Here is a 55,387-nt window from a genome sequence, read left to right on the forward strand (position 1 = left end):
CCCGTGGCGTGAGCCTGCCTGGGGGCCGTTCTGCACTGTGAGCCATCGGCTTCTCCGGCTTCGGTTGAGTAGCGACGCCGCAAGCGGCTCCACGGGTGCGGGCCACATCAGGCGGCGGAGATCCGTACCGATCCCCTCGGACGCGGTTACGGCAGCGGAGTGGCCGTAACCCCGAACGCATCCGTATGGCTGGCTGGTTGCGGGAACGTCAGTGAGTGGTGTAGCTCAGGCCGATCTGGTCGCGCACGGTGTCGAGCGTGCGCATCACCGCCACGGTCTCGTCCAGAGGCATGATCTCGCTCTCCAACTCCCCTGCGCGTAGCCGCTCCTGGACGTGCCGGATCTGGCGGTGCAGGCCGCCGCCCGCCGTGTCGTCGCCGTCGCCCTCGCGGGCGGCGGGCAGACTCAGGCGTTCGGTGGTGCCCCGCGTCTGCACGGTCAGTTCGTCCGGGCAGTGCATCAGGAACGGCAGTTCGATGTGACCTTCGGTGCCGGTGATACGGGCTGTGCAACCGAGGTTCGCCCGCATGGAACTCTGGGCCAGCGCGACCGCCCCACTGTCGTACCCGGAGAGGACAGCGACATGCTCGTCGACGCCGGTCGAGCCGAGTGTGCCGTACGCCGTGACCCGGTCGGGCGTACCCAGCACCATGCTGGCCAGCGATAGGGGATACACACCCAGGTCGAGCAGGGAACCGCCACCCAGCGCGCGATCGAACAGACGGTGTTCGGGGTCCGCCGGGAATTGGAAGCCGAAGTCGGCCTCCAGGGACTGGACTTCACCGATGACGTCCTCGGCGAGCAGTTCTCTGACTTTGACATAGGCCGGCAGGAACCGGCTCCACATCGCCTCCATCAGGAACAGGCCCCGTTCCCTGGACACAGCCACCATTTCAGCGGCCTGCTCCGCGTCCAGCGAGAACGCCTTCTCGCACAACACTGGACGCCCCGCGTTCAGGAACAGCAACGTGTGCTCGTGATGGTGGGAGTGGGGCGATGCGACGTAGACAATGTCGACAGTGTCATCGGCGGCCAGATCTTCGTACGAAGCGTGCCGGTGTCGCGCGGCGATGCCGTGCTTCTCGCCGAACGCGTCGGCCCCTTTCCGACTGCGGGAGCCGACGGCGACCAAGTGGGCGTCAGGCAACCGGCCCAACGCGTCCGCAAAACTGTTTGCTATGACACCAGTGCCGGCGATGCCCCAGCGGAACGACATGAGAACTCCTTGTTGCTGTGATGGTGATCATGGGATGGCGCTGTGGGCACCGGAACCACGAGGTGGGTGCGGCCTACGGCGGCGACGAACCGCCACCTGGCGTCGTTGGCTCTGATCCAAGGCCGACCGGGCGGTTGTCCTGCGGTACGGGGATGGTGGAGCCAGGCCAGGTGCGTTCGCCACAGTCCATGACGTTCATCGAGACGCCTGCTCCGCAGCCGCATGCAAATTAGGTCGCCCGCCTGACGCGCGCAGTGACCTGGACCGTGCGTGGCGCGATCTGGTCGTTCAGCGCCGCCGATATTCGTATGCGACGCTCGCCCTGGGCCAGTTGCGTGCATGTGGTATCGAAGACCTCAAGGCCTGTCGGCGCCGCTTCGAGGGCGGACTCGGCCACGCCACCCAGCGGGCGAACGGCTCATGCCGAGGTAGCCGTACCGTGTCCCAGGCGGCGGCTCATGTTGGCATCCGGTTGATCCGGGCCACGTCGCCATACCAATGTGCCGATGGTTTGACGACCCGCTCCTGAGTGCTGCGGTCGACCGCCACGAGCCCGTACTTGGGGCCGTAGCCGTCCCACCACTCGAAGTTGTCCAGCAGTGACCAGTGGACGTAGCCGGTGATGGGCAGTCCGTCGCCGATCAGCCGGTGCACGACGCGCAGACCTGCTCGAATGTAGTCGATACGCTCGCTGTCGACGTCGGTCGCGACACCGTGCTCGGTGAGGACGATCTCCTTGCCGGGGAAGAGGCCCGCCACTCGCCGGGTCGTGGCCTCGACCGCCTCAGGAGCCCACAGATATCCCATCTGGGTGCGGCGGCCCTCGCCGACGGGTGCTCCTTCCGCAGACACGGCTGCCGCTTGGCGGCGCAGGTACGGCAGGGCGAGCGACTGCGTAAGGCGACGGCTGCGCAGAAGCGCCGCGCTGAGGGGTTTGGTGATGCGGGGGGCGTTGACGTCGAGGCGGGTGTAGGTCTGGACGCCGATGAAGTCGTCGTCGGCGGTCTCGGCGAAGAACCTGTCTTCGTGGAGTTCCCGAGCCCATTCCATCGCTGGGACTCCGCCGGGATTGGCGTGCCAGTCCTGCAGCGCATGGGCCATGCCGACCTTGACGCCGGGTGCGAGTTCACGGATGACCTCTCGGGCATTGCGGTGTGCGGCGATCACTCCTGAGGCTGCGGCGTCGAACGCGTCGAGGTTCCGGACGAAGGGCGGAGTCGGGAAGGTGCCCAGATACCCCCGCGTGATCATGTTGCCGGGCTCGTTGATCGTGCAGATGTAGGGAGCACGGTTCTGTAGATGTTCCATCACGTGCCTGGTGTAGCGCGTGAACCAGGCCGGGAGTTCGGCATTGGTCCAGGCTCCGGCGTGGGTGACCCAGGCCGGCAACGTGAAGTGCTGCAGCGTGATCATCGGTGTGACGCCGTGGGTCAGGCAGGTCTCGACCATGTCGGCGTAGTGTTGGAGCGCCTCGCGGTCGAATTCTCCCTGGCGGGGCTCGACTCGTGCCCACTCCACGGAGAAGCGGTAGGTGTTCAGTCCGAGTTCCGCGAGCAGCGCGATGTCGTCCTTGTAACGGTTGAAGTGGTCGCACGCCATGCCGGAGGGCCCTGCCATGGGCGCCTTGGGCGCTGGGTCGGTCTCCCATTCCCACCAGTCGCTGTTCGCGTTGTTGCCTTCGACCTGATGTGCGGCTGTCGCGGCCCCCCAAAGGAAGCGCTCGGGGAAGATCAACGGTTCGGGCACGATCAGCAGCTCCTGAGGTTCTGAGTTCGTAGGGATCAGGCGCGCGGTCGTCGAGCAGAACGAATCTGCATGTCTGCGGACGACCTCGAACCCCGCACGGGCTGCGTGGGTTCTGCTCCGCCGGAACACGGAGCAGAACCGATCGTGCCCCTTCAGGGGTAAGCCGTGGATTGGCACCGGCCCCTCTCAGGGCCCTTAGGGGGTGGTTGTCGGAGCGGCATGACGAGTCCCCGTGGCCACGGGGACGCCCTACCGACTATTCATTCACTAACGCGCGTTAGTGAGTGCGGGTACAGTACATCAGGCGTGGTACACCCACAAGAGCGGAAGGGGCGATGGATGGCGGGCGAGGCCGCTGCTCGGCCGGAGGGCCGGGTCACCAGTTCCGACGTCGCCCGGGAGGCCGGAGTCTCCAGGGCCACTGTCAGCTTCGTGCTCAACGGCACCAAGGGGCAGACGATCTCCGAGTCGACGCGGCAGCGCGTCCTCGAAGCGGCGGCCCGGCTGCGCTATGCCCCCTCGGCGGAGGCCCGGACGCTCAGCCGCGGCCGGAGTGACGTCGTGCTCCTCTATCAGCCCCCTCAGTTGCCGCTGACCGACCTGGGCACACTGGTCGAGTTTCTCTCGGCGGAGTTCGCGGCCGTCGGGCTCACTGCGGTGATCCATCCGTGGTCCCGCAGGCCCGATGGTGATGTGTGGACCGTCATCACGCCCGTGGCCGTCCTCGCATGGGACCTGCCCGATAATGACGTCGCCGCGATGCGGCGCAATGGCGTACGCGCCGTGGTCTCTCTCACCGCCGAGTCCGACCCCGTCGCGCAGTGGATCTGGGGAGCCCGGGAAAACAGCATCGCCCGGCTGCAGGTCGAGCGACTGCTCAGGGCGGGGCACCGTCGGCTCGGCTACGCCCGCCCGCACGACGAACGCCTGGCCGAGGCGAGCGAGATGCGCCTGAAAGCACTGCAGGGAGCCTGCGCCGAGCACGGTGTGCCGGGCCCGGTGGCTCTGGCTGTTCCCTGCGACGAGGTGGGAGCCGGAGCCGCTGTCGAGGCATGGCGTGGGATGACCCCCGCCGTCACCGGCGTGTGCGCCCACGACGATGTGGCAGCCTTGGCCGTCCTCGCGGGTCTACGCGAGCAAGGACTAGCCGCGCCGTCGGACCTGGCCGTGATCGGCGCGGTCGATTCGCCGGCCGCACGCCTCGCAGCCCCGCCGTTGACGATGGTGGCAGTAGATATGCGGGACACCGCACGACATCTCGTCGAGGCGATCATCAGTCTCCTCGACGGACGGCCCGTCCCTATCGGTCCTGAGGTCACCCGGGTGATCGAGCGTCGCTCAGTCTGATCTCGGATCACGCCCCGCCGCGCCGCAGCAGGCTGGATGCTGTCTCCTCCGACCGCGGTGAGGGCGTAGGATGGCGCTTGCGCGCGCTACTAACGCGCTTTAGTTATTGTGGATGATGAGATCGAGACGGCAATGCCTCGTCGGCGCGAGGACCCGGGCGCGACTGGTTACTGCGGATCCGGCGACACGATGCGACGGTCAGGCGAGGCGCAGTCGTTGAGCCGGTCACCTCGCTGATCGCCACAAACGCCCTCACGGAAATCGTCTCCCTAAAGGCGGCCTAGAGGCGTCCCGGCCCAGGGTGTGTAGCACTGCCCGGCACAGCCTGTCCTCGGCGAACCGAAAGTGGTAGTCGGGGTTGACGGAATAGTCGACGGCGATGGCCCGTACCATCGCCGAGCACAGCAGGGGCCGGTCCAGCAAGGACCGGGTCAGGGCCACCAGCCGATCGCCGACGGTGGCGCCCGGATCGTTCCCAGGGGATTGCCAGCAGTCCTCAACAAAGCCGTCGATATGCGTCTTCCACAGCGCTGCGAACAAGTGCACCTTGGAGGGGAAGTAACGATAGAGCGTGCCGAGTGCCAGGTCGGCGGCCTTGGCGACCTCCTGCATCTGCACTCGTTCGTAGGCCACATCGGCGCCCAGCTCGGCAGCGACTTCCAGAATGCGTTCGCGCCGTGCCACCTCCGTCGATGACGGTCAGCTCGTACGGGCGGGCGTTGGCCTGATCGGCACTGAGGGCGGTGGTGGTGGAGCGACGGGGATTTTCCTTTGCCCGGGTGAGGTTACTCCTTCGGTAAGATACCCAAGGGGGTATCTTACCGAAGGAGTGTGGGTTGTGGAACTGGCGATGGCGGCTGAGGAACTGAAGACGGTGGTCAACCGGCTGCGCCGGGCGCAGGGTCAGATCGCCGGTGTGATCAAGATGATCGAGGAGGGGCGGGACTGCGAGGACGTCGTCACCCAGCTCGCCGCGGCGTCCAGGGCTTTGGACAAGGCCGGTTTCGCGATCATCGCCACGGGGCTGCAGCACTGCCTGACCGATGCGGACATGGCTGCTTCCGGTGACCGGGAGCAGATGCGTACTCGGCTGGAGAAGCTGTTCCTTTCTCTGGCCTGAGCTGTGGTGCCGCGACGCCGGATCACCCGCCCGGTTCGGAGCTGTTGGCCACATGGCCTGGATACGAAAGGGGAGGGATCCGGAGCCAGGTCCCTCCCCTTTGTGGTGTGGTTCAGCGGTTGCGTAGTGCGGCCAGTGTGTTGTCGAGGTCGGCGGCGCGGGGGCGGTTGTGGGGGAGCTTGGCGAGCATGGCGGCCATGCCGCAGGTGTTGGTCAGGGCGGAGTAGACCAGACCGCCCGCGATGCCGGCGGAGATGAGCTGGAAGGCGGGGTGGACGACGAGCCCGAGCAGCAGGCCGAGCAGCACGGTCACTCCTGCGGTGAGCCTCACCTGTCGCTCCATTCCCCAGGTGGCGCGGGAGGCGCCCTGGGGGCGGTGGAGCTCGTGGCCGTCGGCCGCCCAGGCACCGGTGCCTCCTGACAGGGTGGCGGTGGTGACGCCGTTCTCTGCGAGGATCTTGCAGGCGTTCTCGGAGCGGGCGCCCGAGGCGCAGACGACCAGGACGTCGCCGCGGTCGGTGGCGTGACGGATGTCGGGCAGCGCGCGCCGGATCTGGTCGAGGGGGATGTTGAGCGCGCCGGGGAGATGACCGCCGGCGTATTCGCCCGGGGTGCGCACGTCGATGATGGTCAGTTCGTGCAGGCGGGTGCGCGCCTCGTCGGTGGCGAGGGCCGTGGGTGTGGTCATGGCAGATGTCATCCTTGTGTGTCGGAGTGTGCTGAGCTTGATCTGGCGGGAGCCGGACTGAGGGCGGTCCTGAGATGCGCGGTGGGGCTGGAGAAGCTCTCCTGGTCCTGGTCTGAGCCGGTCGCGGCCCTCGTGTTCAGACGATCACGTCAACGAGCATGAAGGCCGCCACTGCCAGCAGTACGCCGGCGAAAACTCTCTGAAGAGTGGTGCCGGAGATCTTCGTCGCGAGGCGTTTGCCGTCCCAGGCTCCGAGGATCGCGGCTCCGGTGAAGGGGCCGATGACCTCCCAGTGGAGCCCGCCACCGGTGCCGGTGCGAGCGGCGAGCGCGGCGAGGGAGTTCACCGTGATGACGAGCAGGCTGGTGCCCACCGCCCGCCGCATGGCCAGTCCCAGGACGCCCACCAGGGCGGGCACGGCGAGGAATCCCCCGCCGACCCCCAGAAAGCCCGTCACGGCGCCGAGTCCGGCACCGGCGCCAGCCGCCCTGCCGGGACGGATCCGGTCCGGCGGCCCGGACGCGGACGGACGCAACATACGCAGAGCCGCCAGCGCGGCGATGACCGCGAACGCCGCCGTCAGCACCGCTTCGGGCAGGCGCCCTGCAACAGCTCCGGCGAGAAAGGCGGGGACGATGCCCGCCGCAGCGAACAACGCCCCTGTCTTCCATGCCACGTTCCCGCCGCGGGCGTGGGCGTACAGGGCGGTGGCGGAGGTGGCGGTGACGATGATCAGGCTGGCGGTGGTGGCGGCGGCCGGGGTGAAGCCGAGCAGATAGATCAGTGCCGGTACGGCAAGGACGCTGCCACCGCCGCCGAGGGCCCCGAGCGCGAGACCGATGACGGCCCCGGCGATGAGGGCGAGAACGAGTACGGTCACGCTATCCGGCCGCTGTTCCCGCGTTCGTCGACGACCGGGTGCCCGGCGGCGGCCCACGCGTTCATACCGCCCTCGACGTCCACCACCTGCGCTCCGCGGTCGGTGAGGAGCTTCGCGGCCTGCTGGGAGCGGTGTCCACTGCGGCAGATCACCACCAGCGGACGGCCCTGCGCCTCGGCGGGCAGGATGGCGCCGGCGACCAGGTTCGTCAGCGGTACGTGGATGGCGCCCGGGGCGTGGCCCGAGTTCCATTCGGGCTTCTCGCGGACGTCCAGCAGGACGGCGTCAGGCCGGTCGCCGCTGGTACGGCTGTGTGCCTCGTCGACCGTGACACGGGGCCCGTTTCGGCGAAAGAGGAACATCACACGCTTCCTTCCTTGCGGGAGATCGGCCGAACTCAGGCGGAGGCCAGGGGCAGCCCGGCATCCGCCGCGGCGTCGAAGGCGTCGTCGACGGCGACCACCTTGCGGCCGGCGGCATCGAGGAGGGAGGCGGCGATCGCCGCGCGCATCCCGCCGGCGCAGTGCACCCACACCGTCCCGTCCGGCACCTCGCCGATACGGCCGTGCAGCTCGTGGATCGGGATGTGGACCGAGCCGTCGATGTAGCCGCCTACGCGCTCCGAGTCCCGGCGCACATCCAGGACGACCACCTCGTCGCCGCGCTCGCGCACCTGGGCAAGGTCGGCGAAGCGGGCACGCGGGAAAGAAGCGAGCCTCTCGCCCTCATGGACCCAGCCGGCCGGGTCGCCGGTGGCGGCGGCGGCCGGGCGGTCGATGCCTACCCGCGCGAGTTCCCGCTGCGCGGCGCTGATCTGCTCCGGGGTGTCGGCGAGCAGGGTGACGGGCTTGCCCCAGGGGATCAGCCAGGCCAGGTAGGTGGCGAGCTTGCCCTCGCCCTCGAAGTTGAACGAGCCGGCCACGTGCCCCTCGGCGAAGGCCATGCGGCTGCGCAGGTCCACCACCCACTCACCGGCGGCCAGCCGGGAGGAGATTTCGCCTGCATCCGCACGCCTCGGCGGGGTGAGGTCGACGGGGGCGGGGCCGGCGGCGTTGGCCGGGCCCATGTGCGCGTAGTAGGCGGGCACGTCCTCCAGCCCGGCGAGCATCCGCTGAACGAAGGTGTCCACGTCCAGGGTGAGCGCGTCGTTGCTGGTGCGTTCCTTGCCGATCGTGGTCGCGTCCCCCTCGGCCTGGGCGGAGGAGCAGAAGCTGCCGAACCCGTGGGTGGGCAGCACCGGCACCTCGTCGTCCAGCTCGGCGGTCAGGCGGTGGGCGGAGGCGTGCTGGGCCCGGGCCAGCTGCTCCGTCAGCCGAGGCTCCACCAGGTCAGGGCGGCCCACCGTACCGATCAGCAGCGATCCGCCGGTGAACGCCGCCACGCCGCGCCCGTCCTGCTCCAGGACGTAGGAGGTGTGGTGCGGGGTGTGCCCGGGCGTGGCGATCGCACGCAGGACCAGACCCGCGTCCACGTCCACGGTGTCGCCATCGGCGACCGGGGTGCGGGCGAAGGACACGTGCGCCGCGGCCGGCACCAGATAGGAGGCGCCGGTGACGCGGGCCAACTCCAGGCCACCGGTGACGTAGTCGTTGTGCACGTGGGTCTCCGCCACGTACGCGATGCGCACCCCGCGCCTGGCGGCGGCGGCGATCACCTGGTCGATGTCGCGCGGCGGATCGATAACCACCGCGGCAGCGGCCCCGCCGGCCAGGTAGCTGCGGTTGCCCAGACCCTCGAACTCAAGAGTGTCGACGAAGAACACGACTGCGGCTCCTCCACAAGAACGGTGTACCCCGGGGGGTATTCGGCACCTACCCTAACAGGGGTACCCCGGGGGGTATTCCTGTGGTCCTGGACGTCCCCCATATCTCCGGGTGCGGCATTGCGTCCGCTGCGCCGGGTACCCGGCGGGGTATCAAGGAACCGGGTTTTCCGCCTCACCGAAGGAGCAGCGCACCGTGTCCTACGACCGCACCGTCCGACTGGCCGTCACCGACTTCGACGCCGCCACCGCCGCCGTCCGCCAGGCCTTGGCCGACCAGGGGTTCGGCATCCTCACCGAGATCGACGTCCAGGCCACGCTGAAGGCCAAGCTCGGCCACGACATGGAGAACTACCTAATCCTGGGCGCCTGCAACCCGCCGCTCGCCCACCACGCCCTGGAGGCCTACCGCTCCATCGGCCTGCTCCTGCCCTGCAACGTCGTCGTCCGCCGCGACGGCGACCACACGCTCGTCCAGGCCCTCGACCCGGACACCATGGTCACCTCACCGGCCTGGACGCCCTCAAGCCCGTCGCCGACGAAGCCACCGCCCGACTCGACGCCGCGCTCAGCGCCCTGGCCGCCACCTGCCCTCTCCCCGGTTCGGCATCTGGCCGACCCCGGCACGCGGTGCGCGGATCGTGCCCACGCCTGGCAGCAGGAGAGTGGTGAGCCGGGCCCGTTTCAGTACGGAGGCCGCGGTCTCGATCCACTCCCAGTCGGTGTGCGAGCCGGGCCCGTAGTTGACCGAACTGCCCGCCAGACCGTCGCCGTGTGCGATCTCGATCGCGTCCACGCCGGCCTCGTCGAGCGCTGTCACGATGCGGGCGACATCGACAGGGCTGATGCGGTGGCGAACGGCGTGCATGCCGTCCCGGAGGGTGACGTCCTGGACGTAGATCTGCGTGGTCATCGGCTGTCCGCCTTCGCTGCGGCGATCCGCTCGGCGACTTGGAGTCCCGCCGCGGTCATGATGTCGAGGTTGCCTGCGTAGGCGGGCAGATAGTGTGCGGCGCCCTCGACCTCCAGGAACACCGACACCTGATGGGTGGGGCGCCGGGTGCCGGCTTCGAGCAGGGTGTCCAGTGGCTGGTCGCCGGGGATCTCGGTGATCTGCGTCTGCTGTTTGAGCCGATACCCCGGGACGTAGGCCGCCACGTCGGCCACCATCTTCTCGATGCTCTGCCGGATATCGGACCAGGCGGCCGGGTCGGGGGCGTCGACCAGGACGAAGACCGTGTCACGCATGATCAGCGGCGGCTCGGCGGGGTTCAGGACGATGATCGCCTTGCCGCGCTGTGCGCCGCCGACCTTCTCGATCGCTCCGGCGGTCGTCGTGGTCTCGGATCGCACGAAGGCGCGGCCTGCTCGCGACTTTGGGTGAGCGAGCCGTGGCGGAGGCACGGCTGATGTTCCCGCATCAGCCTCCAAGCGCACGAGTCCGGCTGGACGCCCTCGGACCGAGCCTGGCGGACGAACTGGCACGGATGCACAGAAGGGCTCCGTTCCGCGGCAGCACGGCTCTCAGATCGTCGTTCTCCACGGACCTCAGACGATCCTGCTTTCCTACCGCAGGAGGTGAGCAGAGCCCGATGCGAGCATTTCCTACTCGCCATTCCTGTTCACCGGGATCACTTCCAGGGTGCGCGAACCGTGCACCCCCTCGACCCGGTCCAGCCCGACGTCGCTGGTCGCTGAAGAACCGGAGATCCACGTCAACGGACTTACCGGTTCGAGGCGTTCGAGGCCCTGCGGCACCGCGGAGACGACCTGGTCCGGGACCCGTACGACGCAGATGCGCTGGTCGGGCATGAGCGTGATGCGGCGGCGGCCCTGGCCGGGGGAGCCGTCGAGGACGACGGTGCCGGACTCGGCGACGGCCACCGCGCACGCCGTCACCACACTGTCGATCCGGTCCAGCTCGTGCGGGGTGCTCGGCCCGGTCCGGGACCTGCTCGGCGTCGGCGTCCGCGAGCCAGGACTGCTCCAGCCCCGACGGCACCAGGACCGTCTGGAACCCCGCGCCGCCGGCATCCCGGCGAGCGTCGCGGGCAGGTCCGCTGCGGTGCAGTGGTGCACGATCGCCCGGTAGTCGGCGAGGTTCTCGGCCAGGAGGTCCGCCGTCTCCTCGACGCCGCGGTCCCCGTGCTCCCGCAGATACGTCCGCTCGATCGGAGCGTCCTCGCCCGAGACATCGGACAGCGCGCGCCGCACCCGGCCCAGGATCCGCTCCCTGCTGCTCACTTCGAGCCCCCCTTCTCCGAGCGGCCGCCGTCGGTCCGCGGCCACCAGTCGCGGAACGGCTCCACGGGTAGGGCCGGAAGATCCCGGGTACCGCTCCAGGCCTGCCCGGCCCCGGAAGCGAACGCGGATGCAGCCGCCGGGTGCGCGAGGTCGGCCGCTGTCCGGTGCGCAGGACACCGGGGCGGGCGAACGCCCAGCGGGCCGCCCGCATCGCCGCCCGCTCGGCCGCGTGCCCCTTGGCGGGCTTGAGCACCACCTTGTTGCCCTCGCGGACCACCAGCCCGCCCTGAACGACCCGTTCCCGCAGATGCACCAGCACCTCGGGGATGTCGATGGCGACCGGGCAGACCTTGTAGCAGGCCCCGCACAGCGAGGAGGCGTACGGCAGCGGGGCGTCGATCTCGCTTTCCGTGCCGCGCAGTTGGGGGCTGAGGATCGCACCGATCGGGCCCGGTTAGACCGAGCCGCAGGCGTGGCCGGAAGCGTGGCCGCAGGCCCACTCGTAGACCGGGCAGACGTTGAGACAGGCCGAGCAGCAGATGCAGTGCAGGGCCTGGCGGCCGACCTCGTCGGCGACGGAATCGGAGCGAAGCGGCCGACTTCGAAGAATCGGCACGCTCAACAGGAACCGGGTCCAACGCCCGCGCGGATCACCCCCTGCAGGAGACAGGCATACTCGAATCCCGAACGTTGATAGTTTTCTGATGTGGACCACTTCCAGATCGGCGTGCGGTCAACTCCTGGCGCCGCCCACACGCCGATGGGCTCCTCAGTACCGTCGTGCACCCGCGCCGCTCACCGGGGCTGCCGCCCGGTCGGCGTCGCGCGGCTGCCGTGCCGCCCGATCCCATCCCGCCGGCCCGGACGCCTGCGTCAGCCTGCTCGTCAGTCGCTCCCCCTCGATGTCCATGTCCGGCAGCGCTCGGTGCAGGAACCGGGGCAGCCACCATGCCTTACGGCCCAGGACCGCCATCACGGCGGGGACAAGCGTCATCCGGACAACGAACGCGTCCAGGAGCACGCCGACGCCGAGCGCAAAGCCCATGCCTTTGATGACCTGCATGTCGGCGAAGACGAACGACCCGAACACCGCGATCATGATCAGCGCGGCAGCGATCACGACCTTCGCGCCGTGCCCGAATCCGCGGACCATCGCCTCGACCGGCGGCAGCCCATGGGCGTACTCCTCCCGCATCCGGGAGACGAGAAAGACCTCGTAGTCCATAGCGAGGCCGAAGAGGATGCCCACCAGCAGCATCGGCAGGAAACTCAGGACCGGGCCGGTGGTCTTGATGCCGAGCAGGTCGGAGAGCCAGCCCCACTGGAACACCGCCACCAGCGCGCCCAGCGAAGCACCGAGGGACAGCAGGAACCCCAGGGCCGCCTTGAGCGGGACGGCGAGGGCGCGGAACACCACGACGAGGAGGAGGAGCGCCAGGCCCATCACCAGCAGGCAGTACACGGGCAGGGCGGAGGAGAGCTTGTTCGCCACGTCGATGTTGACGGCGGTGGTGCCGGTGACATTGATCTCGGTGCCGCTGTTCTTCTCCACGGCGCCTCGGGCGTTCCGTATCTCTGCCAGGACCCGCTTGGTCGTCTCGGTCTCCGGGCCACCGGTGGATGTGACGCTGAGCAGTGCCGCATGACCGGACTCGGCACGGACCGCGGGGGTCACGGAGGCCACCCCAGGCAGGTCCCGCACCACACCGGCCATGCGCTCGGCGGCCGGGACGACCTCCGTCCTTTCACCCTGTACCAGCACGACCAGCGTGCCGCTGTAGCCGGGGCCGAATCCGTCGTCCACGAGCTTCTGTGCCCTGCCCGCGGAGGTGTCGGGATCCTGCGTGCCGCCGAGCCCCAGTCGGAGATCCGCCGCAGGGACAGCGAGGACGCCCAGGCCCACCAGAGAGACGAGCAAGACGCTCCACCGGCGGCGGGCCACCATGGCCGCCCAACGCTGCCCTGCGGGCTGACGTGCCGAGACGGGGGCGCGCTCGACGGAACGACGCAGGACGGGGACCGTGCTGGTGGCGATGTTCCGTCCCATCAGGCCGAGTACGGCCGGCAGCAGTGTGACGGCGATCGACACGGAGACGACGACCGTCGCCGCAGCACCCAGTCCCATGACGGTAAGGAACGGGATGTTCACCACGGAGAGCGCGGCCAGTGCGATGACGACGGTCGCGCCGGCGAAGACGACCGCTCCACCGGCCGTCCCGGTCGCCAGGCCGGCCGACTCCTCTGGTTCCATGCCCGCCCTGACCTGGGTCTGGTGCCTGGAGACGATGAACAGGGCGTAGTCGATGCCCACGGCCAGGCCCAGCATCACGGCGAGGATCACCGAGGTGCTGTCCATCGTGACGACGCTGGTCAGACTCAGCAGGCCGAGCACACCCACGGCAACCCCGACGAGCGCGGTCGCGACGGGAATGACCGCGGCACGCAGGGAGCGGAAGACGAAGACCAGAATGCCCAGGGCGATGAGCACGCCCACGGCTTCCCCGGGGCCCATCACCTTGACCTCGACCTTGGAGAAGGCGTCTCCGCCGATCTCCCCGGTCAGCCCCTCGCGACGTGCCTCGGCCACGAGTCGCTCGACGCCGTTGGTGGTCGCCTCGGAAAGGGTGCCGGTCTTGTCGGTGGTGAAGGTCAGTGCGGCGATGCCCGTCCGGCCGTCGGCCGAGACCGTCCCCGACGACGCGGAGGGTGCGGTGACCGACCTGACGCCCAGAACATCCGCCGCCTCATCGACCGTTCGCCGTACGATGCGGGCCACGTCGCCGGTCGTGAGGGTCTCACCGCGTGGGGCCCGAAAGACGATCCTTCCGGTGAGGTGGGACTGGTCGCTGGGGAACTCTGCCTGCACGACGTCGAGCGTGCGCTGGGCCTCGGTACCCGGGATGGTCGTCGAGGTGGTGAACGGCTTCATCAGGCCGAGGGCCGCCAGGACCGCGACGAGCAGCAGTACGGACCAAGCGCCGATGACGGACCATTTCCGCCGGTAGGCGAAACGGCCCAGGCGGTACAGCAGGGTGGACACGCGAAGACTCCCGATGGCCGGGGAATGGGAAATGAGCAGTGCCCCGACCGGTGGAGGACGCCAGTCGCCGAGGCCTGCCTTATCCACCGTAGGAACGCCTCCGGGCCACACTCCGCGAAACGGCCCTTCGGGACCGCTGTTCACACACAACTCCCATGGAACGCGCCACGCGGGTCGGAGACGATCAATTGAGCACCGAAGGCGGGCAGGGTCCCGCGGCACTGAGGAAAGGGTTGACGCGCATGCCCGACGAGAACGCCGCAGCCGTGGCGGAGTCCGAGCCACCGCTCGGGCGATTGCTCGTCGTCGACGACGAGCCGGCGATCCTGGACACCGTCGGCCGTTTCCTGCGGTTCATCGGCTACGAGGTCCGGACGGCCGCCACGGTGAAGGAAGCCCTTGCCGAGGCCCGCGACCACCTTCCCGAGCTCATCCTGCTGGACATCATGCTCCCGGACGGCGACGGCATCGAGGTCATGCGGCGGTTGCGCGCCGACGGCCTCCCGCACGCGGTTGTCTTCCTCACCGCACGTGACACACGTAAGGACCTGGTCAAGGCACTCGCAGCGGGTGGTGACGACTACGTCACCAAACCGTTCGGTCTCGACGAGGTGGCCGCCCGGATCGGTGCTGTGCTGCGCCGCACCCGCAGACCCGAGCACGAGAGCTCCGTCCTGCGGGTCGCCGACCTCGAACTCGACCCGGCCACCCACTCCGTACGCCGCGGCGGCACTGCGATCGGTCTCTCCCCGACCGAGTTCCGGCTGCTGCGCTACCTGATGCTGCACAGCGGTCGGATCGTGCCCCGGGCCCAACTCCTCGAACACGTCTGGTCGTACGACTTCAACGGCGACGACACCGTGGTCGCCACGTATATCAGCTACCTGCGCCGCAAACTCGACGCGCTCGGTCCACCCTTGATCCACACCCAGCGGGGCATCGGCTACGCCATCCGGGAGCCGGGATGCTGAAGCGGTTGCGCCGGTCGCCGCTTCGCGCGCGCCTGAGCATGGTCGTCACGGTGCTGTGCGCCGGCGCCATGGCAGCCACGGCACTCAGCTGGATTCTCAGCGGCGATCCGGCCGTGATCGTGCTCGTGGAACTGGCAGGGCTGACCGGTGTGGCCCTGGTGAGCACTACTGTCGTACGGCGGGAACTGCGCCCGCTGGAGCGGGCTGCGGACACGGCCGACACCATCGCCGCCGGCGACTTCGCCCAGCGGTTGACCGTAGCCGCCTCAGCACCCACCACGGAGGTCGGACGCCTCGCGGACGCCTTGAACGGGATGCTCGACCAGATCCAGGCCGCGCTCACCGCCCGCGAGCAGTCCGAGGAGCGGATGCGTCAGTTCGTGGCGGACGCCTCGCACGAACTGCGCACGCCGCTCCAATCCCTGCGCGGCTACGCCGAGTTGTACCAGAGCGGGGCGCTGCCGGACCGGGCCGCGGTGAACGAGGCGGTGGAGCGGATGCTCTCCGAGATCCATCGCATGACACGGCTGGTCGAGTCGCTCCTCGGGCTTGCCCGGTTCGACGAGCAGGACGAGGCAAGTCTTGAGCCGGTTGACCTGAGCGGGCTCGTACGCGACTGCTGCCGCGACGCCAGGGCAGTGGAGCCGTCACGGCCGACCGGGGCGTACATCGAGCCCGACGTGACAGTCAGCGGGGACGAGGCCCAGTTGCGGAGCCTGCTCAGCAATCTGCTCGGCAACGTCCGTATGCACACGGCACCGGATGTTCCCTGTCGGGTCACTCTGAGCACGTCGGGCGACGAGGTGATGCTACGGGTGGAGGACTTCGGCCCGGGTATCCCCCATGAGTCGCTCACCCACGTCTTCGACCGGTTCTATCGCGCCGACAAGGGCCGCAGCCGTGTCGACGGAGGCAGCGGGCTGGGACTGGCTATCGTGGCGGCGATCACGGACCTGCACCACGGCAGGATCCGTCTGGACAGCGTCCCCGGCCGTGGCACGCGGGTGGACGTCCTTCTGCCCGCGTCCCGCACCGGGTCGGTATCGGTCGATCGGGACACACTGCCGCGCTCGTCGGCAGATCGCGCTGAATGCTGACTTCGGCGGCCTGTCCCGGGGGCCCGCTCGTGACGAGCGGGCAGACCCGTCTGTCGGACACGGCCGTCCAAGGCCGCGAACTTCTTCTCCAGGTCAGCGAGGAAGCTGTCGCCACCGGGCAGCATCCCGGCGATGGCCCGGACCGTAGTGCCTGTGGAGCCCCTGAGCCGCCCTCGATGAAGGCGGCGGCCTCCGGGACGTATGCGGTCATCAGTTCCTTGAAGGCACGGGCCGCCTCTTCGCGGTCCAGCAGGTCGTCCATGCTCATGTCCACCGACAGGGGCGTTCGTTCGGCGGGGTCGGCGTCGAACGGAACCGTCCAGGTGTGGCGGCCCGAGCCCACCTCGACGCCGTCGCTGTCGCCGGGCAGGACAACCTCGGCGGCGGTGTTCGACGAGACGAGGGCCGTGACCGTCAGTTCGTGGTTGCCCTTCATCGTGGCAGAGTCCCGCGCCATGGACACGAACTACTGCTGAGCCACCGGCAATTCGCCCACGAGCTGTACCAGGTCGAGCACCGGGTGCTCAGGTTACTCGACGGGTTGCGTTGGTGACCCCGCGCTGGGCCGGATCCGAGAGGGCGGCAACCGCACTGTCGGCCTGGCCTTTCGTCGTACGCGGAAAGACCGCCCGAGATGTCGTCACTGGCGCCAGTCAGGATGCCATTCACCTCGTACCGCGAGGTGAATTCCGTCGACCGGCCCTGCTCGGCCGCCTCCACAGTGCCCCAGGTGTGTCGCCCCCTGAAGCGGGCTTCCAAGACTGCCCCGTTCGCCGCGGGCGCACGGGCGTCTGTCACGCGCGGCAGTGCCGATCTGGACACAGAAGATGTGAACTCCCCCAACTACCTTGCCATGAGCCGGACGTACATGAGCGTCACTCAAGGGTCCTCGCGGATCCATGAACTCTCCGAGGTACCAAGAGCTCCAGTTCGGCATTGGTGCCCGCGAGCCGACCGAGACTGCGCTGATATCGGCGCCAAGGAATGGCAGTTGTGGGGGTGTACCGGATAGCGCGAGAGCACCGGCTGCCGCGCGAGGCGGCGGGGCCTGTGCCACATGGCCCGACCACCGCGCGGCTCCTGGACGGCCCCTGACACGCCCGGCAGGTCGGTCTCGGCCAGGAACCATCAATCCCGGGCCGGCACGCATCAGCCGTCCCGCCTGAAGACATTTCCGCAGGCCGTGATCACGAAAGGCGACCGCCACCAGCAGCGAAGAATCCGCTGGCCAGCCCCCCGCCCCTGGCAGACGACCACCGCCACTCAGTGCCCCGTCAGCGGCTCATCGGCCCTACTGCTCGCCGCGCCACCCCCAGCCGCAAGGCGAATCAGTACACGACCTCGCACCACCCTGACCAGCGGCAATACGCTCCACAACCGAAAACGGTGCGGATTCGACCCGGATTCGCCCCGAGGGCCCCAGACTCCAAAACGAACAGTAGTTGACCTGCAGTGATGCTGATTCTTGCCGCTGTACCGAGCATCCACCGACAGAGGAGTCTCACAATTGAAACTAAGTGGACATTTTTGGGCGATTAGCGCCACGTAGCGAGTAGTCGCACCCGCCGGCGCCACCTCCGGCTCCCCCGAGCGCGAACCGAACAGCAGCACCACCCGGCGCTCCACTCTGGCGACTAGGGGGCTGACAGAACAGGGCTCTGACCAGCCCCTTTACGGAAGTCCTTCCGCCTGACAGAAGACGTCTTGCCGAGCCGATGCAAGCCTCACAACCCTGTTTCCAACCACGGCACGCGGGGCGACGGAGCCCCGCCGACAGAGACGGGAACTGCCATGCCGCACATCACCGCTTTTGCTGGAAACCAGTGGTTCTTGGCGGGAGCGATCAACGAGACGCTCTCGCAGTGATCACTTCCAGGGCCTGCCGCAGGGCGCCCCACCGGTGATCGAGTTCAGCCCGAGCTGGTCGACAAGAAGACACCTCGTACATGTACTTGTGAACCTGTCCGGCGCCTGGATGTCCACTACAGACCGATGCCGGACCACCTTCATCGCCCGGAATGACCGCATCTGCCGCATGTCGGTGGGACGGGAACGACAATACGCGAACCCGAATTCGACCCGGATTCGACCCCAAGTGTTTGTTTATCAATTAAACATAGCCTCTGACCTGCGGAAATACGGGGCGGCAGACGAGTCAGGCTATACGCCGGGTACTGGCCGGGGCGTCCAGCGCCACCAGCAGCCGGGCTCGGGCCCGGCCGACCAGAGCGGTCAGCGCGTCCGGTTGAGGGACGGTCTTTTGTTCGCCCCGCAGGGCGGCGGTGCCGCGGGCAGGGTAGATCAAGGTCCTGGGCCAGGGGTCTTCCAGGTGGGCGGCGATATTCCCGACGAAGACCGAAGGGATCAGCAGGAGACCGTCGCCGGCGAGGCGGACAGTTCCGCCCTGTCACACCGGTGCGGGTGGCGGGAAGTGCGTGGCGCGGAACTCGGCGAGGGTCTGCTCCACACCGGCGATGGTCAGACGCCAGAAATCCCAGCCGTCGATCTTGTTGCTGCCGGTCGCGGCCCTGGCGGCGGTGGTCGGGGTGCGCCAGGGGCGGCCCAGGACGTTGATCTGGCCCTCGTGGTTCAGGACCGCCTGGTGGACCTTCTTCTCGTGCCGGCCCGTGAAGGTGATGCCGGCCTTCAGGTCGTCCGGGTCCAGATGTTCCAGCAGGTCTTGCAGGTCGACTCGGGAGCGTTCCGGGTCGACGGTGGGTGTGGGCGTCGTTGCGGCCGGCGTGGGCGCGGCAGCGGGCCGGTCGCAGGCGCGCTGCAGGGCCAGGGCCATGGCGGCTGCTGAGCTGTATGGCGCCTTGGGCCCCACCTTGTCGTCGATCAGCTGCTGGATGGCGGGATCGTCCCCGTAGCGGGCGAGTACGGTGACCGCCCGCATGAGGCGGCTGCGGAGCGGGACGAGGTGGGAGTCGTTGAGCGCGAGGATCCGTATGGTTTCGTCGGCGCGGCACAGGCCGCGTTTCGCTTCGGCCTGCGAGTAGGGGGTGCTGCTGCGCCGGGCGTAGCCGGCGCTGTCGAAGCCGAGCAGGTCGGGGTCGCTGTGGTGGGCTGGGAGCAGCGGCTGTTCGCGGTCCAGGTCATCGGCTGATGCGCGGGCGCGGGTACCGCCTATGACCGGGAACTGGCTGCCCTTGGCGCGGCCTTCCCGGACACCGTTGTAGCGGGCTCCGCCGCTGTTGCAGTGTCTGCAGGCGATGCCGTAGTTCGACACGTCGCAGGCCAGCCACCAGTGACCCGGGTGGCCGGGCACGTCGCGTACTGGGCACCGAAGATCTCGGCTCCCGCACCGAACCCGTGCTGCTCCGGGAACACGGCCACGGGAGGAAGATCCGGGGGCGCTCCTGGCTGACTCCCGGCCGTCAGGCGCGCAGCAGGGTGACGGTGCGCCCGGAGGGCGTGGTCTGCTGCGAGAAGGCGGTGCGCTCGTGGACCGTGGCTGCTTGCGGGCGGGTGTCGAAGACGACGAGGGTGCCCGTGGACAGCTCCATGCGGTCCAGGTAGTCGTCCAACTGTGCCAGCCCCTCGGCGAGTGGGTCGGTGCGGCCCTGGCGCCACACCTTCAGCTCCAGCGCCTCGCGCTGCACCGCCCGCGAACGGTCGGCAGCGGTGTAGGGCTGGCGGATCAGCAGGTCCACGCGCCGCCGGCCGATCCCGTACTCCCGGTCGATGAAACCCGCCCCGTTCACGATCCGGTGCAGGTAGGCCATCATCACCAGCTGTGCCGCGGCCTCCGGGTAGGTCGAGGCGGTGGCCAGGATCTCGCCGTTCTCCCGCCAGAACTCGGCAAAGGAGCACAGCAGCTTGTCCATGTCGATCCGGCCGTCCGGCAGCCGGAAGCTGCTCGGGGCGGCGACGACCTGGCCCTCCGTGTTGTTCCCCAGGACCCGGACAATGACCTCCTGGTAGATCGGATTGGCCACCCGCACCGGCGCGTCCGGAGCGACCAACCCCAGGTCGCGCACGTACGCCAGATCGTCGTCGTACGTGTCCGTCGGCAGGAGCAGCTCGCCCGCGATCACCGGCTGGATCACCCGCCGTACCCGGTCCTCGCCCAACCTGGCGGCCAGCGAGTCCAGATGCGTCGCACGCGCCAGGATCAGCCGCTCCTTCGCCTCCTCCATGTGCTCGGCCGTGATCGGCGTGTCCGACGGCACTCCCATCTCCTCGACGACCTCCCGGGCCAGCGCGTTGACCAGCCACGGCTGTCCCTGGGTAAAGCCGAAGGCACACTCCAGCGCATCCACCGTGAAATCCTGGCCCGTCTGCGTGGTGTGCTGCCCGTACAGCTCGGCGACCTCGGCCTCGGTGAAGTCGCCCAACCGCAGCGACGCCACCTTGATGTTGAACGGACTCGACGTACCAAGGCGCCCCGGATCCCCGCCCGAGGCCGCCTTGTAGTCACGCACATCCCGCAGCCCGCACAGCACTACCGCATGCGGGAAGCCGCCACGGCTGACGGTGAAGCCATCGCGCAACTGGCGCAGCACACTGCGCAGGCTCTGCCCCCGCAGCGCGTCGATCTCGTCGAAGAACAGCACCAGCGGACGCGGACAGCTCCGCACCCACTCAGCCAGCCCCCGCGTGAGCCGGGACCCGGGCACCGCGTCGGGCCAGGATGCGGGGGGCGCGAGCTCATCAGGAAGCCCAGCGGACTCCGCGGACCGCCGAATCGCCTCCAGCACCAGCAGCTCGGCCTGGCCGTAGTCCTCCCCGGCCACCTCCCCGCTCTCGCACGAGAAGTGCAGCGCCGCGTACCGGCCCGATGCCGTCAGTTCCCGGGCCATCGCCGCCAGCACCGTCGTCTTCCCGGTCTGCCGTGGCGCGTGCACCACGAAGTACTGGCCCTGCTCGATGTACCCGCGGGCCCTGGGCAGCCGCTCCTGGGCCGGCACCATGTAGTGACGCGTGGGGACGCACGGCCCGGCCGTATTGAAGTAGCGCATACCGCGCACGCTAGCCGACGGCACCGACAACCTGAGGCGACCGTGCACCCGACCACCGGCTACACCGCCCCGTACGGGCACGAGTGCCAGAGCAGCGGTGCCCCGGTGCGGGGATCACCCGGCGGGCAGACGCAGAAACGCGGCCAGCGCCCGCCGGAGTGCGGTGACCGCTGGAGCGCCTCCGGCGACCGCCAGGGCATGCAGGTCACTGCCGCACAGATCTTCGCTTGCCGATCAGCTCATCCGGGGCACGTTGTCGTCCTCATCGTCCCAGTCGGTCTCATGCATCCTGCCCTTGCCGAAAATCTCATCCGGGCTGTTGAGCGACCGGGGCACGCACTGCGGCCAGGGCCTTGTCGGACAGTTTGGCCGCGGGTCAGGGGCCAGTTCCCCGCAACCGCGTACGCCGGAAAGCGGCTGTACCTGCTTCGTCACGGCGGCAAGGAGTGGCTGGACGAAGATCGACACAGTCGCATCGCCGTGGAGAAGCGCATGGGCCGCGAGGTCGCCGGCGTGGATGGTCTCTACTCGCACGTTGCCCTGGCCATGGAGCAGGAGATTGCAGGTTCGCTGCAAACCGGAGACTGCAGGTTCGCTGCACACCAGGTGGCTGCGTTTCGTGGCCAGCGAAGGAGAGCACTGGAAGGTGCCGTCTCCCACTGCTCTCACATTCGATCTTGAAAGTGGTGGAAAACCGCAGGTCAAGTCGGGTGGAGCAAAGTCGTCATAAACTTGTGTATGAAGTTCATCTCCACCAAGAGCTTCATGCCGTTCGTCTGGTACCGCATCGCGCTCGGCATCGTCATCGTCGTCCTGGTCTCCATGGGCGTCCTGAGCCCGCACGCGGGTGAGTCGGGGGGCTGAGCGAGCCCGCCCTCCTCAGGGCCCGCTAGGGCTCTTCTGATGGATCTCCGCGGCGTCGCGACGCCCGGCACGCACCCTCGCCGCACGCCGAGCGCACGCACCGAACGCCGCGCCTTCTCCCACGGAGATCCATCAGAAGAGCCCCAGTCCCCAACTCCCCCCAGTGACCAACCACATACGACATCCGTAGCCGCCCGGTAGCGCACTGTCAGCCCCGGCGCCTACTCTTGTCGGCATGTCCCCCGATTCCCCTGCCCCTGGTTCCGTGCGGTCCGCCGCCGACTTGAACGACCGGATCCGAGCACTGTGGCGACACGCGGGCGGGTCGCTGTCGGCGCAGGAGCGGGCGGAGTACGAGCTGCTGGTCGTGGCGTGGGCCGCGGCGATACGCGAGAACATCATCGAGGCCGCGTGACCCCACCGGGCCGGCCGGCCGCCGAGCGGGACGACACCCCCGGCGGCCTGATCATCTTCCTCAACGGCACGTCGAGTTCGGGCAAGTCGAGCATCGCGGCGGAGCTGCTGCGCATCCTCGACGAGCCCGCCTTCCACATCCCCGTCGACGCGTTCCACGCCATGCGGACACGCCGGGAGCTGCCGCCCGAGCGGCTCGCCACCGTCCTGCACGACACCTGGCGGGGCTACCACCGCGCGATCGCCGGCATGGCCGCCGCGGGGAACACCGTCGTCATGGACCATGTCCTGAGCGCGGAATGGCGGCTGCGGGACTGCCTCGACCTCTTCGTGCCCCGGGACGTCGTCCTCGTCGGCGTGCACTGCGACCGGGACGAGCTCGAACGACGCGAACGGCAGCGGGGCGACCGGCCGCCAGGGCTGGCCGCGGGGCAGCTGGCCCAGGTCCATGCCCACGGCCTCTACGACATCGAGTGCGACACGGGCCGCGCGACGCCCCTCCAGTGCGCCGCCCGCGTCAAGGAGTTCCTGCCCCACCGCCCGAGACCGACGGCGTTCGAGCAACTCCGCGACACACGACAGGACGTGCGGCTACGGGCCGACTGAAGCCGCGCCCTGAAAGGGGCGCGGGGAACCGCGCGAGGAACCACGAACGACCCGCAGTCGGCCAGTGCCCCGAGCCCTCACGGCGCTTCACCGACCCCCGGACACCCTCAACACCGCCCCCGTCGTGTACGAGGCCTCCGCCGACATCAACCACGCGATCGCCGAGGCGATCTCATCCGCACGCCCCGGCCGCCGCAGCGGCACCGACGCGGCGATCCGGTCCGCACGCTCCGGATCCCCCATCCGCGCGTGGATCTCCGTGTCGATCACCCCGGGCGCCACCGCGTTGACCCGGATGCCGTCCGGCCCGAGCTCCTTCGCCAGCCCCGTCGTCAGCGTGTCCACCGCGGCCTTGGTCGCCGCGTAGTGGACGTACTCGCCGGGACTGCCCAGCGTGGCCGCCGCCGAGGACACGTTCACGATGACCCCGCTCCCCGAGGCCGCCATCGCCCGGGCCGCGCGGCGCGAACACAGCAGCACACCGAGGAGGTTGACCTCCACCACCCGGCGCAGCACCTCCGTGTCGGTGTCCGCCAGCCGCCCGAACGGGCCCGTCACCCCGGCGTTGTTGACCAGCCCCGTCACCGGGCCGATCCGCTCCACCGCCGTGTCGAACAGCCGGTCCACATCGGCCTCCACCGACGTGTCGGCCCGGACGGTGACACAGCGCGCCCCGTTCGCCCGCGCACCGGTGGCGATCCACTCGGCGGCGGCCCCGTCGTTCACGTACCCCACGACCACGTCGTGACCGTCCGCCGCGAGCCGCAGACAGGTGGCGGCACCGATCCCCCGGCTCCCACCCGTGACCACCGTGACCGGACGTGACATCCCAACCTCCCCGACGAACAAGACCGATAAGACAGATAAGACAGATAGGACCAACAAGATGAAGTGAGCGAAGAAGACAAAGAAAACGATCGATCATTCTACGATCGCAGCTTCGCCCCCGCCCCCCTTCGAAGGCAACCATTCCGGTCCCGGCGGCAACCGATGAATGGCAAGCTCCTTTCACGCGAGCACCACACGCCTCACGCTTTCTCCCGAACCGCGCGAGGAACCGAAGGAATGGAACCGAAGGACTTGAACGTGGCAGCCCGTTCCCATCGCTCCGCCGCCCGTCGGCCCAGGCGGCGCACCGCCCTCATATCCGTCGCCGCCGTGGCGGCCGCCGGGCTCGCCGCGTCGCTCGTCATCGCCTTCGGCCCCGGCGGCGACGGCGACACCGAGGCGGCCGGAAAGGTGGGCGGCGCCCCCGTGGCGGCCACGTCCGGGGAAACCTCTCCCTCCCCCGAGGCGCCGGAGCGGAAGAAGCCCTCCGCGACACCCTCCAAGTCCCCGTCCCCGTCGGCCTCGAAGTCCACCCCGTCGGCGACCGCGACCGCCGAGCGCACCCGGCCGTCACCCGCCGTCACCCGCCAGGCCGGGTCCGCCTCGGGGCAGTTGGCGGGACGCATCCGGCCCGGGGTCCACCGCGAAGGGATCGCCACCTTCTACGACGCCGGGACGGGCGAGGGCGGCGCCTGCTCCTTCGGCCCGAGCGACGACGTCATGACGGCCGCGATGAACACCGCCGACTACGAGGTCGCCAAGGCGTGCGGGGCCTATGTGCGGGTCCGCGCGGCGGGCGGCGCCGCCGTCACCGTACGCATCACCAACGAGTGCCCGGCACCCTGCGCACCCGGTCAACTCGACCTCAGCGCCGAGGCGTTCGCCAAGCTCGCCGCCCCGTCGCGCGGCCAGATCCCGATCACGTGGAGCCTGCTGAGCCCCGGCACGGCCGACCCGCTGTCGATCCGCTACAAGACCGGATCCAGCCAGTACTGGTGCGGCGTCCAGGTCATCGGCCACCGGAACCCGGTGGCGCGCCTGGAGGTCCGCGAGGGCGGCGGCTGGGTCCCGCTGCCCCGCACCGAGTACAACTACTTCCTCTCCGAGCAGGGCACCGGCTGCGGCGGCGCGCTCCGGATCACCGACATCTACGGGGAGCGGCTGACCGTCGAGGGGCTCGCGGTGCGACCGGACGTCGTCCAGCCGACCGGGGTGCAGTTCACGGCCCGCTGACGGCGACTCGCCCGCCCTCCCCGGAGGGCGGCCCACCGAGCCGATACACGGGTCAGCCGCGCAGATGGGCCGGCATGTCGTCCGCGACGGGGTACGGCCGCTCCTCGGGCAGCAGCGCGGTGGCCGCCGCCGGGTCACCCGCCCGTACGAGGTCGTGGACGGCCCTGGCCAGCGGCGTGACGTCCTCGATGCCGACGATCCACTCGTCCGCGTACCGGGCAGCCGCCTCGCCCGCCAGCCCCAGCTGCAGGGAGCGGTACGGCAGCGGGGCGAGCCGCAGGTTCCGCTCGGGGTCCCACTGCACCCGAGCGGGCGACCGCCGCAGCTCCTGCTTCCAGGCCGCCTGGCTCTCGTACAGCTCCGGCACGTAGTGCGAGAGACAGGAATTGCGCAGCGCCCACTCGAAGCCGTCGCGGCTGATCTCGACGGCCAGCACGGTCTCCTGGCCCTCCTTCAGGCCCCAGCCGCAGCGGTACATCATCCACAGGAAGGACGGCTTGATCCAGGTCATCCGGTCCCGCTTCCACATGGCAGGAAAGCGACCGTGCCGGGCGGCCGGGCCGCCGATCTCCGGGCGGTACGCCTGGTAGACGGTGACCGTCTCGGCGGTATGGCGGGCACGGACACGGAACCTGGGCTCGGCCACCACCGAGGGATGCTCGTTCTCACTCACCGGACCAGCTTCGATCACGGCGGCGCCGCCGGGCCACCGAATATCGACAGGGGGCGCACGCCCCTTGGCTTGGCGCGTCCTCTGCCCCAACACTGAGCCGATGACGCAGCGCGTGGAGCTCGCGACCGTGATGGACCGACTCGCCGTCGACGGCCTGATCACCGAGTACGCGGTGGCGGTGGACGACGGCGACTGGACGGCGTACCGGGACCTGTTCGCACCGGAGGGCCGGGCGGACTACCGCTCGGCGGGCGGCATCGAGGGTGACGCCGCGCAGGTCGCCGGGTGGCTGGCCCGCAGCATGGAACTCTTCCCGATGAGACAGCACCTGATCGTCAACCGCCGGGTGCGCTTCGGACAGCTGGACCAGGACACCGGTGACACGGCCCGGGTCCAGGCGGACTACGTCAACCCCATGCGGTTCGCCGGACCCGACGGCGGACCCACCACCCCCGACTTCATCTGCGGCGGCCGCTACGCCTTCGCCCTGCTCCGCACCCCCGACGGCTGGCGCCTGACCGAGGTGGCGGTCCAGGAGAAATGGCGCCGCGCCCCCGCGCCCCTCCCCACCCCCCAGCACGGATGACCCGCCTGGCCGACCACCCGGACGGCCCAAGGCCTCGGACGGTGAGGCACTCCCACGGGAGACCCGTACGGGCCGGCCCGCCCGCACGGGCGGTGCGCGTGCGGGAGAACCGGCCCGAAGCCCCGCGGCGGCGAACCCGCACCCCCACCCGCGCGCCCCACGCCCCCTGTCGGAGATCGTCCCCGGCGCGCACACTGGAAGGACTCACGCTGGGGAGGGAGGCGCTGTATGAGGACGCCGGACCGGTTCTCCTCCCCGTGGCGGCGAAGGGCGGCCGTCGTCCTGGCCGGCGCACTGCCCGTGCTCGCGTTCCCCGCCCCGGGCCTGTGGTGGTTCGCGTACGCGGCGCTGGTGCCGTGGATGCTGCTGATCCGCGGCGCCCCGACCGGCCGCCGGGCGCTGTACGACGGCTGGCTCGGCGGCTTCGCCTTCATGCTGGCCATGCACCACTGGCTGCTGCCCAACCTCCATGTGTTCACCTTCGTCATCGCCGGCCTGCTGGGCGCGCTGTGGGCGCCCTGGGCCTGGCTGGTGCGCCGGTTCCTGGCCGGGACGCCCGCACCGGGCCGCGTCGCCGCCGCCCTGCTGGTCGTGCCGTCGGGCTGGCTCCTGATCGAACTCGTCCGCTCCTGGCAGGGGCTCGGTGGTCCGTGGGGCCTGCTGGGGTCCAGCCAGTGGCAGGTGGAGCCCGCGCTGCGGCTGGCCTCGGTCGGCGGCGTCTGGCTCCTCAGCTTCCTGGTGGTGGCCGTCAACGTCGCGGTCACGGCGATGGTCGCGGTACGCCGTTCCCGGGCGCCGGCGCTGGCCGGTCTCGTCGCGGCGGCCCTCGCGACCTCGGCGGTGTGGCTGTGGGCGCCGCGCCCCGACGTCGAGGGCGAGGCGCGGGTGGCCGTCGTCCAGCCCGGCGTCACCGACGGCCCCGACAACCGGTTCGCCCGTGAGGAGGCGCTCACCCGGCGGCTCGCCGGGCAGGACCTCGATCTGATCGTGTGGGGCGAGAGCAGCGTCGGCCACGACCTCGCCGACCGCCCCGACCTCTCCGACCGGATCGCCGCGCTGGCCCGTGAGACGGACACGAACATCCTGGTGAACGTGGACGCCCGCCGCTCGGACCGTCCCGGCATCTACAAGAGTTCCGTCCTGGTCGGCCCGGACGGTCCCACCGGCGACCGGTACGACAAGATGCGTCTCGTCCCGTTCGGCGAGTACATCCCGATGCGCTCCCTGCTCGGCTGGGCCACCTCGGTCGGCGAGGCGGCCGGTGAGGACCGTCGGCGCGGTACCGAGCAGGTGGTGTTCGACTCCGGGAAGGGGCTGCGGATCGGCCCCATGGTCTGCTTCGAGTCCGCGTTCCCCGACATGAGCCGCCGTCTCGCCGCGGACGGCGCCGAGTTGCTGCTCGCGCAGTCGGCGACCTCGACGTTCCAGCAGAGCTGGGCCCCGGAACAGCACGCCTCGCTGGCCGCGTTGCGGGCCGCCGAGACCGGCCGTCCGATGGTGCACGCGACACTCACCGGTGTCTCGGCGGTGTACGGCCCGGACGGCGAGCGCGTCGGCTCATGGCTGGGCACGGACGAGAGCACGACGGCGGTGTACGAGGTGCCGCTGGCCAGGGGGACCACGGCGTACGTCCGCTTCGGCGACTGGCCGGTGCACGCGGCGCTGCTGGTCCTGGTCGGGTGGGGCGCCTTCGAGGGCGTACGGGCCGTGCGGCGGCGTACGAGCCCTGAGCCGCCCGGCGCTCACACGGCGGACCGCTCCTCCACCGACCGGACCACCCGCTCGCACAGTTCATGAGTCGCCAGCGCGTCCCGCGCGTCGGGCACCTTGCCCGCGCGGACCGCGTCGAGGAAGGCGAGGACGGCCTGTTCGATACCGCGCTGCCGGGCCACCGGCACCCAGTCGCCGCGCCGCCTCGTGGACGGCTGCCCCTTGTGGTCGACGACCTCCGCGAGGTTCACGACCTGCCGCTTGGTGTCCTGCCCCGAGACCTCCAGGATCTCCTCGGCCGAGCCGCTGAGCCGGTTCATGACACCGAGCGCGGTGAACCCGTCGCCGGACAGCTGCAGCACGACGTGGTGCAGCAGCCCGTCCTCGGTCCGGGCCCGCACGGTGACGTCCTCGATCTCGCCCGGCACCAGGAACCGCAGCGTGTCGACGACATGGATGAAGTCGTCCAGGATCATCGTGCGCGGCAGTTCGGGCAGACCGATGCGGTTCTTCTGCATGAGGATCAGCTCGCGCGGATGATCGGCGCACTGCGCGTACCCGGGCGCGTACCGGCGGTTGAAGCCCACGGCGAGCCCGACGTTGCGCTCCTCCGCGAGCCGCACGAGCCGTTCCGAGTCGGCGAGTTCGTAGGCGAGCGGCTTGTCGACGTAGGTGGGGACGCCCGCCTCCAGCAGCCGCGCGACGATCTCCGGGTGGGCCCCGGTCGGCGCGTGCACGAAGGCCGCGTCGAGGCCCTCGGCGAGCAGCGCGTCGAGGTCGGCGTGCCGCTGCCCCGGCGGCAGCCGGAGGCCGTCGGCGACCCGGGCGAGGGTGGCGGGTGTCCGTGTCTGCAGATGGAGTTCGAGCCCCGGCCTGGTGCCGAGCACCGGCAGATACGCCTTCTGCGCGATGTCGCCGAGCCCGATGCAGCCGACCTTCACAGGGGTCTCCCGTCCACAGTGGTCCACGGTGTGCCGTCGTAGTGCGACGTCGTGCCGTCGTAGTGCGACGTCGTGCCGTCGTAGTGCGACATAGCGCCGTCGATATGCCTCGTCGGCAGCATACGGGGGCTGCGAGGATGGCCGGCATGACCATCCCACGCACCGAACCCTCCGTCACTGCCGACGAACGGACCATGCTCGAAGGCTGGCTCGGCTACCACCGCGAGACGCTGGCGCTCAAGTGCGCCGGCCTGGACGACGCCCGGCTGCGGACCGCGTCGGTGCCGCCCTCGGAGCTGTCCCTGCTCGGGCTCGTACGGCACATGGCCGAGGTGGAGCGCATCTGGTTCCGCAAGGTGCTGGTGGACGACGACCAGGGGCCGATCTACTTCAGCGAGGCCGACCCGGACGGGGAGTTCCACCTGACCGAGGCGGACACCTGGCAGGAGGCGTACGGCACCTGGCAGGCCGAGATCGGGGTGGCCCGGCGCAACGCGGAGGGGTTCGCCCTGGACGACGTCGCCAAGGCCGCGCACCGGCGGTCGGGCGAGACACCGAGCCTGCGGTGGATCTACACCCACATGATCGAGGAGTACGCGCGGCACAACGGGCACGCCGACCTGATCCGTGAGCGTATCGACGGGGCCACCGGGGACTGAGGGACCAGGGGCGGACGGGTGCCGAGCGGGGCGCGCGGCGTCGCAGTGGGTCCCGGGCGTCACCCGTGTGGGGGCATCCTCCGCCTGCCCCCTCCCCAAAGCGGCCCGGACACAGCAGAGTTGCGCGCGTGCATCGACCGACCACCACCGCAACGCTCCTGGTCACCGTGGCCGTCTCGGCCCTCACCGGCTGCGTGACCGCGCAACACCCGCCCCCGCAGGAGACGTCCCCCGTCCCGTCCCGGCCGTCCGAGCCCCGCCCGGACGGGACCACCCGGACCCAGATCGTGGAGGCGCCGGCCCGCGAGGCCCTGGAACTGATCGGCCCGCCCCGGGAATCCGCCCCGAGCGCGTCCGCGAAGCCGCGCCCGGCCGCGCCGACGGCCTCCGCCGCCACCGCGCCCACCCCCACACCCACCGCGCCCCCACCCCCGCCGCCCCGGAACGAGCGCCGGCAACCCCCCGAGCGGCACGGCCCGCCGCCCGTCGCCCGGCCCGACGTCGAGATCCCGCCCCTCCCCAGGACCGTCCCGTCGGCGCCCCCGAAGAACTCCGACGTCTGCGCCCTCGGCCACCGGTACGGCGGCTGGGGCAAGGACACCCCACAGGCCGCCATCTGCAAGGACGTGTACGGCCGTTGAGCCGCCCGCCGCCCCGGGCCCCTCGGCGCCAGGGCGTGTCCGCAAAGTCCCGCCGTCCGCCCGGAGGGCGGGCCCCGCGGCGTCGTGGGGGTACCTCCCGGTCGAGCGAAGCCGAGACTGGGGGAGCGTGCTCTCGGCGTGCCGGGCGCAAGCCCTCGTACTGGATCTACTTGGGATTTCGCCCGGTGCGGCGGTGGGGGCCCTCCCGCTCGGGCGCAGCCGAGAGTGGGGGAGCGTGCCAGATGCCGCGGGGCAGGCGGGACTCTGCGGACACGACCTAGGGCCGCTGCCGCGGCGGCCCCGGCGTCTCCCCTCCGGCGGGGCCCTCCTCGTCGAGCCGGGCCTCCAGACGGGCCAGGGCGGCGCGGACACCGTCGCCGTGGGCGTCGGCCCCCAGCGCGGCCAGCGCGCCCCGGGCCAGCCGCAGATGGCTGCGGGCCGCTTCGTGGCGGCCCAGCCCGGCGTAGTCGACGGCGAGGTTGAGGTGGAGCGAGGGGTAGAAGGCCCGTACCGCGAGGTCGTCCTCGTGTTCCGTGGGCCGCGTGGCGGGCGGCCTGGTGGGCCGGCCCGCCATCCGGCCGTCGGCCGGCTCCCCGGACCTGTCCTCGGCCGGCTCCCCGCACGGGCGGCCGGAGAGTTCGTCGGCCGCCGACAACGCCCTGAGGTCCCAGGCCAGTTCGCTGTCCGGGTCGTCCTGGGTGTCGGCCAGATAGTGCGCCAGTGTGCAGCGGTGGAGCGGAGCGCCGTCGTCGCCGATCTCCGCCCACAGCTGCCGGAGCCGGTCCCGGGCCTCCTCGCGGTCACCGCCGTGGTGCAGCATGACCGCCTGCCCGATCCGGGTCATCACGGCGTCCGGTGCCACCTGCTCCTGTCGCTCCACCACCGCGTCCTCCGCACTCCTCGCCCCTGTCCCGCCTGTCCCTCCCGACGCTAACGGCAGGCACCGGCAATCCCGGTCAGGCCGCTCCGTACGGCCGACGGGGCGCCCCGGGTCGGGGGCCCGCTGCGGGGCGGACCGGAGGGAAAGGCGGACGGGGGTGGCGGTGTACGCGGGTCAGCCGAGGTCGGGGATCGTCCAGTCGATCGCCTCGTGCCCCTGGCGGGCGACAGCCTCGTTGATCTGCGTGAAGGGCTGCGAGCCGAAGAACTTCTTGGCCGACAGCGGCGAGGGGTGCGCGCCCTTGACCACGATGTGGCGCTCCTCGTCGATCAGCGGGAGCTTCTTCTGCGCGTAGTTGCCCCACAGCACGAAGACCGCCGGGTCGGGCCGGTCGGCGACGGCGCGGATCACGGCGTCGGTGAACTTCTCCCAGCCCTTGCCCTTGTGCGAGTTGGCCTCGCCGGAGCGGACCGTGAGCACCGCGTTGAGCAGCAGCACGCCCTGCTGGGCCCACGGCATCAGATAGCCGTTGTCCGGGATCGGGGTGCCCAGCTCCGCCTGCATCTCCTTGTAGATGTTCCGCAGCGAGGGCGGGGTCTTCACTCCCGGCCGCACGGAGAAGCACAGGCCGTGCCCCTGGCCCTCGCCGTGGTACGGGTCCTGGCCGAGGACGAGCACCTTGACGCTCTCGTACGGTGTGGCGTCCAGCGCGGCGAAGACCTGCTCACGCGGAGGGTAGACGGGACCCTTGGCGCGCTCCTCCTCGACGAACTCGGTGAGTTCCTTGAAGTAGGGCTGCTGAAGCTCGTCCCCCAGGACCCCGCGCCAGGACTCGGGCAGCATGGCGATGTCGGTCACGTCAACTTCCTCCGGTGTGCGCTCACTTCACGGCCGCGCAGCACGCGGCCATGGGCAGTCGCGCGGAGCGCGACCGCCTTCAGAGCACAGAACCTACAGCCGCCCACTGACAACGGGGCCGGGCCCCCGGAATTACCAGCTGGTCTTCCAGGAGAGCTGCCACATGATCATCATCGTCGCGGGGTCGATGACGTTCTCCAGGCCGGCGATCTCCTCGTTCGCGGCCGTGTACGCCTTGCCCTGCCACAGCGGGATCAGCCGGGCGTCGTCCACCAGGATCTGCTGGGCCTCCTCGAACTCCTCGGTCACCGCGCCGCGGTCGCTCTCGGCGCGCGACTCGGGGAGCAGCTTGTCCGTGATCTCGGGGCTCTTGTACGGCGTGCCGAGCGCGTTCTGCTCGCCCACGAACGGGGCGATGAAGTTGTCGGCGTCGTTGAAGTCGGGGTTCCAGCCGCGCCCGAAGATCGGGTACTCGCCCTTCTGGTAGCCCTCGGAGTAGGTCTTCCAGGGGCGGCTCTTCAGCGTGACCTCGAACAGTCCCGACGACTCCAGCTGCCGCTTCAGCTCCTCGAAGGCCGGCTTGGTCTGGGAGCCGTAGCGGTCCGAGGTGTACCAGAGCGTGAGAGGAACCGTTTCGGTGATGCCCGCCTCGGTGAGGATGGACTTCGCCTTGGTCGCGCTGGGGTTGCCGTAGTCGTCGAAGAAGCCCGTCGTGTGGCCCACCAGCCCGCTGGGGATCATGGAGTACAGCGGCTCGACGGTGTCCTTGTAGATGTTGTGCGCGAGCGCCGGCCGGTCGAGGACCTGGGCGACCGCCTTGCGGACGGCGGGGTTCTTGGCCCAGGTGTCCTTGGGGTTGAACACCAGGTAGCTGATCTCGGTGGTGGGGTTCTCCACGATCTGGAGCCCCTCCTCGTCGTGGTTGGCCTGGATCTCCACGATGTCCGCGGCACCGAGCCCCCGGTAGATGACCGAGATGTCCTTGTTCTTGAGAGCGCTGACCATCTTGTCGGACTGCTGGAAGTACTCGATGGTGATCGCGGAGTTCTTGAGCTCCGCGATGCCCTCGTAGTTGTCGTTCTTGACCAGCTCGGCCTTCTTGCCCTCCTCGTAGGAGGAGAGGTTGTAGGGCCCGGAGCCGGTGATCTTCCCGTCCTCGCGGAGCTTGTCCGCGGGGTACTCCTCGGGATCCACGATCGACATCGCGGGCGTGGTGAGCACCAGCGGGAAGGTCGCGTCGGGCTGGCTGAGGTGGAAGACGACCTCACGGTCGCCCTTGGTCTGCACCCGGGAGAGGGTGGTCAGCAGACCGGCGGGGCCGCCGTTGACGTTGATCTTCTTGATCCGGTCGAAGGAGTACTTGACGGCCTTCGCGTCCAGCGTGTGCCCGTTCGAGAACTTCAGCCCCTCGCGCAGGGTGCAGCTGTACACGGTGCTGGAGCTGTCCGTGAACTCGCAGCTCTCGGCGGCGTCCGGCTCGGGGTCGGACCCCCCGGGCGAGTAGCCGAGCAGGGGCTGGAAGACGTTGCGCATCAGCTCCCAGGAGCTGTCCCAGGCCGCGGCCGGGTCCAGGGTGCTCGGTGCGCTGGTGGTCCCCACCACGATGGGGTCAGCGTCGTCGGAGGCGTCCGAGGAGAACACACCACACCCGGTCACCACGGATATGGACGCGATCACCGCGAGTGGCGGCAAGTATCGGTTCCGGTTGAACACGTGCATGCTCCTCGAAATGCCGTACCAAGAGTGGGCGAACGATACCGCAGGCCCCTGCGACCGCAGGCGCCCGTCCGAAAGTGCCCTTGATCAGTCCGCTTGTGACGGCGTTGTCGAGTCCCGGTGAGGGTTGCGGACGGGCGCCGGAGACGTTCCGTGAAGAGTGGACCGGCGCCCGTCGTACTCTGTCAGCCCACCCCGGCGTTGAGGAAGATGCCGCCGTCCACCACGAGGGTCTGGCCGGTGATCCAGTCGGACTGCTCGGAGGTGAGGAAGGCGGCGGCGCCCCCGATGTCGGAGGGCACACCGAGCCGGGCGAGCGGGTACGCCGCGGCGGCCTCGGCCTCCCGGCCCTCGTACAGGGCCTGGGCGAACTTGGTCTTCACCACGGCGGGCGCGATCGCGTTGACCCGCACCCCGGGCGAGAACTCGTGCGCCAGCTGCACGGTCAGGTTGATCATGGCGGCCTTGCTGATGCCGTACGCCGCGATGAACGGCGAGGCCGAGACACCGGCCACGGAGGCGATGTTGACGATCGCGCCGCCGTTGTCCTTCTGCCAGGCGTGCCACGTCTTCTGGGCGAAGGCGAGGGCCGAGATCACGTTGGTCTCGAACACCTTGCGGGCCACGTTCAGGTCGAGGTCGGCGATCGGGCCGAACACCGGGTTGGTCCCGGCGTTGTTGACCAGGAAGTCGACGCGGCCGAAGGCCTCCATCGTGCGCTCGACGGCCTGGGCCTGGTGCGCCTCGTCGTGGGCCTTGCCCGCGACGCCGATGACACGGTCGGCGCCGAGCTGCTCGACGGCCTCCTTGAGCGTGTCCTCGTTGCGGCCCGTGATGCAGACCCGGTCGCCGCGCGCGACGAGGGCCTCGGCGATGCCGTGGCCGATGCCGCGGCTGGCGCCGGTGATGAGGGCGACCTTGCCCGAAAGCTCGGGGAGTTCCACCGAAGTCATGTTCCCGATCCCCTAGTCGAGCGGTCCGCCGGCGACGTACAGCACCTGGCCGGAGACGAATCCGGCGTCCTCGCCGGTGAAGTACGCGATGGCCCCGGCGATGTCCTCGGGCCGGCCCACGCGCTGCACGGGGATCTGGGTGGCGGCGGCGGCCTGGAAGTCCTCGAAGCCCATGCCGACGCGGGCGGCGGTGGCGGCCGTCATGTCGGTGACGATGAAGCCGGGCGCGACGGCGTTGGCGGTGACGCCGAACTTGCCGAGTTCGATGGCGAGGGTCTTGGTGAAGCCCTGCAACCCGGCCTTGGCGGCGGAGTAGTTGGCCTGGCCGCGGTTGCCGAGCGCGGAGGACGAGGACAGGTTGACGATCCGGCCGAACTTGGCCTCGACCATGTGCTTCTGGACGGCCTTGGCCATCAGGAAGGCGCCGCGCAGGTGCACGTTCATGACCGTGTCCCAGTCGGAGGCGCTCATCTTGAACAGCAGGTTGTCGCGGAGCACGCCCGCGTTGTTCACCAGGATCGTCGGCGCGCCCAGCTCCTCGGCGATCCGGGTGACGGCGGCCTCGACCTGCGCCTCGTCGGAGACGTCGCAGCCGACCGCGAGCGCCCGGCCGCCGGCGGCGGTGATCTTCTCCACGGTGTCCTTGCACGCGGCCTCGTCGAGGTCGATCACCGCGACGGCCCGCCCCTCGGCGGCCAGTCGTACGGCGGTCGCGGCGCCGATGCCGCGCGCGCCACCCGTGACCACGGCGACACGCTGCTCAGTGGTGGACATTGCTGGTTCTCCTCGCCCTTGGATGCGGCTCCTGCGGCGCCCTCCCTCTGGTGAGCGACCGCTTAGTACCTTCAGCACACGTGACGCTAGAAGTCCTGGCACCCGGTGTCAACGTTCCACCAGGTGCGATCCCTTGTGTGATCCCTTACGTCGGGGTCATTCCCTACGTCGGGTCACTCCACCAGCAGGGCGAGCAGCCGCTCGGCCTCCGCCGCCGGATCCGCGGTGAGCCCAGTGTGCACGGGTCCCGCCTGGACGACCGTGGAACGGGGCGCGACAAGCCACCGGAACCGCCGTCCGGCGTCGTCGCGGGCGGCCTGCCCGGCTGCCTCTCCCCCGGCGCACACACCTTCCACGGCGCGCAGCGCGGCGCGCACGCCCGCCACGTCCGCGCCGGGGTCCAGCACGAGCAGCTTGGCCTCGTCGAGGTGGGTGCGGGCGGCCACGAGGCCCCGGGAGCGGCTGTAGACGAGGACGCCCGCGTTGAAGCACTCGCCGCGCTCGATCCGGGGCACGATCCGCAGCAGCGCGTACTCGTAGACGTCCTGTCCGGAGGCCCCGGTCCCCAGGAAGCGGTCGCTCACCCGATCCCCCCGATGTGTTCGATCCCGTCGATCCCCTCGATGCGTGCGTGGATGCCCGCGGCCCGCGCGAGCAGCGGCTCCGCGTACGCCCGCCGCAGTGCGTCCGGTGTCTCGAAGCCGGGCTCGTCCGTCAGCCAGACGTCCGGGATCCCGGCGGTCACCTCGGCGAGCAGTTCCTCGGTGACCAGGGGCGCGAGATCGGCGGCGGCCGCGGCGACATCGGGGCGGAAGCGGGCGAGGGCGTGGTCGGCGGCGTCGTACGGCTTGGCGGCGGAGGCCTGGGCGCCGGGCCAGTGGTGGTGCCAGATCATGGTGGCCCCGTGGTCGATGAGCCACAGCTCGCCCTGCCGCATCAGCAGATTCGGGTTGCGCCAGGAACGGTCGACGTTGTTGATCAGCGCGTCGAACCAGACGATCCGGCCGGCCTCCTCGGGGCCCACCTCGAAGGCGAGCGGATCGAAGCCGAGGGCGCGGGTCAGGAATTCCATGCCCAGGTTGGTGCCGCCGCTGGACTTGATCAGCTCCTGCACCTGCTCGTCGGGTTCGCCGAGCCCGAGCACGGGGTCGAGGTCGACGGTGACGAGACCGGGCACCCGCAGCCCGAGCCGCCGGGCCAGCTCCCCGCAGACGACCTCCGCGACCAGCGTCTTGCGGCCCTGTCCGGCGCCCGCGAACTTCAGGACGTACGTGCCGCGGTCGTCGGCCTCGACGAGACCGGGCAGCGAACCGCCTTCCCGCAGTGGGGTGATGTAGCGGGTCGCGGCGACACTTCTCAGCATGTCCTCAGGTCACCCATTCATCCACCTTGCGATCCACGCCCCTTGCCTCCGGCCTCCGGCATGAAGTGAGCATAGTAACCGGGGGTGATCATCGGCGAAGGCCGATCGAGCGTGGAGGGCGAGCTCAGCGGGTGCGGGAATCCGGGCGGAAGCGGGCGCGGAAGGCCGCCGGTGTGGTGCCGGTGCGCTGGGCGAAGTACTTGACGAAGTTGCTGGCGTCGAGGAAGCCGAGCCGGGCGGCGATGTGGGCCACGGATGCGTCGCCGTGGGCAAGGAGTCTCTTGGCTTCCAGGACGACGCGGCGGTCGATGAACTCCTTGGCTCCGACGCCGGCGGCGTCGAGCGCGGCCCGGGTCAGCGTGCGCGGCGCGTAGCCGAGGGCGCGGGCGTAGTGTCCGACGTCCCTGGCCAGGGCGTAGTCCTTCTCCACGGCGGAGCGGAACCGCTGGAAGGTGTCCGCGTGCTCGCCGGTCGTGGTCCCCACCGGTGTGATCAGGTGGGTCAGACGCAGCAGGAGCACGGCGAGCAGGCGCTGGAGGACGGCCGAGCGGGTGTGGTCGGGCAGGCCGCCGGTGCGGTACTCGTGGGCCAGATGTGCGAGGGCGTGGCGCAGGGCGTCGGCGTCCTCGCCGGCGACCTGCCACAGAGTGCGGCCGAACGGGTCGTTGAGGTGTGTCTCGGCCGCGGTGGCGGAGTCGAGCACGTCGGACCGGAACAGCAGCAGGGTGCCGGAGGCCGTGCGCAGGTCGCCGAAGCGCTGCACCTGTCCGGGCCGCACCCACAGCCATGTGCCGTCGGTGAGGGCGTAGTCGGCGAAGTCGGCCATGTGCCAGAGCGGCCCTCGGTCCACGGCGAGCAGCAGGTGGAAGTCCGGACGCTGGGGGTGTCCGGTCCCCTCGGCGTCCCGGGCGCCCCGGGTGCCGCCGCGGCGGCGCATGCGCTCACGCAGCTCGGTGATCGTCATCACCTCGATCCCGGCCGCGGCGGCCGGCGGTGGATCGTAGGGGACTTCCTGGATCTCGTCGTGTCCGTTTTTCACCACGACCGGACCTCGCTTCACCTGGGCGCCGTGTTCCGATTCTCCTAGTGTTCGAAGTCAGGCGCGGGACGCGGCGGCGGGGACGCGGTCACTCGGCTGAGATCGATGACTGACTTCTACCATGGAGGTTCGGATGACCGTCCGGCTCACTTACGCCTTCGACGCCTACTGCGGCTGGTGCTACGGCTTCGGTCCGGCCCTGCGGCAGTTCGCCGCCGAGAACGCGGACCGCATCGAGTTGCGTGTGCTGTCCGGCGGTCTCTTCTCGGGTCCGCGGGCGCTGCCCATCTCGGCGTATCCGCACATACCGGCGGCGAACGAGCGGATCGCGGCCCTCACGGGGGTCGCGTTCGGCGAGGGCTACCTGCGGGCGCTGGCCGAGGGGAGCACGGTGATGGACTCCACGGACGCCGCGACCGCCCTGGCGGCGCTGTGCCGCCAGGCCCCCGAGCGGGCCCTGGAGATGGCGGGTGCCCTCCAGCACGCCTGGTACGTCGAGGGCCGAAGCCTCTCCGACGTCGATGTGCACCGGTCCATCGCCGCCGAGCACGGCCTGGACGCCGACGCCGTCGCCGACGCCTTCCTGGCCCCGGCGTCCCGCACCGAGGTGGAGAGCGAGTTCCGCGAACTGCGCCGGCTCGGCGTCGACGCCTACCCGACCCTGCTCCTGCACACCACCACCGGCACCCACCGGCTCGGCGGACCGGTCGCCAGTGCCGACTCGCTCACCCAGGCACTCGAACGGCACCTCGACCCCGCCGTGTGAACCGCCGGCGCGCGGCCGGAGGGCGACCGGCGGGTGGCCGGAGCCGAGGTCACGACGGGGTGAGCACCGCGCGCGCGAGTTCCCGCGCCTCCCGCGGACAAAGCTGCCGGCCTCGGAGAAGGCGGGCAGGGCGAGCAGCGAGGGGAAGAGGAACGCGTTGGGCGCGCTGCCTCCGGCGGCGACGGCACCGCCGACCGCACCGAAGCAGAAGGGACGCTTGAGCGGCAGGTTGACGCCGTAGATCCCCGGTTCGGTGACCCCGGCGGGCAGCAGCGGGCCCACGAGCAGCGAATTGCCCTGGATGGTGAAGTCGTTGATGAACAGCGGTATGAAGCCCCAGTGCAGGCCGAAGACCACGAAGACCTGCCAGAACCGGACCGCGTCGCCGGTGTTGAGCGCGACCAGCGCGGGGTGGACCAGCGCGCCGGCGATCGCCATCGCGGTGAACTGGTTGGCCCTGAACCGCTTCGCGGCGGTGACGGCCAGGAACAGCGGCAGGCAGTAGAAGATCGCGTCGGCGGTCGCGTTCAGGATGACGTAGGTCTGCGACTTGGCGTCGAGCCACTGCCACTGGATGGCCGCGCTCAGGAACGCCTTGAGGAGGCCGGAGGCCGCCAGCGGCCACAGGATCGGGGAGAGGATCGACGAGATCAGGTCAATGAGCCGGTGGAGCGGGTTGCGCTGAGGTTCCTCGCCCTCGCTCACGTCGCCGCCCCGCTGGACGAACTTGTCGAGCTCCGCGTACACCAGGGGCGCGTTGTTGCCGATGACGCCCTGGTTCTGCCCGCCGGCCCGCATCACCGTGATGACGCCCGGGAGCTGGTGTCCTGACCTCGCGGGGTCCCGGCTCGGCGCACCACGGCCCGTCGGCACGTGAGAGCTCCGCCCGTCGGCACCCCTCCCCCGCCCTGCCGCGAACCGACAGCTTCCAGACAGCTGCTTTTGACACTGCCGTGATCCCGGACAGGTCAAGATGTGCACCCTGTCTGAACGTTCAAGCACAGGCCCGCCGTACCCATGGGCGAAAGTGCAAAGCCATCTCGGAAGGAACCGACAGCATGACCAGCGAAACGATCAAACCCTCCTCGATTCCGGGCCGTCGCACCGTCATGGCGGCGGCCGGCGTGGCGGGGCTCACCGTCGCGCTGACCGCGTGCGGGTCGGACGACGACTCCTCGGCCTCGGTCTCGTCCGGAGCCGGGGCCGGCGGTGACGCGGGCAGCGACTCGAACGCCGACGCGAGCAGCGGCAGCACCGGCGGCGACAGCGCGGGCGGCAAGGAGATCGCCAAGACCTCCGACATCCCCGAGGGCGGCGGCAAGATCTTCGCGAGCGAGGGCGTCGTCGTCACCCAGCCGGAGGCGGGCAGCTTCAAGGCGTTCTCCTCGGTCTGCACCCACCAGGGCTGTGCGGTGAAGTCGATCGCCGACGGTGTGATCAACTGCCCTTGTCACAACAGCAACTTCTCGATCGCCGACGGCAGCGTGAAGAGCGGCCCGGCGACGAAGGCGCTGCCGGCCAAGGATGTCAGTGTGTCGGGCGAGTCGATCATGCTGGCCTGAGGTTCGACGGGGCGGCGGCGCCCGGACCAAACGTTTGTCAGGTGTCCGACCAAACGTCTGTTGGGCCACCAAGCGTTTGTTAGGTGCCTGACCAAACGTCTGTCAGGCACCCCCACGCCCCCCTCCCCCGACCCCCTCCCAACACCCCACCACCTCCCCGGTGGTCGCGACCGTGGCGACCAACGCCAGGGTGTGGCGGATCATCGCGGGGGTGTAGTCGGCAGGCACCCCCGCGATGGCGTCCCCGGGTACGACGGCGGTGTAGCCGAGGTTCACCGCGTCGAACACCGCGTTCGGCACGGCCACATTCGCCGAGACGCCGGCGACCACCAGCGTGCGGCACCCCAGATTGCGCAGCAGCGCGTCCACGTCGGTGCCCGCGAGCGGCGACAGCCCGTGCAGCCGCCGTACGATCAGATCCTCGTCGGCGACCTCGACGGGCGGCGCGACGCGTACGGCCGCGGTGCCCGTCAACTGCCGTACGGGCAGCCGTTCGGCGGCGCGGAACAGCCGGGCGTTGCGGTTGGCGCCCCGCCCGTCGGGCCGTCGTTCGGCGACGGCGTGCAGGACCTGCACTCCGTGCGCGTGGGCCGCCGCCACGAGCCGGGCCACGTTGGCGAGCGCCCCCGATGCCCGGGCCTCGTGGGCGAGTTCGGGCAGCGCGCTCTCCGGTCCTACGACACCGCGCTGGCACTCGACGGTGAGCAGGACGGTCGTGGCGGGATCGAGCAGCCCGCTCAACTCCCGTCGCCGCTTCGGCTCACTCGCGTTGGACGGCATGGCGGTCCCCTTGTCGCCGACGATCGGGCCGGCGAGCGTAACGCCCCTTGCACATGGACGGAAGACAGCCGATGCTCTTCTGACGCCACGTCAGCGGAGGGGATCGGCATGACCGTCACGCAGCGCCGGGGCCGGAGAATCATGATGGACCCCGCCGAACTGGACGAGTTCCTGGGCGCACAGCGCACATGCAGGGTCGCGACGGTGTCGCCGGACGGAGCCCCGCACATCAGCCCGCTCTGGTTCGTCTGGGACGGCACCTCCCTCTGGCTCTACTCGATCACCCGCAGCAGACGCTGGTCCGCGCTGCGCCGCGATCCGCGTGTCGCCGTGGTGGTCGACGCGGGCGAGGAGTACGGCGAGCTGCGGGGCGTCGAGCTGTCCGGCACCGCGGAGTTCGTCGGCGAGGCTCCGCGCACGGGCGAGCCGGTGCCCGAACTCGTCGAGGTGGAGCGGCTGTTCGCCCGCAAGAACTTCGGCATCGACGAGATGCCCCACGACGGCAGACACGCCTGGCTCCGCCTCACCCCGGACGCGATCGCCTCCTGGGACTTCCGCAAGCTGGGCTAGGGCCTGTCCCGGCGGCCCCCGCCACGAGGGCTCAACCCGCCTCGCACGCGTCGCCCGCCACCCGCAGCGCCTCGACCGCCGCCCGGATCGACGGCCGCCGGTCGGCGTCCGCGCGCCACACCGCGTAGACGCTGCGGTGGACCCGATGGCGCACCGGCACGGTCCGTACCCCGGCCGGCATCGGGTCGCGGCCGAGCCGGGGTGCGATGCACACGCCCAACCCGGCGGCGACGAGCGCGAGTTGGGTGTGGTGCTCACCCGCGCGGTGGGCGATCCGGGGCTCGATGCCGTGGGCGCGCAGGGTGTAGAGCAGCCATTCGTGGCAGAACTCGCCCTCGGGCCAGGCGACCCACGGCTCCTCCGCCAGCTCCCGCAGATCGATGTCGTCCCGCCCGGCGAGCGGGTGGTCCCCGGGCAGCGCCACCTCCACCGGGTCGTCGAGGAGCGCGGCCCGGGCGAGCCCCTCGGGCACGGGCAGCGGCTTGTTGTACCAGTCGAGGACGACGGCCAGGTCGGCGTCGCCCCGGATCACGGCGTTGATGGCGAGTTCGGGTTCCAGTTCCCGTGAGCGGACGCGCAGCGCCGGGTGGTTCTCGCGCAGCGCGCGGAAGACGGCGGGAAACAGCCCCCGGACAGCGGTCGGGAACGCCGCCAGCCGCAGCTCGCCGACGACCTGTCCCCGCTGCGCCTCCAGGTCCGACTGCGCCAGTTCGACCTGCGACAGGATGCGCCCGGCGTGGTCGGCGAGCAGCCGCCCCGCGTCGGTGAGCCGCACACCCCGCCCGTTCTTGGCGAGCAGGCGCTGCCCGACCTCCCGTTCCAGCTTGGCCATCTGCTGCGAGACGGCCGAGGTCGTCACATGCAGTCCCTCGGCGGCCCCGCTGACCGAGCCGTGCCGGGCGAGGGCGTCGAGAGTGCGCAGGCGCTCCAGATTCAACATGTAAGCGATACTACGAGGTTCAGCTCACTAATTCTCGCTTGTGCTACGAGATCGGTCGAGGCCATCGTGGGGCCATGACCACCGCCGTGCCCACACGAACGCCCGCCGCCGCCCCCGACCGCCCGCGCCGCGCCACCGTCGACTGGCGGCTGCGGTTCGGCTTCCTCTCCCTCGTCTGGGGCTTCAGCTTCCTCCTGATCAAGGTGGGCACGCAGGCGTACGCGCCCTTCCAGGTCACCTTCGGGCGGCTGCTGTTCGGCACGCTGGTCCTCGCGGCGGCGATGGCGGTGAAGCGGCAGCCGCTGCCGCGCTCCCCGCGCACCTGGGGCCATCTCACCGTGGCGGCCTTCCTCCTCAACGCGCTGCCGTTCTCGCTGTTCGCCTACGCGGAGCTGACCATCCCGTCCACCCTGGCGGGCATCTGCAACGCCACCTCGCCCCTGTGGGGCATGGCCCTCTCCCTGGTCGCGCTCTCGGAGGACCGTCCGACACGGGTGCGGGTGGCCGGCCTCGGCCTCGGCTTCCTCGGTGTGCTCACCGTGCTCGGCGCCTGGCAGGGCTTCCACGGCGTGGACGCCACGGGCACCGCGCTGGCGCTGCTCGCCTCCCTCAGCTATCCGGTCGGCTGGATCTACCTCCGTCGCACGCTGGCCGGCACCACGGACTCCCCGCTGTCCCTCACCGGTACCCAGCTCCTGCTGGCCACCGCTCAACTGGCCGTCGTCACCCCGCTGTTCACGACCCTGCCGACCAGCTTCCCGGTCCTTCCCCTGCTGGCGGTGATCACGCTGGGCGCCCTCGGCACGGGTGTCGCGATGCTCCTGCAGTACGGCCTGGTCTCCGAGATCGGCCCGACGACCGCCCAGATGGTCACCTACCTCATCCCGGTCATCGCCACGGCCGCCGGTGTCGTCCTCCTCGGCGAACCCCTGGCCTGGACGACCCCGGTCGGCGCGGCGATCGTCCTGGCCGGCGCGGCCCTGACCCAGGCCCGCCCCCGCGCCTGAACCGAGGGGCACGCTCAGACGTACCCGCCGCCCGCCGACACTCCGCCCGCTCCGGGCCCGACCGCCGAGGCGACCGCGTCCGCCAGCCTCCCGATGTCCTCCTCGGTGAGGGTGGAGACCGTGATCCGGATGCCCTGCGGGGCGTTCATCCGGAAGCGCGCGCCGGGCGCGACGGCCCAGCCGGCGTGCAGCAGCCGGGCGACCGCGCCGGTCTCGTCGGGGACCCTGATCCACACGTTCATCCCGCTGACGCCGTACGCCTCGACCCCGCGCCGGGCGAGCGCGTCGATCAGCGCCTCCCTCCGCCGCCCGTACGCGGCGGCCACGGCCGGGGCGTCCACCGCCCCGCCTGACCACAGCCGTACGACGGCCCGCTGCACCAGCCGGCTCACCCAGCCCGGCCCCAGCCGCTGCCGTCCCCGCACCCGGTCGACGGTGACGGCGTCCCCGGTGAGCACCGCGAGCCGCAGGTCGGGGCCGTACGCCTTGGCGACCGACCGTACGAAGGCCCAGCTGTGGGTGACCCCGGCCAGTGGGTGCAGGGGCTGGTCGACGATCCGGTAGCCGTGGTCGTCCTCGACGAGCAGGGTCTCGGGGTGCCCCCTCAGCACGGACCGCAGGGCACGCGCGCGTGCGGGGCCGACGGCCGCACCGGTCGGGTTCTGGGCCCGGTCGGTGACGATCAGGGCCCGCGCCCCGGCCGCCAGCGCCCCGCGTACGTCGTCGGGGAGCGGCCCGTCGTCGTCGACGCCGACCGGGACGACACGCAGCCCGAGCGCCGGGACGAGATCGAGCACGCTCCCCCAGCCCGGGTCCTCCACGGCGACGGCGTCCCCGGGTTTGAGGTGGGCGGCCAGGATCCGTTCGATGGCGTCGAGCGATCCGGAGGTGACGGCGACCGGCCCGTCCGGCACCCCGTCGGCGTCCAGCTCGGCCCGCGCGATCCGCGCCAACTCGGGCTCCACGGCTCCCGATCCATAGAGCACCGGCTCACGGTCGCCCTGCTCGGCGGCGACGGCGAACGCCTCCGCCAGCCGCGGCAGCAGAGCGGTGTCGGGATTGCCGTCAGCGAGGTCCCGCACCCCGTCCGGCACCTCGACCCGGATGTACTCGCGCCCGGTCGTCGCGGGCCGGGACCGCACCCGGCTCCCCCGCCGGCCGGCGGTCTCGATGACCCCGCGCTCGCGCAGCGTGCGATAGGCGGCCGCGACGGTGTTCGGATTCACTCCGAGTCGCTCCGCCAACTCCCGCATGGGCGGAAGCAGTTGGCCGGGCTCCAGCTCGCCCGCCCCCACCGCCTGCTCGACGCTCGCCGCGATCTCGGCTGCACGCCGCCCAACGATCATATATCCTCCTAGCACAAACAAGATTATGCACTAGTGCAATGGAGAACGCAATGACGGGGACCCAGCAGCCGACGACACCAGAGCAGACGCCATCGCCCGCCGCGTACACCCCCACCGCCCGCACCGTCCCCACCCGGTCCGCGCAGAAGGCCGCGTACGACAGGGAGCTGGTGCACGCGATACTCGACGAGGGGTACGTCTGCCATCTCGGCTTCGTCCGCGACGGCGCGCCGGTGGTGCTGCCGACCCTGTACGCCCGGGTCGGCGAGACGCTCTATGTACACGGTTCGACGGGCTCGCGCCCCCTGCGCATGACGGGCCAGGCCGACCCGGGCCTCCCGGTCTGCCTCACGGTCACACATGTGGACGCGCTGATCCTGGCCCGCTCCGGCTTCCACCACTCGATCAACTACCGCTCGGTGGTGGTGCACGGCATCGCCCACCAGGTCACCGACCCGCAGGAGCGGCGGATCGCCCTGGACGCCCTCGTCGACCATGTCGTACCGGGCCGCTCGCGGGACTCCCGGCCCGCCAACGGCAAGGAGTTCGCGGCCACCGCCGTGATCCGCCTCGACCTGGACGAGGTCTCCGCCAAGACCCGTACCGGCGGCGTCAACGACGAACCCGAAGACCTCTCCCTCCCCCACTGGGCCGGCGTCGTCCCCCTCCGCAAGGGCTACGAGACCCCCGTCCCGGACCCGGACCTGGCCCCGGGCACGGAACTCCCGGACTATCTCAGGACGCTGTAGGTCGAAGAGGCTGACGGGACGATGGAGCGAAGGGGCCGCGCCCCGTAAGGGGCGCGGGGAACCGCGCGAGCGACCACACTCGACCCGCGTCCCGAAGACCACCCGCCCCCGACGACATCACCGCCCCCGCCCCACCGACAGCTCGGCTTCGACCCCTTCCCCACCGGACGCCACCTTCCGGGACTCCCCCTTCCCCGGGGCGACCCGCTGCGCGACGAACGCCCCGACCAGCACCACCACCCCGCCCACGATCTGCGGAGCGGACAGGTGCTCCCCCAGCAGGGCCCACGCCAGCATGATCGCGACAACCGCCTCAAGGCATCCCACGACCCCCGCCACCTGCGGAGACAGCCGCCGCACGGCCACCACCCCGGTGACGTACGCGACCACCGTGGCGAGCAGCACCACCCACGCGAGCAGCAGCCAGGCAGGCACGGCCGTCCCGTCCATCCACGCGGACCCGCCGAGCACGGCCCAGTCCATCCCCCACGGCCGGGCCACCACGGTGAGCACCGCCGCCCCCACCAGCAGCCCGTAGGCGATGACCCCGAGCGGATCCGGCGCCTCGGCCCCCGCGTCGCTGCCCTGGTCGGACAGGACGAAGTACCCGGCCTGACAGCAGGCGGCCCCGAGCGCGAACAGCAGCCCCAGCGGGTCGAAGGTCAGCCCCGACCAGATCTCGACGACACAGGCGAGGCCGCCGACCGCGAGCACGACCCCGACGGCGGCGGCCGGAGTCACCGGCCGCCGCTGCACGAACCGCACCCAGCCGAGGACCAGTGCCGGCCCGAGGTACTCCACGAGGAGGGCGACACCGACGGGGATGCGGGAGATCGACGCGAAGTAGAAGGCCTGCACACCGGCCACGGCGAACAGCCCGAACCCCACGAGCAGCGCGGGCCGGCGGACCACCAGATCCCGGTGGCGCACGGCGAGCGGCAGCATCACCAGCGCGGCGCCGACCACCCGCAGCCACACCACATGCAGCGGATCGAGCCCCGCCTCGATGAGCGGTTTGCCCGCGGTCCCCGATCCACCGAAGGCGAGGGCGGACCCCAGCGCGATCACCAGCCCGGCACCGCGCCCGCGGTGCGCCTGACTCCCCTGAGACGTATGCACCGGCTCATGATGACAGCCGACGACAGGAGCGTCACCCCCAATGACACCTGTCTCGCCAGCTGGACTCCAGGTGGGCGCGGCTCAACGCGCTCAGTCCCGGCCCACGACGCCCCCTCGAACCCGCTCCACCTCCACCTCCGCCCCTTCGCCCCGGCCTTCCCCGGTGTCGGCGATCCGCCGCGCCACCACCGCGGCATCGACGCCCACGCCGCCCATCACCTCCACGGCCCGCGACCCTCCGGCCGCGACCAGCACCGCGAGCAGGTCGAGGCCGTGGGCCGCCCGTCCGCCCCGGCGCACGGCACGGTCGTACGCCTGTGTCATCGCCCGCGCCGCCACGGGGGACCAGCCGGGGGTGCCCGGTGCCCCCGGGACGACACCGGCGTCCTCGAAGCCGATCTGCCAGCGCAGTCCGTAGCCGATGCTGCGCTGCACCAGATAGCCGAGCAGCCGGGCGACCTGCGTACCGTCGAAGACGGCGCGGACCTCGGGGTCGGACTCGATGAGCGAGTGCAGCAGATGGGCGGTGTCGATCTGCCGGTCCCCGTCGCGGAGGGCCCGTCTGCGCGCACCGGCGACCACCGAGGCCAGCTCGTCCGTGAGCCTGTCCTCGATCTCCACGTGGTCCGGACCATGGTCTACGGCCGACTGCCGGGGAATTCGGGATCGCACCCCTTCACCCCATCAGTCCCACCGCCTCCGGGGCATCCACGAAAGGAAGCATCTTCGCGTCCGACACAGGTTGCGCGGGGCGGACCCCGGCCTCCTCCCTACGGATGAGATCCGATCGCTCCGCCTCAGGGGCGCGCGCCTGCTTGCCCCACGCCCCGCACGCAACCACGACGCACCGGCGCTCGTCCCTCAGCGCATGGAGAGCGGGTGCTGGTTGGTGACCCTGCCGGCGATCGACGGCAGACAGTACGTGTACCGGGTGTACGCCCCCCGGACCGCACGGCCCGCCGACCTCTTCTGGGAGGCCTGGCACTGCCACGACGAGAGCCGGCTGCCGCGCGCGTGGGACCTGTTCGACGCGGCGCTGATCCGACGGGTGACATAGGCGCGAGGCCGAACAGAGCCACCCCGGACGCTGCCTGACGCTTCATCAGTATTGAATGTTCCCGCCCTCGCGACTACGTTCCGCGACACCACCGACCACCGACCACCGTCCGAGACGAAGGGGTTGTCGCATGGCCGAAGTCAGCGCGGAGGCACGCATCGAGGCACCCGCCGAGCATGTCTGGGCCCGGCTCGTCGACTGGCCCGCGTACGGCGAGTGGAACACGACCCACACCGGCTTCCCCAAGGGCGGCCCGGACACCCTCGCGGTGGGCGGCACCTTCCAGGAGAACCTGCGGCTGATGGGCTTCCCGGCGGAGGTCGAGTGGACCATCGCCGAACTGGAACCCGCCCGGACGCTGGCCATCCAGGGCAAGGGCCCGATGGCCGTGGACCTCGCCACCCGCTACACCCTCACCCCCGAGGGCGACGCCACCCGGGTCCGTATCGACGGCCGGTTCACCGGCGCCGCCGTCTCCCTGATGGCGGGCAAGCTGAAGGACTCGGCGACGGCCGCGCTCGCCGAGTCCCTGCGCAAGCTGGGCGCCCTCGTGGTCTGACCCCGCGCCCGCCGCACACCACCCACGCGCCCCGCACACACCCGCAGCCCGCAGACATCTGGACCGCCCCGCGGACACCTGCCCACGCGAAAGCGCCCCGCGGAAACCTCCGCGGGGCGCTTCCCTTCACCGATCACCCGGCTACCGCCTCAGCCGTCGCCTCAGTCCTCGTCGGCGAGGATCAGGTACAGCTTCTTGCGGGCCTCGTTGATCACCGTCAGCGCCTTGTCGCGCTGATCCTTGTCGCCGGTCTTCCAGACCTGACCGAACGCCTCCATGAGACCGAAGCCGGCCTGCCGGATCTCGCTCAGCGCCTCCCAGTCGACCCCGCGCGAGGCCTCCTCCCAAGGTGCCTCGGGCCCCTCGTCGGCCGCGGTGCGACCGGCGTCGGTGAGCGAGAACAGCTTCTTGCCGCCCTCGGTCGCACTGGCGATCAGCCCCTCGTCCTCCAGCAGCTGGAGGGTGGGGTACACCGAACCGGGGCTGGGCTTCCACGCCCCGCCACTGCGCTCGGCGATCTCCTGGATCATCTCGTAGCCGTGCATGGGCCTGTCCTTGAGGAGGGCCAGGATCGACGCGCGAACGTCGCCCCGCCGCGCCCTGCCCCTCGGTCCGCCTCGGCCGCGCCCACCCCAGGGGCCCCCACCGAACGGTCCGAACGGCCCGGGCCCACCATGGCCCGGCCCGAAGGGCCCGAAGGCGGCGCGCAGCGCCTCGGCGTCACCTCGGCCGTGGGGGTGCTCCCCACCACGGCGTCCATGTCCACGCTCGAATCCGAAGTCCTGTCCACGGGAACGCATCGCAATCACTCCATTCCATCGTTGATCTGTCGCGATGCCTCAACGATATATCGGGACCTGTCGCCTGACAACCCCCGATACACATCGCCGCCGTGATCTACTGCCGTGCGTGCCCCTACTGCTGCTCGACCTCGACAACACCCTGGTTGACCGTGACGCGGCCTTCCGCGACGCCGTGGCCGCCTTCCTCGCCGCGCACGGCCTGCCCGAAACCGACCTGGCGTGGGTGATGGCCGTCGACGCCGGCGGCTACACCCCGCGCGACGAGGTCGCCGCCGCGATGGCCGACCGCTACGCGGACGCGGTGCCGCCCGCCGCCGTCCGCACCCTGCTCGACACCGGCGCCGCGGACCGCGTGGTGCTCGCCCCCGCCGCTCGCGAGGCACTGGACCGGGCCCGGGCCGCCGGCTGGACCTGTGTGATCGTCACCAACGGCCGCACCGCCCAGCAGGAGGCCAAGATCCGCGCCACCGGCCTCGACCGTCTGGTCCGGGGCTGGGTCGTCTCCGAGGCCGTCGGCCACAAGAAACCGGTACCGGAGATCTTCCACGCCGCGGCCGCCACCGTCGGCCTCCCCCTGACCGGCGCCTGGGTCGTCGGCGACTCACCGCAGGCCGACATCGCGGGCGCCACCGGACTCGGCCTGCCCAGCGTGTGGGTGGCCAACGGCCGCACCTGGCCCGAGGACGCCCCCCGTCCCACCCACATCGCGGCCGACGTCACCGCGGCGATCGACCACGTCACCGGCACCCCGGGCCGACCGACCTGAGCGGAGCGGCACACCCCGGCCGGCCGGGCAGGAGCCCGCCGCTCCCCCGCACCTCACCCCCCTCGACCCGCCCTCTAGGGTGCGGGAATGATCTCCGACAGCTATCTCTCCGCACTGTTCTCGCTGGACGGCCGGGTCGCCGTGGTGACGGGCGGCAGCTCCGGCATCGGCAGGGCCATCGCCGGGGCCCTCGCCCGGGCAGGCGCACGCGTGGTGATCGTCGCGCGCAGGGAGGCGGAGCTGTCGGCCACGGTCGACGAGCTGACGGCGGACGGCTGCCGGGCGGCCGGGGTCAGCGGCGACCTGAGCACCCGCGCCGGTGTGCGCGCGGCGGCCGAGCAGGCGGCCGACGCGTTCGGCGAGCCGGACATCCTCGTCAACAGCGCCGGCGTCAACCTGCGCCCACCACTCAGCGAACTGGGCGAGGACGTGTGGGACACCACCATGGCCGTGAACCTGGACGCGCCCTTCCTGCTGGGCCAGCGCTTCGGCCCCGGCATGGCCGAGCGGGGCTACGGCCGCATCATCCACATCACCTCCCAGCAGGCGCACCGGGCGTTCGTCCGCAGTGGCGCGTACGGCGTCTCCAAGGGCGCGCTGGAGTCACTGGCCCGGTCGCAGGCCGAGGAGTGGTCACCCCACGGCGTCACCTGCAACACCCTGGTCCCCGGCTTCGTCCCGACCCCGCTGAACACCCGGCTGTCGTCCGACCCGGAGAAGGTGGCCGCCCTCGCCGCGCGCACCCTGGCCGGCCGCAACGGCCTGGCCGACGACTTCGCCGGAGCGGCGGTGTTCCTGGCGGGCCGCTCCGCCGGCTACATCACCGGGCAGTCGATCTGCGTGGACGGCGGCTTCTCGGTCCACTGACCGGCCGTGCCGACGCCGTACGCGGCCTCACGCCCCGGCCGACACCGACTGGCCTCCGAAATCCGGTCCACCTTCCTGGAATTGGCCTTGGCCCGCGGCTCCGCCGACCGCCTAGCGTCGACCCATGCGCATTCGTATCGTGGACGCCTTCACCGACCGCCCCTTCTCCGGCAACCCCGCAGGGGTCCTCCTCCTCGACGCCTTCCCCGACGACGCCTGGCTGCGGAACGTGGCCAAGGAGGTCAACCACGCCGAGACCGCGTTCGCCCATCCCCTCCCCGAGGGAGGCGAGGCGGACTGGGCGCTGCGCTGGTTCACACCGGTCGCCGAGGTGGCGATGTGCGGCCACGCCACCCTGGCCACCGCACATGTCCTGACCAGCACGCACACCCATGAGGGCCCGGTCCGGTTCGCCACCCGCAGCGGGGTGCTCAGCGCCACACCCCGGCCGGACGGCTCCCTCACCCTCGACTTCCCGACCGCGCCCCTCACCCCGGTCGCCGTCCCCGACGGTGTCGCCGAGGCCCTGGGCGCGGAGCCGCTCGGCGCCGTCGACACCGGCCCGAACGTCGGTGACCTGCTGGTGGAACTGGCCGACGAGAAGACGGTGCTGGGCCTGGCTCCCGACCTGCGCTCCCTCGGCCGGTACTCCGCGCGCGGCATCATCGCCACCGCCCGTGCGGCGGACCCCGCCGCCGGCCACGACTACGTCTCGCGCTGTTTCTTCCCCAACATCGGCATCGACGAGGACCCGGTCACGGGCAGCGCCCACACCGCCCTCGCCCCCTACTGGTCCGAGCGCCTCGGCAACCCGGACCTCACCGGCCTCCAGGCATCCGCCCGCTCGGGCCGCGTCCGCACCGAGCTCCGTGGCGAGCGCACCCTGCTCTCCGGCCGGGCGGTCACGGTCATCGACGGCGAACTCCTCGCCTGACCGCACGGCCCCGCCGGCCGCCGGGCCCGCGCACCTCGCGCCCCGTCGGTACACCGGCCCTCAGGGTGTGGGCAGCCAGCCCACCTTCCCGGCCAGCAGCGCGTATCCCACGAACGCCCCGATGTCGAGCAGCGAGTGGGCCACCACGAGCGGGCCCACCCGCCCCCACCGCCGGTACAGACAGACGAAGACCACGCCCATCACCATGTTGCCGATGAAGCCGCCGATGCCCTGGTACAGGTGGTACGAGCCGCGCAGTACCGAGCTGGCGGCGAGCGCCTTCCCCGGTGACCAGCCCAGCTGCTCGAGCCGGCGCAGCAGATATCCGACCACGATGACCTCTTCGAGGACCGAATTCTGGATCGCGGAGAGGATCAGCACGGGGTACTTCCACCACACCTCGGGCAGCGCCTCCGGCACCACCGTGAGGTTGAAGCCGAGCTCGCGGGCCGCCAGATAGAAGGCGATGCCCGTGCTGCCGATGACCGCGGCGATCGCCGCGCCCCGCCCGAGGTCCGGCCATGGCTTCGTCCGGTCGAACCCGAGCGTGCGCAGCCCGGCGCCCTCGCGCAGCAGGAAGTGCGCGACCAGGGCGACGGGCACCAGCGCGGTCGTGATCCCGAAGAGCTGCCACGCCAGGTCCAGCCAGGGCCGCCCGGGCGCGGCCGAGGCGTTCATGGTGGCCGCCTGGTCCTTCAGTCCTCCCGGTCTGGTGACCGAGCCGACAAAGCTGATCAGCGCGGACACCCCGCTCGCGCCGAGCGAGACCGCGAGGACCAGCAGTGTCTCGTCCCTCAGGATCCGCCGCCCCGGCCGCTCCCCCGGCAGCGCACCCTCCACCGACTCCGCCTGCCCCTGCACCCACGCCTCCAGTTGTCCGGCCCCGCCGAGGGTCCATCATCACCCGCGGCGGTCCCGAACATTCCGGCGGCTTACGTCACAGCAGCCCTCAGCCCAGCGGCACCGGCTCCGGCAGCCCGACCGGCCAGCTGTGGACCGGCTCCCCGGAATGCATCAGCTCGCCGTACCGCCGGGTCGTCGCGGCCAGCGCCGCATCCCTGCCGAGCCCCTTGGCCAGCGCCTGATGGAACGTTTCCACCTGCCACGACGCGCCGTTGACCCGACGCCTGCAGCGCTCCTCGATCACCCCTAGATAGAAGTCCCGGTCCACCGGCTCGACCCCCCACGCGTCCAGCCCCACCGCCGCGAGCGGCAGCAGTTCGTCCCGTACGAGGTTCACCGCGTCCACCGGTCCGACGCCGCCGTAGCGCCCGCGCGGCCACTGCAGCCGCGCGTCGATGCCGTGCCGGCAGGCCTCGTCGAAGTTGGCCGCGGCGGCCTCGAACGGCAGCCGCGTCCACACCGGCCGCGACTCCTCGGCGAGGGCGCGGACGACCCCGTAGTAGAAGGCCGCGTTGGCGATGACATCCGTGATGGTCGGCCCGGCCGGCAGCACCCGGTTCTCGACCCGCAGATGCGGGACCCCGTCGGCGATGCCGTAGACGGGCCGGTTCCAGCGGTAGATCGTGCCGTTGTGCAGGGTGAGTTCGGCGAGCGAGGGCACCCCGCCGGCGTCGAGGACCTCCATCGGATCCTCGTCGTCGCAGATGGGCAGCAGCGCCGGGAAGAAGCGCAGGTTCTCCTCGAAGAGGTCGAACGCCGAGGAGATCCACCGCTCCCCGAACCAGGTGCGCGGCCGCACCCCCTGGGCCTGGAGTTCGGGCGGCCGGGTGTCGGTGGACTGCTGGAAGAGCGGCGGGCGCGACTCCCGCCACAGCTCGTGCCCGAACAGGAACGGCGAGTTGGCGCCGATGGCGATCTGCGCGGCGGTGACGGCCTGGGCGGCGTTCCACACGTCGGCGAACCGGCCCGGTGTGACCTGGAGGTGCAACTGCACGGAGGTGCAGGCGGCCTCGGGCGCGATGGACTTCGAGGTGCAGACGAGCCGCTCCACCCCGTCGATGTCCAGGGTGAAATCCTCCCCGCGGGCGGCGACGATCTGATCGTTCAGCAGCGTGTAGCGATCGCCCGCCGAGAGATTCGACGAGACCAGGTCGTCACGGCCCAGCGTCGGCAGAATCCCGATCATCACGATTCCCGCGCCCACCTCGATCGCCTTGCGGTCGGCGTAGGCGAGGGAGGTGCGCAGTTCCTCGGAAAGCTGGTCGAATACCCGGCCACCCAGCCGGTGTGGAGCAATGTTGACTTCCAGATTGAACATGGCGAGTTCTGTTTGGAAATCTCGGCTCGCAATCCGCTCCAGTACTTGCGCATTCATCATTCTCGGCAGACCGTCGCCGTCGACGAGGTTCAGCTCGATCTCCACACCCATGAGATTCTTGGGGCGGTCGAACCGCTTCTCCTCCAGCAGTCGCGCCAGTCCCGCCAGGCACTGCCGGAGCTTGTCGCGGTACTGCTGGCGATCGGAGAGGCCAAACGGCCCCGCAACGACCTTCTCCCCCATCGAAGTGTCCCTCCTCGGATGGGCAGGCCGACGAACCGGCCTCTGCTGTCCCGGGTCCACGGATGATGATGCCCAGGCAGAGCCGCCGATAACGTCCCACGCACGACCTGCACACGCTAGGCTGAGCGCGGTCACCTCCGACCATATTCACTCGGCGTGCTTCTGGCACATTCACCGGGCAAGAATGAGCACGCGCTTTCCGCCCCGAGCGCTTTCGTGAAAAGCGCCGACGAGAACCGGCCGTCCACTACGCGACGGTAATCCGAGGTCACCGACACACCCCCGCGAAAAAGCGGGGTGACATCCATGTTCCGGAGACCGGATACCGCCTTGCTGTTCATATGCGGAGCGGCTAGCCGAAACCTCCGTTGAACACGTGTCGTATAAACTCCGCAAACGAGGCTGAGAGCCGGCACTCGCGGTCCTCGGTCCTGCCGTCAGGCCACGCGCGGCGGACCCGACCCACGCATCCGGACCCCGGGCACCCGTCTCTCCGACCCCCGAGAGCTGACAGCGCCGTCCGCCCCCGCCCTCGCGCCACCGTGCCTGTCGAATGGAGAGGCGACCCACCATGCCGCTGCATGTCCCCCCGGCTCCCGCGCCCGCCCTGCGCACCGTCCTCACGGCACTCGGTTCTCCCACCGCCGTCCACGAGGCGCGAACCCCCTCCCTGAAGAACGCCCAGGGTCCGGCCACTCCCGAACTCCCGTTGCCTGTCCATGTACTCGACCGGATCACCCCGGAGGGCACGGGCGCCACCCGGCTCACCGGATGGCGGTTCCTGATCCGCTGCGGCGACCGCGCCGTGGCCGCCGCGGAAACCCGGCTGACGCCGGACGGCTGGGCGTTCTCGCATTTCTTCGAGGGCCCGTACATCACCTCGACCGAGCGCGCCCTGCGCCAGGCCGAGGTCATGCAGCAGCCCTACCAACCCCGCCTGCTGTCGGTGCCCGAGCTGTACATGCTCACGCTCTGGCTGCACGCCGACCCCACCGCCGACGGCGCCACCGGCCACCCGGCACCGACCGACCTGCTGGTCCCGCTGGCACCGGCGCCGCCCGGCATCGCCGCCCACCGCCCGCACCGGGTCGCCGACCTCCTCCCGGTGCTGACCACGCGACTGACCCCCGCCCCGCTCCTCGGATCACCCGCCTGAGACCGGGGCCGTCCCGCCCCACCGACCACTCGCGCCCCGCCGCCGATTCACCGACGGCGGGGCGCTCGTTTTTCCGTTCCGAGAATTCCCGCTCTTTCGGGCGTCAATACGCTCGTACGAGCTATTTGCTTG

53 protein-coding genes and 8 pseudogenes are annotated in these 55,387 nt (G+C 70.7%); 25 read left to right on the forward strand and 36 right to left on the reverse strand.

All coding sequences use genetic code 11. The features are described 5' to 3' along the window. Window positions 1-208: 208 nt before the first annotated feature. A complete protein-coding gene (locus tag J8M51_RS11340) occupies window positions 209-1,216 on the reverse strand; it encodes a Gfo/Idh/MocA family protein (RefSeq protein WP_010358260.1) in 1,008 nt (335 codons plus the stop codon). Between the two features lie 456 nt (window positions 1,217-1,672). Next, window positions 1,673-2,962, reverse strand: a complete 1,290-nt coding sequence (locus J8M51_RS11345) for a glycoside hydrolase family 1 protein (protein WP_010358259.1) — start codon at window positions 2,960-2,962, stop codon at window positions 1,673-1,675. A gap of 339 nt (window positions 2,963-3,301) precedes the next feature. Here J8M51_RS11345 and J8M51_RS11350 point away from each other — a divergent pair, with 339 nt between their 5' ends. After that, complete coding sequence (locus tag J8M51_RS11350) at window positions 3,302-4,309, forward strand: LacI family DNA-binding transcriptional regulator (RefSeq protein ID WP_006379104.1); 1,008 nt, start codon at window positions 3,302-3,304, stop codon at window positions 4,307-4,309. A 252-nt stretch (window positions 4,310-4,561) separates the two neighbouring features. Here J8M51_RS11350 and J8M51_RS11355 read toward each other — a convergent pair whose 3' ends face one another. After that, complete coding sequence (locus J8M51_RS11355; RefSeq protein ID WP_006379224.1) at window positions 4,562-4,993, reverse strand: TetR/AcrR family transcriptional regulator; 432 nt, start codon at window positions 4,991-4,993, stop codon at window positions 4,562-4,564. A gap of 154 nt (window positions 4,994-5,147) precedes the next feature. On the opposite strand from J8M51_RS11355, the gene J8M51_RS11360 reads away from it, so the two are divergent. After that, window positions 5,148-5,429: a metal-sensitive transcriptional regulator gene (locus J8M51_RS11360; protein ID WP_010358257.1), complete on the forward strand. Its 282-nt coding sequence runs from the start codon at window positions 5,148-5,150 to the stop codon at window positions 5,427-5,429. 112 nt (window positions 5,430-5,541) lie between these two features. On the opposite strand, the gene J8M51_RS11365 is transcribed toward J8M51_RS11360, so the two are convergent. From J8M51_RS11365 to J8M51_RS11380, 4 genes are all read right to left on the reverse strand, one after another. After that, a complete protein-coding gene (locus J8M51_RS11365) occupies window positions 5,542-6,117 on the reverse strand; it encodes a rhodanese-like domain-containing protein (RefSeq protein ID WP_010358256.1) in 576 nt (191 codons plus the stop codon). A 136-nt stretch (window positions 6,118-6,253) separates the two neighbouring features. Further along, complete coding sequence (locus J8M51_RS11370) at window positions 6,254-6,997, reverse strand: sulfite exporter TauE/SafE family protein (protein ID WP_006378575.1); 744 nt, start codon at window positions 6,995-6,997, stop codon at window positions 6,254-6,256. Next, window positions 6,994-7,359, reverse strand: a complete 366-nt coding sequence (locus tag J8M51_RS11375) for a rhodanese-like domain-containing protein (RefSeq protein WP_010358255.1) — start codon at window positions 7,357-7,359, stop codon at window positions 6,994-6,996. Before J8M51_RS11375 ends, J8M51_RS11370 begins: the two co-directional genes overlap by 4 nt. Window positions 7,360-7,394: 35 nt before the next feature. After that, window positions 7,395-8,759, reverse strand: coding sequence for an MBL fold metallo-hydrolase (locus J8M51_RS11380; protein WP_006378722.1), 1,365 nt, complete (start codon window positions 8,757-8,759; stop codon window positions 7,395-7,397). Window positions 8,760-8,955: 196 nt separating this feature from the next. On the opposite strand from J8M51_RS11380, the pseudogene J8M51_RS11385 reads away from it, so the two are divergent. Continuing rightward, window positions 8,956-9,344: pseudogene (locus tag J8M51_RS11385) on the forward strand (DUF302 domain-containing protein); the annotation flags it as partial. A gap of 52 nt (window positions 9,345-9,396) precedes the next feature. Here the strand turns inward: J8M51_RS11385 and J8M51_RS11390 are convergent. The 5 genes and pseudogenes from J8M51_RS11390 to J8M51_RS11410 all read right to left on the reverse strand — a co-directional run. Further along, window positions 9,397-9,672: pseudogene (locus tag J8M51_RS11390) on the reverse strand (4-hydroxy-2-oxovalerate aldolase); the annotation flags it as partial. Further along, window positions 9,669-10,121: pseudogene (locus J8M51_RS11395) on the reverse strand (acetaldehyde dehydrogenase (acetylating)); the annotation flags it as partial. The pseudogenes J8M51_RS11395 and J8M51_RS11390, both read right to left, overlap by 4 nt. Before the next feature lie 243 nt (window positions 10,122-10,364). After that, window positions 10,365-11,003 (reverse strand): annotated as a pseudogene (locus tag J8M51_RS11400) (LutC/YkgG family protein). Continuing rightward, a pseudogene (locus J8M51_RS11405) lies at window positions 11,000-11,592 on the reverse strand (lactate utilisation protein LutB domain-containing protein); the annotation flags it as partial. The pseudogenes J8M51_RS11405 and J8M51_RS11400, both read right to left, overlap by 4 nt. Before the next feature lie 180 nt (window positions 11,593-11,772). Next, window positions 11,773-14,043, reverse strand: coding sequence for an MMPL family transporter (locus J8M51_RS11410; RefSeq protein WP_006379207.1), 2,271 nt, complete (start codon window positions 14,041-14,043; stop codon window positions 11,773-11,775). 242 nt (window positions 14,044-14,285) lie between these two features. On the opposite strand from J8M51_RS11410, the gene J8M51_RS11415 reads away from it, so the two are divergent. From J8M51_RS11415 to J8M51_RS11425, 3 genes are all read left to right on the forward strand, one after another. Next, window positions 14,286-15,014, forward strand: a complete 729-nt coding sequence (locus J8M51_RS11415) for a response regulator transcription factor (protein WP_006378898.1) — start codon at window positions 14,286-14,288, stop codon at window positions 15,012-15,014. Further along, window positions 15,008-16,111 (forward strand): sensor histidine kinase, encoded by a 1,104-nt coding sequence (locus J8M51_RS11420; RefSeq protein WP_010358252.1) that lies wholly within the window; start codon window positions 15,008-15,010, stop codon window positions 16,109-16,111. The genes J8M51_RS11415 and J8M51_RS11420 overlap by 7 nt, the downstream gene beginning before the upstream one ends. Window positions 16,112-16,377: 266 nt before the next feature. Continuing rightward, a complete protein-coding gene (locus J8M51_RS11425; protein ID WP_143673346.1) occupies window positions 16,378-16,587 on the forward strand; it encodes a hypothetical protein in 210 nt (69 codons plus the stop codon). A 1,682-nt stretch (window positions 16,588-18,269) separates the two neighbouring features. Here the strand turns inward: J8M51_RS11425 and J8M51_RS46265 are convergent. The 4 genes and pseudogenes from J8M51_RS46265 to J8M51_RS11445 all read right to left on the reverse strand — a co-directional run. Beyond that, a pseudogene (locus tag J8M51_RS46265) lies at window positions 18,270-18,512 on the reverse strand (ArsR family transcriptional regulator); the annotation flags it as partial. Between the two features lie 6 nt (window positions 18,513-18,518). Then, window positions 18,519-19,379 carry a restriction system modified-DNA reader domain-containing protein gene (locus tag J8M51_RS11435; protein ID WP_006378819.1) on the reverse strand — a complete coding sequence of 287 codons (861 nt, stop codon included), beginning with the start codon at window positions 19,377-19,379 and terminating at the stop codon, window positions 18,519-18,521. A gap of 109 nt (window positions 19,380-19,488) precedes the next feature. After that, on the reverse strand, window positions 19,489-21,072 hold the full coding sequence (locus J8M51_RS11440; protein WP_225966632.1) for an ATP-binding protein: 1,584 nt from the start codon (window positions 21,070-21,072) through the stop codon (window positions 19,489-19,491). A gap of 234 nt (window positions 21,073-21,306) precedes the next feature. Next, window positions 21,307-21,732: a hypothetical protein gene (locus J8M51_RS11445; protein ID WP_143673463.1), complete on the reverse strand. Its 426-nt coding sequence runs from the start codon at window positions 21,730-21,732 to the stop codon at window positions 21,307-21,309. Between the two features lie 63 nt (window positions 21,733-21,795). Here J8M51_RS11445 and J8M51_RS11450 point away from each other — a divergent pair. The 3 genes and pseudogenes from J8M51_RS11450 to J8M51_RS11460 form a co-directional block, all read left to right on the forward strand. After that, window positions 21,796-21,936: pseudogene (locus J8M51_RS11450) on the forward strand (undecaprenyl-diphosphatase); the annotation flags it as partial. Window positions 21,937-22,171: 235 nt separating this feature from the next. Continuing rightward, window positions 22,172-22,351: a hypothetical protein gene (locus J8M51_RS11455; RefSeq protein ID WP_086763335.1), complete on the forward strand. Its 180-nt coding sequence runs from the start codon at window positions 22,172-22,174 to the stop codon at window positions 22,349-22,351. After that, window positions 22,348-22,956 (forward strand): chloramphenicol phosphotransferase CPT family protein, encoded by a 609-nt coding sequence (locus J8M51_RS11460; RefSeq protein ID WP_086763337.1) that lies wholly within the window; start codon window positions 22,348-22,350, stop codon window positions 22,954-22,956. The genes J8M51_RS11455 and J8M51_RS11460 overlap by 4 nt, the downstream gene beginning before the upstream one ends. An 87-nt stretch (window positions 22,957-23,043) precedes the next feature. Here J8M51_RS11460 and J8M51_RS11465 read toward each other — a convergent pair whose 3' ends face one another. Next, entirely contained in the window at window positions 23,044-23,784 is a 741-nt protein-coding gene (locus J8M51_RS11465; protein ID WP_086763339.1) for a glucose 1-dehydrogenase, read from the reverse strand. Window positions 23,785-24,042: 258 nt separating this feature from the next. Between J8M51_RS11465 and J8M51_RS11470 the strand changes: the two genes are divergently transcribed. Next, window positions 24,043-25,017 carry an expansin EXLX1 family cellulose-binding protein gene (locus tag J8M51_RS11470; protein WP_086763343.1) on the forward strand — a complete coding sequence of 325 codons (975 nt, stop codon included), beginning with the start codon at window positions 24,043-24,045 and terminating at the stop codon, window positions 25,015-25,017. Between the two features lie 52 nt (window positions 25,018-25,069). Here J8M51_RS11470 and J8M51_RS11475 read toward each other — a convergent pair whose 3' ends face one another. Continuing rightward, a complete protein-coding gene (locus J8M51_RS11475) occupies window positions 25,070-25,690 on the reverse strand; it encodes a DUF4291 domain-containing protein (RefSeq protein WP_086763341.1) in 621 nt (206 codons plus the stop codon). 100 nt (window positions 25,691-25,790) lie between these two features. Here J8M51_RS11475 and J8M51_RS11480 point away from each other — a divergent pair, with 100 nt between their 5' ends. After that, on the forward strand, window positions 25,791-26,276 hold the full coding sequence (locus J8M51_RS11480; protein WP_216587052.1) for a nuclear transport factor 2 family protein: 486 nt from the start codon (window positions 25,791-25,793) through the stop codon (window positions 26,274-26,276). Between the two features lie 228 nt (window positions 26,277-26,504). Further along, window positions 26,505-28,073, forward strand: a complete 1,569-nt coding sequence (lnt, locus tag J8M51_RS11485) for an apolipoprotein N-acyltransferase (protein ID WP_107473859.1) — start codon at window positions 26,505-26,507, stop codon at window positions 28,071-28,073. Here lnt and J8M51_RS11490 read toward each other — a convergent pair. After that, the gene (locus J8M51_RS11490; protein WP_107473858.1) at window positions 28,019-28,927 is read right to left on the reverse strand and encodes a Gfo/Idh/MocA family protein; all 909 of its coding nucleotides are present in this window, start codon (window positions 28,925-28,927) and stop codon (window positions 28,019-28,021) included. The two genes, lnt and J8M51_RS11490, sit on opposite strands and share 55 nt — an antisense overlap. Window positions 28,928-29,073: 146 nt before the next feature. Between J8M51_RS11490 and J8M51_RS11495 the strand changes: the two genes are divergently transcribed. Together J8M51_RS11495 and J8M51_RS11500 are read left to right on the forward strand one after the other, a co-directional pair. After that, window positions 29,074-29,586, forward strand: coding sequence for a DinB family protein (locus tag J8M51_RS11495; protein WP_216591795.1), 513 nt, complete (start codon window positions 29,074-29,076; stop codon window positions 29,584-29,586). Between the two features lie 128 nt (window positions 29,587-29,714). Then, window positions 29,715-30,227 (forward strand): hypothetical protein, encoded by a 513-nt coding sequence (locus J8M51_RS11500; RefSeq protein ID WP_267299141.1) that lies wholly within the window; start codon window positions 29,715-29,717, stop codon window positions 30,225-30,227. A gap of 277 nt (window positions 30,228-30,504) precedes the next feature. Here J8M51_RS11500 and J8M51_RS11505 read toward each other — a convergent pair whose 3' ends face one another. From J8M51_RS11505 to J8M51_RS11540, 8 genes are all read right to left on the reverse strand, one after another. Continuing rightward, the gene (locus J8M51_RS11505) at window positions 30,505-31,110 is read right to left on the reverse strand and encodes a tetratricopeptide repeat protein (protein WP_086755629.1); all 606 of its coding nucleotides are present in this window, start codon (window positions 31,108-31,110) and stop codon (window positions 30,505-30,507) included. 171 nt (window positions 31,111-31,281) lie between these two features. Then, window positions 31,282-31,965 (reverse strand): uracil-DNA glycosylase, encoded by a 684-nt coding sequence (locus J8M51_RS11510; protein WP_086755628.1) that lies wholly within the window; start codon window positions 31,963-31,965, stop codon window positions 31,282-31,284. 132 nt (window positions 31,966-32,097) lie between these two features. Then, on the reverse strand, window positions 32,098-33,678 hold the full coding sequence (locus J8M51_RS11515; protein ID WP_086755627.1) for an ABC transporter substrate-binding protein: 1,581 nt from the start codon (window positions 33,676-33,678) through the stop codon (window positions 32,098-32,100). 188 nt (window positions 33,679-33,866) lie between these two features. Then, entirely contained in the window at window positions 33,867-34,634 is a 768-nt protein-coding gene (locus J8M51_RS11520; RefSeq protein ID WP_086755626.1) for an SDR family oxidoreductase, read from the reverse strand. 12 nt (window positions 34,635-34,646) lie between these two features. Beyond that, window positions 34,647-35,408: a 3-oxoacyl-ACP reductase FabG gene (fabG, locus tag J8M51_RS11525; RefSeq protein ID WP_086755625.1), complete on the reverse strand. Its 762-nt coding sequence runs from the start codon at window positions 35,406-35,408 to the stop codon at window positions 34,647-34,649. Window positions 35,409-35,581: 173 nt separating this feature from the next. After that, on the reverse strand, window positions 35,582-35,992 hold the full coding sequence (locus J8M51_RS11530) for a DUF3037 domain-containing protein (RefSeq protein ID WP_086755624.1): 411 nt from the start codon (window positions 35,990-35,992) through the stop codon (window positions 35,582-35,584). Next, window positions 35,989-36,771 (reverse strand): HipA family kinase, encoded by a 783-nt coding sequence (locus tag J8M51_RS11535; protein ID WP_086755623.1) that lies wholly within the window; start codon window positions 36,769-36,771, stop codon window positions 35,989-35,991. Before J8M51_RS11535 ends, J8M51_RS11530 begins: the two co-directional genes overlap by 4 nt. Window positions 36,772-36,895: 124 nt before the next feature. Next, window positions 36,896-37,810, reverse strand: coding sequence for an AraC family transcriptional regulator (locus J8M51_RS11540; RefSeq protein WP_256964585.1), 915 nt, complete (start codon window positions 37,808-37,810; stop codon window positions 36,896-36,898). A 133-nt stretch (window positions 37,811-37,943) separates the two neighbouring features. Here J8M51_RS11540 and J8M51_RS11545 point away from each other — a divergent pair, with 133 nt between their 5' ends. Beyond that, window positions 37,944-38,576: a DsbA family protein gene (locus tag J8M51_RS11545; protein ID WP_086755622.1), complete on the forward strand. Its 633-nt coding sequence runs from the start codon at window positions 37,944-37,946 to the stop codon at window positions 38,574-38,576. A 456-nt stretch (window positions 38,577-39,032) separates the two neighbouring features. Here the strand turns inward: J8M51_RS11545 and J8M51_RS46270 are convergent. After that, window positions 39,033-39,374, reverse strand: a pseudogene (locus J8M51_RS46270) (hypothetical protein); the annotation flags it as partial. 260 nt (window positions 39,375-39,634) lie between these two features. On the opposite strand from J8M51_RS46270, the gene J8M51_RS11555 reads away from it, so the two are divergent. Next, window positions 39,635-40,138 carry a Rieske (2Fe-2S) protein gene (locus tag J8M51_RS11555; RefSeq protein WP_216591346.1) on the forward strand — a complete coding sequence of 168 codons (504 nt, stop codon included), beginning with the start codon at window positions 39,635-39,637 and terminating at the stop codon, window positions 40,136-40,138. A 102-nt stretch (window positions 40,139-40,240) separates the two neighbouring features. Here J8M51_RS11555 and J8M51_RS11560 read toward each other — a convergent pair whose 3' ends face one another. Beyond that, window positions 40,241-40,918: a cysteine hydrolase gene (locus J8M51_RS11560; protein ID WP_267299142.1), complete on the reverse strand. Its 678-nt coding sequence runs from the start codon at window positions 40,916-40,918 to the stop codon at window positions 40,241-40,243. A gap of 108 nt (window positions 40,919-41,026) precedes the next feature. Here J8M51_RS11560 and J8M51_RS11565 point away from each other — a divergent pair, with 108 nt between their 5' ends. Continuing rightward, entirely contained in the window at window positions 41,027-41,488 is a 462-nt protein-coding gene (locus J8M51_RS11565) for a pyridoxamine 5'-phosphate oxidase family protein (RefSeq protein WP_086763937.1), read from the forward strand. A gap of 31 nt (window positions 41,489-41,519) precedes the next feature. Here J8M51_RS11565 and J8M51_RS11570 read toward each other — a convergent pair whose 3' ends face one another. Beyond that, window positions 41,520-42,428: a LysR family transcriptional regulator gene (locus tag J8M51_RS11570; RefSeq protein ID WP_216591684.1), complete on the reverse strand. Its 909-nt coding sequence runs from the start codon at window positions 42,426-42,428 to the stop codon at window positions 41,520-41,522. 74 nt (window positions 42,429-42,502) lie between these two features. On the opposite strand from J8M51_RS11570, the gene J8M51_RS11575 reads away from it, so the two are divergent. Then, on the forward strand, window positions 42,503-43,435 hold the full coding sequence (locus J8M51_RS11575) for a DMT family transporter (protein ID WP_267299143.1): 933 nt from the start codon (window positions 42,503-42,505) through the stop codon (window positions 43,433-43,435). A gap of 14 nt (window positions 43,436-43,449) precedes the next feature. On the opposite strand, the gene J8M51_RS11580 is transcribed toward J8M51_RS11575, so the two are convergent. After that, window positions 43,450-44,796, reverse strand: a complete 1,347-nt coding sequence (locus tag J8M51_RS11580; protein ID WP_086753644.1) for an aminotransferase class I/II-fold pyridoxal phosphate-dependent enzyme — start codon at window positions 44,794-44,796, stop codon at window positions 43,450-43,452. A gap of 35 nt (window positions 44,797-44,831) precedes the next feature. Here J8M51_RS11580 and J8M51_RS11585 point away from each other — a divergent pair, with 35 nt between their 5' ends. Further along, window positions 44,832-45,530 (forward strand): pyridoxamine 5'-phosphate oxidase family protein, encoded by a 699-nt coding sequence (locus tag J8M51_RS11585; RefSeq protein WP_086753647.1) that lies wholly within the window; start codon window positions 44,832-44,834, stop codon window positions 45,528-45,530. Window positions 45,531-45,647: 117 nt separating this feature from the next. Here J8M51_RS11585 and J8M51_RS11590 read toward each other — a convergent pair whose 3' ends face one another. Together J8M51_RS11590 and J8M51_RS11595 are read right to left on the reverse strand one after the other, a co-directional pair. Next, window positions 45,648-46,649: an EamA family transporter gene (locus J8M51_RS11590; RefSeq protein ID WP_267299144.1), complete on the reverse strand. Its 1,002-nt coding sequence runs from the start codon at window positions 46,647-46,649 to the stop codon at window positions 45,648-45,650. Between the two features lie 90 nt (window positions 46,650-46,739). Continuing rightward, complete coding sequence (locus J8M51_RS11595) at window positions 46,740-47,270, reverse strand: Clp protease N-terminal domain-containing protein (protein WP_086761645.1); 531 nt, start codon at window positions 47,268-47,270, stop codon at window positions 46,740-46,742. A 247-nt stretch (window positions 47,271-47,517) separates the two neighbouring features. On the opposite strand from J8M51_RS11595, the gene J8M51_RS11600 reads away from it, so the two are divergent. Both J8M51_RS11600 and J8M51_RS11605 read left to right on the forward strand, forming a co-directional pair. Next, entirely contained in the window at window positions 47,518-47,706 is a 189-nt protein-coding gene (locus J8M51_RS11600) for a hypothetical protein (RefSeq protein ID WP_179203397.1), read from the forward strand. A 130-nt stretch (window positions 47,707-47,836) separates the two neighbouring features. Then, window positions 47,837-48,265 (forward strand): type II toxin-antitoxin system Rv0910 family toxin, encoded by a 429-nt coding sequence (locus J8M51_RS11605; RefSeq protein ID WP_086761641.1) that lies wholly within the window; start codon window positions 47,837-47,839, stop codon window positions 48,263-48,265. A 161-nt stretch (window positions 48,266-48,426) separates the two neighbouring features. On the opposite strand, the gene J8M51_RS11610 is transcribed toward J8M51_RS11605, so the two are convergent. Continuing rightward, a complete protein-coding gene (locus J8M51_RS11610; protein WP_086761639.1) occupies window positions 48,427-49,065 on the reverse strand; it encodes a PadR family transcriptional regulator in 639 nt (212 codons plus the stop codon). 109 nt (window positions 49,066-49,174) lie between these two features. Between J8M51_RS11610 and J8M51_RS11615 the strand changes: the two genes are divergently transcribed. The 3 genes from J8M51_RS11615 (at window position 49,175) to J8M51_RS11625 (ending at window position 51,635) form a co-directional block, all read left to right on the forward strand. Next, the gene (locus J8M51_RS11615; RefSeq protein ID WP_179203396.1) at window positions 49,175-49,834 is read left to right on the forward strand and encodes an HAD family hydrolase; all 660 of its coding nucleotides are present in this window, start codon (window positions 49,175-49,177) and stop codon (window positions 49,832-49,834) included. Between the two features lie 87 nt (window positions 49,835-49,921). After that, a complete protein-coding gene (locus J8M51_RS11620; RefSeq protein WP_216590305.1) occupies window positions 49,922-50,701 on the forward strand; it encodes an SDR family NAD(P)-dependent oxidoreductase in 780 nt (259 codons plus the stop codon). Between the two features lie 124 nt (window positions 50,702-50,825). Then, entirely contained in the window at window positions 50,826-51,635 is an 810-nt protein-coding gene (locus J8M51_RS11625; RefSeq protein WP_086756019.1) for a PhzF family phenazine biosynthesis protein, read from the forward strand. A gap of 60 nt (window positions 51,636-51,695) precedes the next feature. Here J8M51_RS11625 and J8M51_RS11630 read toward each other — a convergent pair whose 3' ends face one another. Beyond that, window positions 51,696-52,496, reverse strand: a complete 801-nt coding sequence (locus J8M51_RS11630) for a CPBP family intramembrane glutamic endopeptidase (protein ID WP_107473727.1) — start codon at window positions 52,494-52,496, stop codon at window positions 51,696-51,698. Window positions 52,497-52,584: 88 nt separating this feature from the next. Further along, a complete protein-coding gene (locus tag J8M51_RS11635) occupies window positions 52,585-54,099 on the reverse strand; it encodes a glutamate-cysteine ligase family protein (RefSeq protein ID WP_086756021.1) in 1,515 nt (504 codons plus the stop codon). Between the two features lie 571 nt (window positions 54,100-54,670). Here J8M51_RS11635 and J8M51_RS11640 point away from each other — a divergent pair. Next, window positions 54,671-55,255 carry a hypothetical protein gene (locus J8M51_RS11640; RefSeq protein WP_086756023.1) on the forward strand — a complete coding sequence of 195 codons (585 nt, stop codon included), beginning with the start codon at window positions 54,671-54,673 and terminating at the stop codon, window positions 55,253-55,255. Window positions 55,256-55,387 lie beyond the last annotated feature (132 nt).

The sequence above is a fragment of the Streptomyces griseiscabiei genome (assembly GCF_020010925.1).
Taxonomy (GTDB): domain Bacteria; phylum Actinomycetota; class Actinomycetes; order Streptomycetales; family Streptomycetaceae; genus Streptomyces; species Streptomyces griseiscabiei.

What these genes read in the sequence shown, in the direction of transcription:
- J8M51_RS11340 (WP_010358260.1), bottom strand. Translation starts at nt 1,216, where the DNA reads ATGTCGTTCCGCTGGGGCATCGCCGGCACTGGTGTCATAGCAAACAGT.
- J8M51_RS11640 (WP_086756023.1), top strand. Translation starts at nt 54,671, where the DNA reads ATGCCGCTGCATGTCCCCCCGGCTCCCGCGCCCGCCCTGCGCACCGTC.
- J8M51_RS11545 (WP_086755622.1), top strand. Translation starts at nt 37,944, where the DNA reads ATGACCGTCCGGCTCACTTACGCCTTCGACGCCTACTGCGGCTGGTGC.
- J8M51_RS11495 (WP_216591795.1), top strand. Translation starts at nt 29,074, where the DNA reads ATGACCATCCCACGCACCGAACCCTCCGTCACTGCCGACGAACGGACC.
- J8M51_RS11635 (WP_086756021.1), bottom strand. Translation starts at nt 54,099, where the DNA reads ATGGGGGAGAAGGTCGTTGCGGGGCCGTTTGGCCTCTCCGATCGCCAG.
- lnt (WP_107473859.1), top strand. Translation starts at nt 26,505, where the DNA reads ATGAGGACGCCGGACCGGTTCTCCTCCCCGTGGCGGCGAAGGGCGGCC.
- J8M51_RS11585 (WP_086753647.1), top strand. Translation starts at nt 44,832, where the DNA reads ATGACGGGGACCCAGCAGCCGACGACACCAGAGCAGACGCCATCGCCC.
- J8M51_RS11455 (WP_086763335.1), top strand. Translation starts at nt 22,172, where the DNA reads ATGTCCCCCGATTCCCCTGCCCCTGGTTCCGTGCGGTCCGCCGCCGAC.
- J8M51_RS11425 (WP_143673346.1), top strand. Translation starts at nt 16,378, where the DNA reads ATGTCCACCGACAGGGGCGTTCGTTCGGCGGGGTCGGCGTCGAACGGA.
- J8M51_RS11565 (WP_086763937.1), top strand. Translation starts at nt 41,027, where the DNA reads ATGACCGTCACGCAGCGCCGGGGCCGGAGAATCATGATGGACCCCGCC.
- J8M51_RS11535 (WP_086755623.1), bottom strand. Translation starts at nt 36,771, where the DNA reads ATGCTGAGAAGTGTCGCCGCGACCCGCTACATCACCCCACTGCGGGAA.
- J8M51_RS11420 (WP_010358252.1), top strand. Translation starts at nt 15,008, where the DNA reads ATGCTGAAGCGGTTGCGCCGGTCGCCGCTTCGCGCGCGCCTGAGCATG.
- J8M51_RS11350 (WP_006379104.1), top strand. Translation starts at nt 3,302, where the DNA reads ATGGCGGGCGAGGCCGCTGCTCGGCCGGAGGGCCGGGTCACCAGTTCC.
- J8M51_RS11625 (WP_086756019.1), top strand. Translation starts at nt 50,826, where the DNA reads ATGCGCATTCGTATCGTGGACGCCTTCACCGACCGCCCCTTCTCCGGC.
- J8M51_RS11365 (WP_010358256.1), bottom strand. Translation starts at nt 6,117, where the DNA reads ATGACCACACCCACGGCCCTCGCCACCGACGAGGCGCGCACCCGCCTG.
- J8M51_RS11520 (WP_086755626.1), bottom strand. Translation starts at nt 34,634, where the DNA reads ATGACTTCGGTGGAACTCCCCGAGCTTTCGGGCAAGGTCGCCCTCATC.
- fabG (WP_086755625.1), bottom strand. Translation starts at nt 35,408, where the DNA reads ATGTCCACCACTGAGCAGCGTGTCGCCGTGGTCACGGGTGGCGCGCGC.
- J8M51_RS11480 (WP_216587052.1), top strand. Translation starts at nt 25,791, where the DNA reads ATGACGCAGCGCGTGGAGCTCGCGACCGTGATGGACCGACTCGCCGTC.
- J8M51_RS11605 (WP_086761641.1), top strand. Translation starts at nt 47,837, where the DNA reads ATGGCCGAAGTCAGCGCGGAGGCACGCATCGAGGCACCCGCCGAGCAT.
- J8M51_RS11440 (WP_225966632.1), bottom strand. Translation starts at nt 21,072, where the DNA reads ATGCGCTACTTCAATACGGCCGGGCCGTGCGTCCCCACGCGTCACTAC.
- J8M51_RS11560 (WP_267299142.1), bottom strand. Translation starts at nt 40,918, where the DNA reads ATGCCGTCCAACGCGAGTGAGCCGAAGCGGCGACGGGAGTTGAGCGGG.
- J8M51_RS11555 (WP_216591346.1), top strand. Translation starts at nt 39,635, where the DNA reads ATGACCAGCGAAACGATCAAACCCTCCTCGATTCCGGGCCGTCGCACC.
- J8M51_RS11610 (WP_086761639.1), bottom strand. Translation starts at nt 49,065, where the DNA reads ATGCGTTCCCGTGGACAGGACTTCGGATTCGAGCGTGGACATGGACGC.
- J8M51_RS11570 (WP_216591684.1), bottom strand. Translation starts at nt 42,428, where the DNA reads ATGTTGAATCTGGAGCGCCTGCGCACTCTCGACGCCCTCGCCCGGCAC.
- J8M51_RS11600 (WP_179203397.1), top strand. Translation starts at nt 47,518, where the DNA reads ATGGAGAGCGGGTGCTGGTTGGTGACCCTGCCGGCGATCGACGGCAGA.
- J8M51_RS11415 (WP_006378898.1), top strand. Translation starts at nt 14,286, where the DNA reads ATGCCCGACGAGAACGCCGCAGCCGTGGCGGAGTCCGAGCCACCGCTC.
- J8M51_RS11465 (WP_086763339.1), bottom strand. Translation starts at nt 23,784, where the DNA reads ATGTCACGTCCGGTCACGGTGGTCACGGGTGGGAGCCGGGGGATCGGT.
- J8M51_RS11620 (WP_216590305.1), top strand. Translation starts at nt 49,922, where the DNA reads ATGATCTCCGACAGCTATCTCTCCGCACTGTTCTCGCTGGACGGCCGG.
- J8M51_RS11375 (WP_010358255.1), bottom strand. Translation starts at nt 7,359, where the DNA reads ATGTTCCTCTTTCGCCGAAACGGGCCCCGTGTCACGGTCGACGAGGCA.
- J8M51_RS11575 (WP_267299143.1), top strand. Translation starts at nt 42,503, where the DNA reads ATGACCACCGCCGTGCCCACACGAACGCCCGCCGCCGCCCCCGACCGC.